This is a genomic window from Carnobacterium sp., from assembly GCF_045617425.1.
Classification (GTDB): domain Bacteria; phylum Bacillota; class Bacilli; order Lactobacillales; family Carnobacteriaceae; genus Carnobacterium_B.
Genome location: NZ_JAZLIO010000018.1, coordinates 1 through 57671, shown reverse-complemented (window position 1 = coordinate 57671; position 57671 = coordinate 1). Strand labels below are relative to the sequence as shown.

Here is a 57671-nt window from a genome sequence, read left to right as displayed (position 1 = left end):
TACTTTTAGTTTATTTAATGAACTCTAAACTAAATTTTTATTGGTTTTTATTCACTCATATGTTAATATATTTTATTGTGAGCTGTTTTGTCTAAGTTTGAGAAGGAAGGTCTTTATGCAAAAGTATAAAAATGAATGGTTTGGTAACATAAAAGGAGATGTTTTAGCTGGAATTGTTGTTTGCTTAGCTTTATTTCCTGAAGTAATTGGGTTTATGTTGGTTGCTGGTGTGGAACCCATCGTAGGTGTCTATGCTACGTTTTTTATCACAGCAACGGCTGCCTTTTTTGGAGGTAGAACTGGGTTAATTTCAGCAGCTGCAGGCTCAGTGGCATTAGTACTTGCTCATTTAGTTGCGGAATATGGGATAGAATATCTTTTTGCTGCAACAATATTAGCAGGAATCTTACAAGTTGGACTTGGTTTATTTAAAGTAGGAAAATTAATGCGGTATATACCAAAACCAGTTATGTTAGGATTTGTAAATGGATTAGGTATTATGATGTTTTTATCTCAATTGGATCATTTCAAAGGGAACTCGATATTACTTGTACTTGGGATTATTGGAATTGCCATTATATTTTTAGCTCCTAAGGTAACAAAAAAAATTCCTGCACCGATTATTTCAATTGTAGTCGTTACAGCTCTTGTTTTAGGATTAGATTTGAACGTCCAATTATTAGGTGATTTAGGGACTATTTCAAGTGACCTACCAAAATTTGGTATTCCAAGTGTGCCTATGAATATAGAAACACTGAAAATTATTCTACCTACTGCACTTTCTGTTGCTATTGTTGGATTAGTAGAATCTCTATTGACAGCACAATTAGTAGATGAATTGACTAATGAACCAAGTGATAAAAATCGTGAAACGTTGAGTCAAGGGCTCGGAAATCTGTTATCTGGTTTCTTTGGTGGAATTGCTGGTTGTGGTATGATTGGCCAAACGATTATTAATCTTAATTATGGTGGAATTGGCCGTTTGGCAACATTCTTGTCTGGTTTCTTCATGTTATTGTCGGTGGTATTATTTAATAAAATAGTTATTCAAATTCCTATCATTGCTCTGGCAGCAGTAATGGTCGTTGTAGCCTATGAAACCATTGACTGGAGATCAGTTAAACGGTTAAATACCATGCCTAAAAATGAAAGTTTCGTTATGCTCTTAACTGTTGGAATTGTATTAGTTACGCATAATCTAGCCTATGGTGTAGTCGCCGGAACTCTATTAAGTGCTATTTTTGCAGCCTTTAGCATGACTCATTTCCAAGTAGAAAAAGGAACAGATCATGATGATTATCATTATAAGGCGTATGGACATCTTTACTTTGCATCAGCTGAAAAGTTTTTAGATTTTTTTGTACATGATTTTGACCATGAAGGTGAGTTAGTTATCGACGTCAGTGCTATGACTTTATGGGATTCGACAGCTGTTGAAGCTATTGATAAATTGATCAGTAAAAATAAAGAATCAGGGTTAACTTTTATTCATGCGAATAAACAAAGCAAAGAATTGTTTAATAAGAACTCAATACACAAGATGAAATAATAAAGTAAAGACTTAATTGTAGTCATTAACTTTTATCATTTTAAACAAATGAGTTATACTATATTAAATAGATTTGTTTAACTATTTAATACATTTAGTAGAATTATTTAAGAGTGCCTTTTATGAAATATTAGATATAGCCACTACGTACATGATCATGTACGTAGTGGCTATATCTTTTTTTAAAAGTACGTTTTAATCTTGAAATTTGTAGGATGTAAACTAATGGTTGCTAATTGTAAACTACTAGGTGCGTTACTATTGGAATGGAAACTGAGAAAATAAAGATAGGCAATTATTTGGGATTAAAAATATTTAATTAATGTTAGAAATACAAAAAATTGAAAGGAAATTATTTATGAAAAATTATAAAAAGATATTAGGTTATATTTTAATGTTAGTAGCTATCATAATATTAATTCGTCTACCCAATATGGCTTATCCAATAACTGATGCGGATGGAATGGATATTGACCTCTATATCCTAGAAGTGGTTTTAGATATAGTAAGGTATATTATTCTTTCAATCTTCTGTTTCGTTTTAGGTATAAAAATTATTTTTAAGAATTAAAAAGAATGTTTATTTGTATAATACTAGTTCTCCTTTTTATTACAACGTATAAACGTGTATACTATGAATGAAAGCGGTCTAATAGAAAAAAGTATTATTTGGTATATGTCCTTATAGATTCCAATAATGATTCGGAAATCGACTTAAGGTATTAAGAATACTAATAGAACAGAACGTTAAGGGAGTGAGATAAATGTCTACAGAATCAGCTATGAATGTAAATATAAATGTTTATGAAGTAATGGATTTTTACGCTGACGCATTTGAGGTAGAAAAAATTGAATTGATACCAGATGATGAAACTACATTCGACCCCGATGTCGTTCTTTTTAATAATGAAATCAACCGTTACGATAAACTTAAAGAAAACGGTCAGGTAGAAATAGAAAAGATAACTAAAGATATTTATCAAGTTGAAATATATTAAATTAGATAGAAACATGTATTGTATTAAATAAGACTCCTAACACTAGTTTAAAAAGTGTTAGGAGTCTTATTTCTGATTGTTTTTAAATTCCAGAATTTAAATTTAATAATTTTTCAGCTACTTTAAAAGAATCCATTCCAATAATTTTGTTCTTTAATATATGATCAATCTTTTCATGATCTACTTGAGGATAAATTTCTTTTAATAATTCTAGTGTTTTTCTTGCACCCTGATCCATCGAATGCGCTCCTGAAATCAATAGAATATCTCCTACATTCAACTGTTCAACACCAAAATGCAAGGAATCTTCGAGTTCTTTAAAAAAGGTAATTTCAATTTTATTTTGATGCATTACTTTCAAGAAAGCAGCTAATTCTTCTTCTGTGACTGTATCATTTTTGCTTGCATGTGATGATGCAGTCGTAAGAATGATTTTAGCAATTTTCATTTTATGGAACCATTTGGTTAAAGACTCTGCAATTTCTGTACTATGCGCAGGACCATTACTACCTCTGATTGCATGCACAAGGTGAAGCTCATTGTAATCTAAATGACTGATGGTCTCCATACATGAATCAATGTTGTTTTGATTCAATAACAAGTCATCGATTACTTTAAATTCCTTATCGTAAAGTATCTGGAATCGACGCTCAACACCTTGGAAATTTTTAATGCCACGCTGGATAACTTCAATCGGTAGATCATTAACCAATCCAGTAACAAGTGCTGTGAGTGCATTGTAGATAGAATGATAGCCTAGAACCGACATCTCTATATCGAAACTTGTTATCTCAATTATTTTTCCACTTAAGGTATTAAAGGGTTTTCGAATATTCACTGTAAATGATGGTTTCCCCGAGGAAAATTGTATGTCTGAGACGGAGATTGTACCAGACTTATTGTCGATTCCAAAAGTAACGACTTGAGCTTCGGTCTCTTTTTCTAAAGGTATAAGCAGTGGTTCATCAAGATTCAAAATAGCTGTACTTGTTTTAGACGCATTTCTTATCAATGATGCTTTAGCGTCAAAGTAAGCATCAAAAGATTCATGCAGTCTGATGTGTTCTGGACTGATATTCATAAAGGCTACAACGTCAAAGTCAGTATTATAAACACGTTTAAGTTCCAGCGCTGAGGAAGAAACTTCCATAGAGACATGTGTGATTTCACGCTCTCTCATCTTAGCAAAATGTTGGTGTAAATCATAAGATTCCGGGGTAGTTAATATACTCATTTCAATATCTTTATCCATTTTTACTAAAATAGTTCCTATTAAACCTGATTTCAATTGATAGGCTTTGAATATCTCTTCTGTCATGTATGTAATCGTCGTCTTCCCATTAGTAGCAGTTACGCCGAATATGCTCATTGCCTTAGAAGGATGGTCAAAAAAATTACTCGACAAAATAGCTAAAGCTTCACGACTATCTGAAACTTTAAGTTGAAGTACCTCAATATCTTCAATAAAATCTTCAACAACGATAACTGTTGCACCTTGACTTGCAGCATGTTTTGCGTAATGATGCCCATCAGTTTGGTGACCTTTAATACAGACAAATAAAGTATCTGTATCTACTTCTTTTGAGTGATAAGCAATTTTTTTAATATCGATTTTATCTAATTCTGTTTTAAGCTGGTTATGACAGCTAGAGTCGATCTTTACCGATTTCAATAAGTCAGTTAGGTTCATAATGATCGTGACTCCTCCAGTGATGGTGTACATAATCTGATAAGTCTTATTTTTTGCAGAGCAGATTACGTCTATTAGTATTCATTAGTTTACTATGTTATTTGTTTTATGTCATATTATTTGCTCACTGAAAACAACTCATTATTTTTCAAAGAACGCACTCTGCTTAAACAACAGTCTAAATGGTTAGAGAGACAAATTTTAAGGGCTCAATACTATGCGGATAATAGACAAAATTTAGGTAGTCAGGAACTTTTAAACCAATTAAAGACTAAAAGTCTTCTTCAGTAAAACTTACAATGATACTTGGGGACTGTGTAATAGATAAATATACTTGACCTAGGTGGTGAAGTTAAACTGTTCATTGATTTAGCAGGAATGACCAGAGGATACCTTAGATACGATGTTTCGTTAGCAGACAATAATTTTATAGATTTTCTTGAACTGTTGGAGTTTTTTTTGTGAAGGGTATTCCCTCTATAAAGTTTCTACGGAAGCATTCCAATATTTTGATGAAGGGCTGGATTAGATAAATTTTTTTAATATAATAGAATCTTTTTTTAGGTCTTCTATATAAAAATAAATACAAATCTCTAATTTGTCTCATGTGCTATGATACAAGGGATTGTATTGTGAAAAAATAGAGTTATAAAAGGAGATCGATAAATTGAAGGGTTATCGCTTTAAAAATTTTAAAATAAGTTGTAAAATAGCACCATCAGACTAGAGGAGGTGATAAATATGGCTGACTTAGAACAAAAGAAGGAACATGTTTTGGAAAATCTAGTAACTGTAATTGAGGAATTAGATGAAAATCTAATGACAGTAGACGCTTTGGGTGAAGATACTAAGAAGAAACATAGATTAAAAAAATGGTATTACGAAAAAAAAGCGATTCATGATATTAAAAAAATATTGCATGATGTAAATAAGTATGAAAAATATGATGATAAAGAAATGAAGAAATTTGAAAAAGAGCTAGACAAATATGATGAATGGACATAGACTTAACAGGTTCTATTCATAGTTAATATAAGGTCTAGTTGTGATATCTTGATAGATTTTAGATTGAATTTTTTTAATTGTTCCAAAAATTTGGAATTAATAAATAAAAATATCAACAAAAAGACTACAGATATTGTAGTCTTTTTTTAACGAATAAATTATTCCAAACTAAACAAAAAATAGTTAGCTATTCTTAAAATTTTTTTGTGGTCTATAAAAAAATACATAAAAACTTAACACCAGTTAACCTTTTATAGGATCAACTAATATTTATTAGTTGATTTGCTTAATTTACATAAAAATTATTAATAGAACAACAATTTTAATTAGATCCTAAAGACTGATGGAATATATCTCCCCAATCACATATAGCTGTTACAACCGGTTCTAAGCTTAATCCAAGAGCCGTTAATGTATAATCAACTTTGGGAGGGACTACTGGATAAATGGTCCGTTGAATAATGTTATCTTCTTCCAGTTCTCTTAGTTGTCGAATTAATGTTCTCTGGTTAATATCTGGAAATTGTCTTTGTAGTTCGCTCAAACGTAAAGGAGATTTTTTAAGTAAAGCCCAAATAATCGCGATTTTCCAGCGCCCGCCAATAACAGAAAGAGCTAAATCTTTACTTGTGTAAAATTCTTTTTCTTTATAATTGATCAGTTTAAACAACTTCTTTCTCAATAAGTAGCTTGATTTTCATAGTGACAAAAATATCAGTATTAACTTTTTATTCATTATACACTACAATAGGTTTACAAGAAAGAATAGCTTGAAAGAAAGAAGGGAAATTATGAAAAGTAGAGCAGCAGTAGCATTTGGACCAAATGAGCCACTTAAAATTGTTGAGATTGATGTAGAAGAGCCAAAAGAAAATGAAGTATTAGTGAAAATATTGTACACATCCGTTTGTCACACCGATGCATTTACGTTATCAGGAGAAGACCCAGAGGGGATTTTCCCAGCTGTTTTAGGACATGAGGGAGCTGGAGTAGTTGTATCCGTGGGTAAAGGAGTAACTTCTGTAAAATCAGGAGATCATGTCATTCCTTTATATACACCAGAATGCGGGAAATGTGAGTTCTGTCTTTCTGGTAAAACGAATTTATGTAGTGCAGTTCGTGAGACTCAAGGAAAAGGTTTAATGCCTGATGGAACAACTAGATTCTCGTACAATGGAGAACCCATCTATCACTATATGGGAACAAGTACATTCAGTGAATATACAGTAGTCAATGAAATCAACTTAGTAAAAGTTGATGAAGACGCTCCTTTAGACAAAGTTTGTTTATTTGGTTGTGGAGTCACTACTGGTTTGGGAGCTGTGAAACATACGGCAAAAGTCGAAAAAGGTGCTACAACAGCAGTATTTGGTCTAGGAGCAATTGGTTTAGCCGTTATTCAAGGGTTAAAGAAAGCCAATGCGAAACGCATTATCGCTGTCGATTTAAATCCTGATAAATGGGAATTAGCTAAACAAATGGGAGCGACTGATTTTGTTAATCCAGCTGATTATGATCAACCAATCCAAGAAGTCATCGTAGAAATGACAAATGGCGGTGTCGATTACAGTTTTGAATGTATTGGTAACGTAGAAGTAATGAAATCAGCACTTGAAGCCTGTCACAAAGGATGGGGAGAAAGTATTATCATTGGTGTCGCTGGTGCTGGGAAAGAAATCCATACACGTCCTTTCCAATTAGTAACGGGTCGTGTATGGCGCGGATCAGCATTTGGCGGAGTAAAAGGACGTACAGAATTGCCAGGAATGGTTCAAGAATACATGGACGGTGAAATTGATTTAGATTCATTTATTACACATCACTTACCATTCAAAGATATTAATGAAGCGTTTGATTTATTGCACAAAGGTGAATCCATTCGTACTATTTTAACTTATGAGGAGTGATCAAATGGTTGTTGAACAGCTCGAAATGCATCTTTCTTTTCAAGGAGAGCAACGTAAATACCGCCATTTTTCAAAAGTATTAAACTGTGAGATGGTGTTTAGTCTTTATTTGCCACCATCATTTAAAGAAAAGGAACTGTCGCTTATTTGGTGGTTATCGGGATTGACATGTACGGATGATAATTTTAGTCAAAAGAGTGGTTTTCAAAAAGCTGCTGCAGATCAATCAGTAGCCGTGATCATCCCGGATACTTCTCCAAGAGGAGATAAAGTATCAGATGATGAAGGATGGGATTTAGGTAAAGGCGCAAGCTTTTATCTAAATGCAACAGAAGAGCCATGGGCCGAGAATTATCAAATGTATACGTATCTAACAGAAGAACTTCCTCAGATAGTGCATAGTTTGATTCCACATTTTTCGGGAAAAGAAAGTATTATGGGACACTCAATGGGTGGTCACGGAGCAATTATGATGGGATTAAAAGAACCGGAAAGATTTGTTTCTATTTCAGCATTCGCACCAATTTTGAATCCCACACAAGTACCCTGGGGAAAAAAAGCATTTACAGCTTATCTAGGTTCAGATGAATCTTCATGGCAAGAATGGGATTCTACAAGTTTGATTGAACAAGCAGAGAAAGTGCCTCCTATCTTAATCACACAAGGGACATCTGATAATTTTTATGCTGTTCAATTGCAAGAAAGTGAATTTTTAAAAGCAGCAGGAGATAAACCTGTGTTTTATCAGTCAGAAAAAGGATATGATCATAGTTACTTTACAATCGCGACATTTATAGAAGAACATATTCAGTTTCATATAAATGAGTTGAAAAAATAAAGAACTGACTAATGAGTATACATTGGTTGAATTTATTTACTATAACTAAATTATTTAAATATTGATAGACTGACTCAATGTAAAGGGTAAATACAAAACACCTTATAGATGGCCTGCTAAAGTAGGTCATTTATAAGGTGTTTTTAAATATAAAAAAACATGTAGTAATAAATTTTTTATTTGTTCTAATAAAATTACTAATAGTATGCCTATGCCTAGAATTAATGAAGCAGGAACTACGGTCTTTGTATATAAGAGGAATTCTATTATTAGTGTTCTTCTTCAGTCATTCGATTATTTTTAATATAAACAACTATTGTTTTAATCACAGCAAAAGCAGGAACTCCAAAAATAATACCTATAATGCCAAGCATTTTCCCGGCTACTAATAAAATGATAATAATTGTTAGGGGATGAATAGCTAATGATTTTCCAACAAATTTAGGTGTCAGAAAGTTAGCATCAAGTTGTTGAACGACTAATACAATTAAGGCGACTAATAAAGCAGTTGTGGGAGAGATCGTTAAGGCGACTATAATGGCTGGTACAGCGCCAATGAAAGGGCCGATATAAGGGATAAGATTAGTAAATCCATTAACAATTGCCAATAATAAGGTGTAAGGTAACCCAATTATTAAAAAGCCAAAGTATATCAAAACAGCAACAACGATGCTTGCTAAGCCTTTTCCACTGATGTAAGCAGTAATCACAAGGTTGGTCTGATGAAGCAATTCAAAGACATGTTTTTGATATTTGTTGGGAAATAAATGAGTCACAGCCAATTGTAATTTTTCACCATCATGGAACATATAAAACAGAACAATTGGCACCGTGATTAATACAACTGTTAAATTAGCAATAGCTCCAATGATAGAACTAATACTAGTAGTGAAACTAGATAAAATAGTTTTGGAAAATGCATCAAGTGAAAGGTTTAGCTGATTTAAAGTTTCTTCTAAATCAACATTATTAAAGGTAGAGAATAATGCTATATCTTTCGTTTGAACCTCAATATCTGAGAGAATAGCAGGACTATTAGCAACTAAATCGGATAGCTGATTCATCAGGACGGGAAAAGTTTTAATAATAAAAATAGTAGCTCCGCTAAGAAATAGGAACATAACTAAAATAATCGCATAGCTGCGCTTGATTTTTAATTTTTGCATTACATTAATCAAAGGGTTTAACAAGTAGAATAAAAATCCAGCGCTTAAAACAGGAATAAAAAGTGTCGAAAATAGGACAAATAGTGGTTTGAAAACAAAACTGATCTTAGTTGCATAGTAAATAATTAGCACCATTGCTAATACCCACAGTGTCCATAATAACAATTTTGAATGTTTAAGATGTTTCATAAAAAAATAATCTCCTTCTTGTAGGTCTGTTTAATCTATTTAAGTTGTTAGATAAGATTGAAATTTACAAGGAATTGAAAATAACCAATAAAGAAACGTTACTGATCATTAATAATGTAAACACAGTTGAATTTTCATTTGAATACAATAACTGCTAGTCTCATAATAACATATCTATTACTGTAAATTGATGAAAGCTAAAACTTTAAGTAGCCTCTTATTTTAAAAAATTAGAAAAACAGACTTAAACGACCTATTTTTTATTAGATGTAAACAGCTGGGTGCGTTACTTTCCAATCAAAATTAGGGATAATAAATGAGAGCAATTTATTATTCATTTATGAGAGGAGAAACTTTATGAAATACTTTACTGAAGAAAAACACGATATTGAAGGCTATAGGAATAATTTGAGATTTTTAGATAACGTACTCGATACTAATACTTATAACTTTTTATTAAACACATCATTTCATGATAGTTTAATCCGTGAAATAACGGTATCAAATGACTACGATTCTGAAGTAACTAATGATTCCCAAGAAAGTATTGTAACCGTTTCGGCTAGAATAGAATACTGGGATAATACGTTATATGAGTTATCATGGAAAGATGTTACAGTATATTCTTTTGACTTCGATGTTTCTAGAAATAAAGTAGCTGAAACCCAACAAATATTGTTCAATCGAGGATTAGATGAATGGTCCCTTGATGAATTAACTTTAATAAAGAATGATCGCTTAAGACATGAAATTATCTTTTTTTCACAAGCAATGATGATAATGGAATGCGGCAATTTTTCTATTAAGTCTCTTGATAAATAAAGAAGTTAGTTGCTTGCTACAAATTTAATAAATAGGATCATATTAAAAAATAAAGCCTTTTAAGTGAATTTAACGAAGGCTAAGAGGTAAAGGAAGAAGTAGATTTAATGGGATTGCCTTTGGATTTTACGATGATTGACCTATTTTATACTGAAGAAGATGGGACTCATTTCACTACAAGCAGAGCACAACATCCATTTAGTAGTGTTGATTCATCAGCTTTATACAACCTTGCATTTACACCTGTAATAGTGAATTAATGTCCTTAATATTTTGAGGTGAATACTAGTAAAAAAATTAATCAAGTACGAGAATAAAGGGTATGGAAGAATAAAAGAGGTTTGGACATATTATATGTCCAAACCTCTTTTATTCTTCCTTTTAACTTAATAGGAGATATAAAATATTCAGTTCTAAAATATATTTTTCTACTTATGTTAACATTACAATGGAGATTTAACTGGCTTCGTTTTTACCCAATTGGTAAATACCATAATAACAAATAATCAATAGTACTAAACCTACTAAAGCGAACGGCAATGCCTGCGAGGTCTGTAAATCATTTAGCGCATTTGTATTGTACAAAATAGCAAATGGGGAAGCTATCACTAAACCTAAGATTCCACTGTAAGTTACTGAACTATAATGTTCAAATAAGAATTCTATCGCTTTACTAATCAAAAAGATACCAATCAAAATACCTAAACCAAAAACAAACAGAAGGATAAGGTTAGGCAATAGAGACTCCATATCTCCTGTTCGTAAAGCAGATATAAATATTGTTATAGTGTTGATGATTAAATAATAATAACCTAAGACCATTAAAATTAACGACCCGCTTACTCCCGGAATGACCATAGTTGCTGATGCAATAATCCCAATTATGAACAACTTGATTAAACTTAATGGGTCTAATTGAATGGCCGTTAAAGAGGTTCCTGATTCTTGAAGTAACGGGAGTATAATAACAACTAATGAAAACATGAGAACAAAAGCAATAATGTGACTAATCGATAATGTCTGTGTTTGTTTCTTTAATCCATTTTGAAGTGATTTCCATAAACCTGGAATACCACCTAAAATTAAGCCTATAAAAGCCAAGGCAGTTGGCAAAGTATATGAGCTCAATAAGAACTCAATAGTATAGGTAAACGCAACTATTCCGACAACGGCCCCTACTAATATAGGAACTAATGTTTTTAAACTATCTTTCCAATTTTTAAATAAATGACTAATTGATGAAATTAAACGATCATAAATATCTAAAGAGACAGCCATCGTTCCACCACTTACACCGGGAATAATGTTGGCTATTCCTATAATAATACCTTTTAAAAAATCTATTAAATATCCCATTTTCATACTCCTTTTTCTTGGTTTATATAAATATATCTCCACCAACTTTACCAAATTTATTCCTTCTCGTATATATTTTTTTCTATTATCTTGTATTGCTATAAGTATTTAATATGGACAATACATTTATACATTCTAATATTTCGTTCTATTGTACATTTGCACAATTAGGTTTGTTAACCTGACAATAGCTTTTTCTTGTAATGAAAAATATAATGTAAGCGCACACAGATTAAGTTGGGGGATGTTTAAAGATGTTAGATAGTACGATTCCATGGTTTGCAGCAATTATTGGATTGATCGTTGCAATTGTACTGATATTGAAAAAGTTCAATCCAGTGTATTCTTTATTTTTTGGAGCCATCGTTGGTTGTTTAGTAGGTGGAGCTTCTTTGGTGGATACTATTGATATTCTAATCAGTGGAACACAAAGTGTTATTGGAACCGCTATCCGCGTTCTGGCTGCGGGAATGCTTGCGGGTGTAATGATGGAATCTGGAGCGGCAGAATCCATTGCTAATGCAATCGTAACGAAACTTGGAGATAAGAAAGCTATCTTATCATTAGCTCTTTCGACAATGATCATAACGGCTGTAGGAGTATTTATTCCAGTAGCAGTTCTAATTGTTGCTCCAATTGCATTATCAGTTGGAAAACAAACAGGGATTAGTAAGATTGCTTTATTAACGGCCTTATCTGGTGGAGGGAAAGCAGGAAATATTATTTCTCCTAATCCAAATACGATCGCAGCAGCAGATGGTTTTGGCTTGAATTTGAGCAGTGTGATGTTAGCTGGTTTTATTCCTGCTTTATTCGGACTTGCAACAGCTGTTATTGTGGCCAATCTAATTAAAAGTAAAGGTGAAATGGTAAGAGATAGGGATATTCTTAAAAAAGAATCAAAAGAATTAATGCCATTGGGAAAAGCGTTGATTGCGCCGATACTTTCAATTGTTCTTTTATTGATTAATCCAATTGGAACCCTACTAAAAATAGAGGTCCTCACAAATTTAAAAATTGATGCTTTATATATTCTTCCTTTTGCTTCAATCGTAGGAACGATTGCAATGGGACATGCGAACAAAATTAGTGAATATGCTTCTTCAGGAATTAAACGGGTAACAGATACGGTACTTATTTTGATTGGAGCTGGAGCAATTGCAGGATTGATATCTGCTTCTGATTTATCTGTACAAGTTGTGAAATTAATTGACACGATAGGTATTTCTGGAACATTCTTAGCGCCAATTTCAGGTGTTTTGATGGGATTAGCTGTAGGATCAACGTCTACTGCTGTTATATTGGCTACTGGATCATTTGGACAAGCTATTCTAGATACAGGAACTTCTTCTTTGGCAGCATCTGTAATGGTTCATACAGGATCAACCGTTATTGATAGTGTTCCTCAAGGGAATTATTTCCATATTAGTGCAAATAGTATGAATATGACGATAAAAGAAAGATTGAAGGTTATCCCTTACGAGATGTGTGTAGGTGGTGCAATGACTGTAGTTGCAACGATTTTGTATGGATTTATTCTTAACTAATGATGGGAAAAGAGGTAAATATAATGGTGAAAAGATTTGTTGTTGCACCAGATTCGTTTAAGGAAAGTATGAGCGCAAAAGAAGCCTGTGAAGCAATGGCTAGAGGAATCAAAAAAGTGTTTAAGGATGCAGAAATCAGTCTTGTTCCAATGGCTGATGGAGGAGAAGGAACAGTTGATTCTTTAGTGGATGCAACAAAAGGAAGACGAATCAATGTTGAAGTATCTGGTCCGATTCCTGAGGAAAAAGTAACGGCCTACTTTGGTATTTTAGGCGATAATAAAACGGCTGTCATTGAAATGGCAAAAGCAAACGGGATTGAAATATTACCAAAAGAGCGTCGAAACCCATTGATCACTTCTACGTATGGTACTGGAGAATTGATCAAGGCGGCTCTAGATCAAGGTGTAGAAAAAATCATTATCGGAATTGGCGGTAGCGTAACGAATGATGGCGGAGCTGGGATGGCCGAAGCATTGGGTGTGAAGTTTTTAGACGGAAACGGACAATCGATTCCTCAAGGAGGAGGTTCTTTGAATCAGTTAGTATCAATTGATACTGCTGAATTAGATCCTCGAATAAAAGAAATCGAAATTGAAGTGGCTAGCGATGTTACCAACCCATTGACTGGAGAGCATGGGGCTGCTCATGTATTTGGTCCTCAAAAAGGAGCAACTTTAGAAATGGTGCAACAATTAGACTCTAATTTAAAACATTATGCGCACATTATTCAAAAAGATGTAAAAAAATCTATTGAACATCTACCTGGAGCTGGAGCAGCAGGTGGACTAGGCGCTGGTTTACTAGCTTTTACAAATGCAACGCTAAGACCTGGAATTGATATTGTCATTGAGATCAATCGACTAGAAGAACAGATTGCGGAAGCTGATTTTATTTTTACTGGTGAAGGTGGCATGGATTTTCAAACTAAGTTTGGAAAAGCGCCATATGGGGTCGCAAAAGTTGCGAAACAGTATCAAAAACCTGTCTTTGCTTGTGCTGGTTACATTGGGAAAGATGTTGAGGTGCTATACAACGAGGGGATGACGGCTATTTTTGGAATTCTTTCAAAGGCCGAATCGATTGACAAAGCTTTGGAGAATGGCGAATCAAATCTAGAGCGAACATGTGAAAATATTGCTCGAATTTTATTCTTAACCAGTGAGCAGGAATAAAGCACATTTATTTTAGGAGATAAACTTGATATTTTAAGTTTTTAAGAAGATACTTTAGTTTATAAGATAAGAAAAAACAGTTTAGAATGTATCATTCTAAACTGTTTTTTTGTATAGAAAAGGTGGCAGAAGTAACGTGTTAACGAATAGTCAGGCTAGTTTAATCGTCAGTAAACTTATGGAAGATATTCCTTACAATATCAATATTATGAATGACTTAGGAATTATTATTGCAAGTGGCGACAGTAAACGTATTGGAACTTCGCACAGAGCAGCTGAACGAGCAATCAAAGAAAAGAAAATTATAGAGGTTTACCGAGATACGCATTTAGAGAAAAAAGGGACGAATGAGCCTATAATCTATGAAGGCACTATCATGGGAGTCGTCGGAATTACAGGCGACCCTAATGAAGTTCGTCCATTCACAAAAATTGTTAAAACGGTTTCGCTACTCCTTATTGAAGAATTGAATATTTATAAACAAAAAGAAGAGAATAGAGTGGCAAAGAATAATCTCTTAAAACAAATTATCCAGTCAGAAGGTATATATACAGAATCGTTAAAAAAAGAAGCAAATGAAAAGTATGACCTAGAATTGGAGCAACCTTATTATGGCGTTTTTGCTGAAAGGAAAGAAATACTGAGAGCAATTGCGTCTAATAAACAATTGTTTGAATGGTCTGGAGGTTTTGTTATTTTTGTAAAGAACGTTGATTCATTAGAATCAACTACTAAAGAATTTATTATTGTAAGTTCTAGTGAAAAAAATATTAGTCAAAATCTTCAAGATATCAAACAGACTTATGCAATGCTCTCTTTTTTTCATACAAAGAAAGAAGGAGTCAATAAAACAAATAACTGCTATTTAGCCAATTTATTCTCATTTTCTCTTCCTCCTAATCAGGAACTATTGAGGAAGATAAAAGAAGTGGCACCAGAATATACAGAAACACTCATTAGTTTCGCGCGAAATAATAAAAGTATCAATGACACTTCGTTAGAACTTCATATCCATAGAAACACATTGAATTATAGAATCCAAAAAATTGAAGAATTAACTGGAAAAAATCCTCGTGTTTGGTATGAATTATGGGAGTTGTTTTATCATTTTGCTTATTTCTCTATAAATAATTAAACATCATAGTTGTAGTAGTCCTTGTATAACTCTACTAGGTTTTATAGATGCTATACTATAAGTGATAAAAAATAGTACTAGGAGGGTGTGTAAATGATTACAGGAGTTGAAATTGATTTTGTTGTAAAAAATAGTAAAGCAGCTTTAGAACAGTATATCTCTATTTTTGAAGTTGTAATAGTTGAGGCAACAGACTTCAAAGTTGGGAACAACGAAGCAGTTTTCACAATTTATGGTACTCGTTTTCACATACTCGATGAAAATCCTGAATACCAATTGTTTGCGCCAAAAGAAGATAGGAACCAATCATTTTGGTTTAATGTCGTGGTACCTAGTATTCAAGTAGTCTTTGATAAAGCAGTTGTTGTAGGAGCAACAGTCATTCAACCAATTACAAAAATGGAAGAAATGGGTATTTCAAATGCAATGTTTTTAGACAGCTTTGGTTATGTTTGGATGCTACACGAAATCCATCAAGAAGTATCTTTTGAAAATCGTGTAAAGATATTAAGCGAAGATTTTGAATAAGAACTAATTTCTACTAAAAAAACTTAGAATACATTGTAAGGTTTGGCTTGTTACCTAATTTTATAGGGTAGTCTTATCTTTGATTCGTTTTTTTACATGTGAATTCCATAGTAGCTAACCCGTGTGTATAGAAATCATATCAGTGTTTCTTTATAATGATAAACATGAGAAAAAAACAACTCGTATCTGGCTAATAAAAAATTAGCCAGATACGAGTTGGAAGTGGTTATAAAAGTGTTAGGATAATGAAGGAGTGGAAAAATAGTGAGATTAAGTGTCTTAGATCAAGCACCTATTACAAGTGGAAATACAGCTACAGATGCTTTAGCAAAAGCTGAAGAATTAGCTATTTTAGCGGATGAATTAGGGTACACACGTATGTGGATGGCAGAGCACCATGGAACAAATGGTTTTGCAAGTTCAGCACCTGAAATCACTGCAGCTCATTTAGCGGCAAAAACAAAAAATATTCGAATCGGTACAGGTGGAGTTATGATGATGCATTATTCGCCTTTGAAATTAGCGGAAGTTTTTAAAACGTTAAGTGCTTTTTCACCAGGACGAATCGATTTTGGAGTAGGTCGTGCTCCAGGTGGCGATAATAATTCTATTTATGCTTTGTCAGAAGGTCGTCAGCCGATGTTGGATAATATGTATGAAAAATTTGATACCGCATTAAAATTAATCAATGATGAAGTGCCTGAAGATCGAATATACAACCGAACAATTGCTACTCCTTCACATATTCAGTTGCCTGAAGCTTGGCTACTTGGTTCGAGCGGCAGTAGTGCACGTAAGGCAGCCCAAATGGGAGTAGGTTATTCGTTTGCTCAGTTCTTTATGGGCGGAATGACAAAAGATATCTTAGATGAATACAAAGTTAATTTTCAACCCTCTGTATTTATGGACAAACCATATATCAATGTAGCGTATCTTGTTACAACAGCTGAAACTAGAGAAGAAGCAGAGTATGAAGCTAAACCACAAGATATTGCACGTCTATTGATGAGAAAAGGACAGATGGGTCAATTGTTGACACCTGAAGAAGCACAACATTATCCTTTAACCGAAATTGACCAATTAACAATAAAACAAGGACGCGAACTGCATTTAGTAGGTACGCCGAAAGAAATCGCTGCAAAATTAGTAGAAGATCAAGAGAAATATGGTTTTGATGAAGCAATGATCTGTAGTATTCCCCATTCACAAGAAAAACGATTAGATGTATATCGTTTATTAGCTAAAGAATTACTAAAAAAATAATAAATCGCCTCCACTTCCAACAAATGAACTTTTATTGTTTGGAAGTGTTTTTTTTGTTTTTTTAAAAATCAATGAGAAAAATGATATTATTTTAATGGGTCTTAAATGGATAAAACAAAGGTTTTTCAGTCTTTTTCTATTAAATCCATGTGAGGAAACTTAACATATACAAGATATATATTAATTGATTTCTCATAAATGTGTATTTATACTATTGTTTTAAGCAGCAAGAAAGACCTCGCTTGCTTAAAAAATACTGACTACCATCAATGTTACTGTAAAGGAGATGAGACAGAGTTGATCAAGTTACAGAATGTAAATAAATATTTCGGTGACCACCATGTCCTAAAAGATGTTAATTTAGAGGTGGCTGAAGGGGAAAAAGTCGTTATCATAGGTCCTTCTGGCTCTGGAAAAAGTACTACAGTTAGATGTATGAATTTTCTTGAGGAACCTACGACAGGAGAAGTCTATATAGATGGCAATCAAATAACAGAAAAAAACAAATTAGAGATGGTACGAAATTCTTCTGCAATGGTCTTTCAACAGTTTAACCTTTATCCGCATATGACGGTGTTAGGAAATCTGACAATTGGACCTATGAAATTACAGAATAAATCAAAAAAAGAAGCAGAAGAACTGGCTTATCAATATCTAGATATCGTAGGGTTACGAGAAAAAGCAACGGCATACCCTTCAACACTCTCAGGAGGCCAGCAGCAAAGAGTCGCTATTGCTAGATCGCTCTGCTCTGAAAAGAAAATCATTCTATTCGATGAACCTACATCTGCTTTAGATCCAGAGACGGTTCAAGAAGTATTGGATGTTATGATTAAACTATCTAGCATGAACATTACAATGGTCGTTGTGACCCATGAAATGGGCTTTGCTAAACAAGTAGCAGATCGTGTTATTTTTATGGATAATGGAACCATTTTAGAAGTAGGGTCACCAGAACATTTTTTTGAAAACCCTACTCATGAACGAACGAAAGAATTTTTAAGTAAAATTTTAAGATAAAAAATAAAGATATCCTTAGGAGGAAAAACAAATGAAAAAAAGAAACTTATTAGCAACAGTTATTTTGTCTAGTGTATTATTTTTAGGAGCTTGTTCTTCAGATGACGGTTCAACAACAGAAGCAGACGCACCAAAAGGATCGAATCAAGTAACGATTGAATCAATCAAAGACGCTGGCGTTTTAAAAGTAGGGGTAAAAGAAGATGTTCCAAACTTTGGGTTGAAGAATACAGATACAGGAGAAATAGAAGGATTTGAAATTGATATTGCTAAAAAAATTGCTGAAGACATTTTAGGCGATCCAGACGCCATTGAATTAACGCCTGTTACGGCTAAAACACGTGGTCCACTATTGGATAATGGCGAAGTTGATATGGTTATTGCTACTTTTACAGTTACTGAAGAACGTAAAGAAACCTATAATTTCTCTGATGCGTATTATGAAGACGCAGTTGGTTTACTAGTGAAAAAAGACAAAAACTATGAAGGTTTAAAAGATATGGATGGAGCAAATGTTGGTGTGGCACAAAGTTCTACAACGTCAGAAGCTATCACATCAGAAGCTGAACAATATGATATTACAGTAGAATTTTCAGAATATGCTACTTATCCAGAAATTAAAGCAGCGTTAGATTCAGGCCGCGTAGACGCATTTAGTGTGGACAGATCTATTTTGGCTGGCTATTTAGATGATTCAACTGAAATCTTGCCAGACCGCTTCGCAACGCAAGATTATGGAATCGCAACAAAGAAAACAAATACAGAGTTAGCAGAGCATGTAAATGGGTTGATCACTACTTGGGGAGAAGATGATACTCTTAATGGATTGGTTACAGAGTGGGGATTGAGTGAAGAATGAAAAGTACAAATCCATTCGCTCTTTGGAGATGGGAGGATCTTTTTCAAAATTTTGATAATTTTAGTTCTGGATTTTTAAGAACGCTCCAAGTGGCCATCTTAGCATTAGCGTTGTCTTTGATAATCGGAATCGTGATTGGTATATTATCAACTGCCCACAATAGGATTCTGAGTTCAATCGCACGAGTATATGTCGAAATTTTTCAAAATATTCCTCTTGTTATTCAAATCTTCTTTATGTATAACGGATTAGCAATGGCAGGATTGGTCTTAAGAGAGTTTACGATTGGGGTAGTAGGAGTTGGAATGTATCATGGAGCTTACATTGGTGAAGTGGTACGTGCGGGTATTTTATCTGTTCCTAAAGGTCAGCAAGAAGCTGCGTATGCACAAGGATTTAGTTATACACAAACCATGCGCTACATCATATTGCCACAAATGGTTAAAGGTATTTTGCCTCCATTAACCAATCAAGCAGTCAATTTAATAAAAAATACTTCTGTACTGGCAATTATTGCGGGAGCAGATTTAATGTACGCAGCAGACTCTTATGCTTCATTTAGCTTAAATTATGGACCGTCTTATGTGGTTGCAGGATTGTTTTACTTCATTCTCTGTTTCCCATTGGCTACGTTCTCAAGGAAATATGAAGAGAAATTAAAAAAGAATGATTCCTTAGTTGTGGATATTCCGGAGGTGATGGAATGATAAACTCCATACAAACCGTTTTTACAAGCCCTAACGTATTGTTCCTGTTAGATGGATTAAAGACTACGTTGCTAATTTCTTTATGTGTGGTGATCCTTTCAATTGTGTTTGGAACACTCCTAGGGTTGATCAGAAACTATGAAAAGAAGTTTTTCGGAAAAATAGCTGGATTTTACATCGAATTATTCCGTAATACGCCATTATTACTATGGATGCTCGGTTGTGCTTTCCTGATACCAGGAAGTACGATAGTAGTGAAAGCTTCCATAGCGCTGTTTCTTTATACAGCTGCAGTAGTAGCAGAAATTGTGCGTGGTGGATTAAATTCGATACCGAAAGGACAATTTGAAGCTGCTCATTCTCAAGGATTTTCATTTTTTCAAACACTAGTATACGTTGTTTTGCCGCAAACCTTTAAAAAAATCATCCCTTCTTTATTGTCACAAGTAATTACAACTATTAAGGATACGTCATTTCTTGCAGGATTAGGAATCATGGAATTTACACGAAGTGGCCAAGTTATTTTAGGGAAAGTAAAGAAAACTTCTGAAGTGTTTTTGATTTATGGTTTCTTAGCAGTTGTTTATTTTATTATTTGCTTCGCATTGTCGGTTTTAGTAAGAAACTGGCATAAAAAAAATTCTGAAAATGTATAGTTTATATAATTTAGAAAATAAAAAAACGGACTCTTAATGGGTCCGTTTTTTTGCTATAAAAAAATTAGAAATCTTCTTCAAATAAATTTAATTCGGTTTGTTGTGGAGCAAGATGGTCAAAAGTAAGCTGTAATTTTTTTTGCAACTGTTTCGCATTTTTCGCGGCATGCCCACCAGAGTTATTGTTAAAAATAACGGAAACTTCTTTTGACTCTGTTTCTAATTGGCGAATAATGTTTACGAAATGATCTAATTCAGATGAACTATAATCATAAAGTGTTCGTTTTTTACGCCAATTGGGTCCGCTGGCATCTAACCAACCTTCGTAGTTTTGACCATGCAAGCGAAACAGAGTGAGTTCGTCGTTGGTTCCTTTGACGATTAAAGGAACACTATTTCCAGGGGTCTGAGGTTGATCGACAACAGTGTGAATAAATTGTTCTTCCGTTAAAAAAGTCAATGTGTTCTCTTTATTCGTGTCACTGTACCAGCTGGAATGACGAAATTCGATCGCTATTGGTAGTTCACCCATGTATTGACGGACTTTCCTTAAATACTGAACGTGTTCTTTTGTACAATCAAAATAAGGTGGAAACTGAAATAGAAAAGCTTTGATTCGATGCGCGGTAATCATAGGTTCAAAAATCGCAATATAATGCTCGAACATTTGTTGTTCAGTCGGGAAAAACTTCAGCCAATCTTTGTGTAACGTCATCGCTTGAAAAGCTTTAGGGATAAATTGAAAAGTAGCTGGTGTTTTTTCTATCCATGAGAAAATATTTTTATCAGGAGGAATAGCATAAAAACTGGTATCCAATTCTACAAAAGGGAAATGTGAACTATAATCTTCCAATCGTTTCGATTTTCGGACGGTCAATAAGTCATGATCAGACCAACCTGTTAAACCAATAGAAATCATTGTGACTCCTTCTTTCTTGGGTAATAAATCATTAGCCTTATTGTACCGTAACCGTTATTATTAAGGAAAGTAAAAAAAATTTAAAATGTATCATTTAAATGAATAGACATAACTATAAGAATAGTGTATTAAATAACAGTTAAATTGTTTCACGCGAAACAATTTGTTTCACTGCGATTGAAACAAAATAAAAACGGTAGTAGTTGAATATAAAAATCAGAGGAGCACTTAAAATGTATAAGGTTATATTTTTTGATATTGACGGAACATTATTGACAGATAAAAAAAGAATTCCAGATTCTGCTAGAAAAGCTATTCAAGATTTGAAGAAAAAAGGTATTATACCGGTTATTGCCACTGGAAGAGCGCCGTTTAGAATTGATGAAATCCTAGCATCCTTAGACATTCAAACACATATCACATTGAACGGGCAGTATGTTGTGTATGAGGGAGAGGTGATTCATCAAAATCCATTGTCAGTGGATTCTGTTAAACGACTTGCACTAGCTGCGGAAACAAATAAGCAACGCATCGCGTTTTGTGGAAGCGATGAAATATTAGGAACTTCTATGGTTACTTTTGGACAAAAAGGGTTATTAAAAAAAATGATTCAACAAGTTCCAATAGCACCACCTAAAAAAGTGATGCAATTGCTTATGCGCTATGTTGGTTCTTCTAAAAGAGTGAAGCCGATTTTGCCACATTACTATGAAGATCGTACCATTTACCAATGTATCATCCATACAACAGAAGAATACGACACCTTTTACCAAGAAGCTTTTCCAGATTGTCATTTCACACGATGGAATCCTTATTCAGTAGATGTGATCTCGAAAGGAATGTCAAAAGCAGTAGGTATTCAAAAGTTGATTGAGCACATAGGTATTGATATAAGTGAAACAGTTGCATTTGGAGATGGATTGAATGATATTGAAATGTTGCAAGCAGTTGATATGGGAATAGCTATGGAAAATGGACGTACAGAGTTGAAAGATATTGCAGATGACATTACAGCATCTCCAGAAAATCATGGTATTTTAAAAGGTTTGCAAAAATTGAATTTAGTGCCGTAAAAAGTCTTGAAAATATCACAGGAAACTTTGGTTAAGATATAAAGAAATCATTCGTAATTTCCTATTTTCAGTAATTTTCTGTGGTATACTATTTCAGAAAGCTTTTGAGAAAAATCAATTTAAATAAAAAAGCACCCTACTCATTTGTTGTCTAAACGTACCTTCTTTTCTAAAAGATTGTTTGATAGATGGTTAGAATGGAGTAGTTAAACCTACTAAGGAGGCCCCTAAAGTGACTGAGAAAAAAACATTTTATATTACAACACCTATTTACTATCCAAGTGGAAAATTGCATATAGGAAATGCCTATTCAACAATTGCGTGTGATGTTATGGCACGGTACAAAAGAATGCAAGACTTTGATGTTTTCTATTTGACAGGTAGCGATGAGCATGGCCAAAAAATAGAAAATAAGGCCCAAGAATTAAACATTACGCCTCAAAAATATGTCGATCAAATGGCTGAAGGTATGCAAAAATTATGGAATTTATTAGAAATCAGCAATGATAAATTTATCCGCACAACTGATCCTGCACATGAAAAAGTTGTCGCAGAAATTTTTGAACGCTTTTTAGCGCAAGGAGATATTTATCTTGATGAATATGAAGGTTGGTACTCTGTTCCAGATGAAACTTTTTATACCGAAACACAATTAGTGGATATTGAACGTGATGACCAAGGCAACATCGTTGGTGGGAAATCACCAGATAGCGGACATCCAGTAGAGTTGATCAAAGAGGAGTCTTATTTCTTTAGAATGAGTAAGTATTCGGATCGTTTATTGGCTTACTACAATGAACATCCAGATTTCATTCAACCTGAATCGCGAAAAAATGAAATGATCAACAATTTTATCAAACCTGGCTTAGAAGATCTAGCTGTTTCACGTACGACATTTACTTGGGGAGTTAAAGTACCAAGCAATCCGAAACACGTTATTTACGTATGGATCGATGCATTGGCAAATTACATTACTGCACTTGGCTACGGTACAGATGATACATCATTGTTTGATAAATTCTGGCCAGCAGATGTTCATATGGTAGGAAAAGAAATCGTTCGTTTCCACACTATTTATTGGCCAATTATGTTAATGGCTCTAGATTTGCCATTGCCTAAAAAGATATTTGGCCATGGCTGGTTGTTGATGAAAGATGGCAAAATGTCTAAATCAAAAGGAAACGTTGTTTATCCAGAAATGCTAGTAGAGCAATATGGATTAGACGCTTTACGCTATTATTTGATGCGTGAAGTGACATTTGGAAGCGACGGTGTATTCACCCCAGAAGACTTTGTTTCTCGTGTGAATTATGATTTAGCAAATGACTTAGGAAACTTACTCAATCGTACAGTTGCGATGGTCAACAAGTATTTCAATGGGGAAGTTCCTAAATATTCAGGAAACGTTACAGAATTCGATGCTATCTTAAAAGAAACAGCAGAAAAAGTTTGTGTAGATTATCAAAATGAAATGGAAAATATGCAATTTAGTAGTGCATTAAGCCATGTTTGGGTATTGATTTCACGTGCCAATAAATACATTGATGAAACTGCTCCATGGAAATTAGCGAAAGAAGAAGAGAAGACAAGCGAATTGGCGAGTGTCATGGTTCATTTAGCAGAAACGCTTCGTATTTCAGCTGTTTTATTGCAACCGTTTTTGACTCACGCACCTAAAGAAATTTTTGCTCAATTGGGAGTAGAAGGAGAATTTGCTGGAAATTGGTCAACCATTCAATTTGGCTCATTCCCTGAAAATACTACAGTGATTAAAAAAGGTACACCTATATTCCCACGTTTAGATATAGATGTAGAAGTTGCTTACATTAAAGAGCAAATGGCAGGTGTTCCTGATCAACAAGAGCAAGAAGCTGAAGTGGAAACGAAATGGGATCCTTCAGAAACTGTTTTAACGTCAACAAAAGAGAAACAAATTAAGTACGATGATTTTGATAAAGTTGAATTAAAAGTCGCTGAAGTTATGGATTGTCAAAAAGTAGAAGGAGCAGATAAGCTCTTGAAATTCCGCTTAGATGCAGGAGATAAAGGTCATCGTCAAATTCTTTCTGGTATTGCAGAGTGGTATCCGAATCCAGAAGCTTTGATTGGCAAAAAAGTTGTGATTGTTGCTAACTTAAAACCACGTAAAATGCGTGGAGAGGTCAGTCAAGGAATGATTTTATCTGCTGAAAAAGATGGGAAATTACAAATTGTTGAAGCACCAATGGAAGCACCAAATGGATCTGAAGTTGCTTAAAACCTTATAAAACGAATACCCTGCTGGAAACTCATTTAGCAGGGTGTTTCTATTAACGAGAAATAAGAAAGGATGATACTATGTTATTTGATACACATACGCATATTAATGCAGAAGAATTTGATCATGAAGTTCAAGAAACTGTGCAACGTGCACTTGAAAACGATGTGAGTAAAATGGCTGTAGTGGGGTTTGATGCTGAAACCATTGAAAAATCGTTAGCCTTAAGTAAGGAATATAAAGAAATTTATAGTATTATTGGTTGGCACCCTACTGAAAGCTATTTGTATACTGAACAAATTGAAGAGAAGTTGTACCATCAATTGAAATTACCTAAAGTTGTAGCTATGGGAGAAATGGGTTTGGATTACCACTGGGATACTTCTCCAAAAGATGTTCAAAAAGATGTCTTTCATAGACAAATGCAAATTGCCAGAGAGTTGAACATGCCTATTAGTATTCATATGAGAGATTCAATTGAAGATACTTATACGATGCTGAAAAAAGAACATGTTGAAGATATTGGTGGTATTATGCACAGTTTTAGTGGCGATACACTATGGATGGAACGTTTCTTAGACTTGGGTATGCACATTTCTGTAAGTGGCGTTATCACGTTTAAAAATGCGCCTGAAGTAAGAGAAGTAGCTAAAACTGCTCCGTTTGATAAACTATTGATTGAAACAGATGCACCGTACTTAGCTCCGATGCCTTATAGAGGAAAACGCAATGAACCGGCTTACGTGAAGTTTGTAGCGGAAGAGGTGGCTAAACAAAGAGGCGTTAGTTATGAAGAAGTGGCTAAACAAACGATGCAAAATGCCAATCGCTTGTTTAGGTTAGCTTGATGGAAAAAATAAAGGAAGTTATAGTTGTTGAAGGCCGTGATGATACAAGGCGCATTTTGGAATCGGTTGAAGCAGATACGATTGAAACAAATGGTTCAGCTATTGACGAAGAAACGTTGAAGCTGATAAAAAAAGCTCACGAAACAAGAGGTGTTATTGTTTTTACAGACCCCGATTTCCCTGGTGAAAAAATCCGGAAAATCATTTCACAAGCTGTTCCTGGAGTAAAACACGCTTTTTTGACAAAAGATGAGGCTAGAGCGAAAGGCAAGGGCAGCTTAGGTATTGAACATGCTTCACCTGAAGCAATACGCACAGCACTATCAAAGTGCTACACCGAAACCATAGCTAAAGGGTCTCTCATCTCACGAGAATTGTTAATGGACGCTGGTTTGATTATGGGACCTTCTGCTCGAAAGAGACGAACAAAATTGGGTGAAAAACTTAATATTGGTTACACTAATGGAAAACAACTTCAAAAGAGATTGCAAATGTTTCAAATCTCACCTGAAGAAGTTGTAACAGTGATTCAACAAATTTTGGAGGAAGAAAATGACAACACGTAAAGATATCGCAACCCCATCAAGAACCAAAGAGATAATGGAAAAATACGGCTTCTCAGTAAAGAAAAGTTTAGGGCAAAATTTTATAGTCGATCCGAACATTTTAAGCAACATTGTAGCAGCTTCTAATATTGACAAAAATACAAATGTTATTGAAGTTGGTCCCGGTATTGGTGCTTTAACTGAACATCTTGCAAGAGCGAGTAAGGAAGTTATTGCTTTTGAAATTGATAATCGTTTACTACCAGTATTAGCGGATACCTTAAGCCCGTATGATAATGTTTCGATTGTTCATAGTGATGTATTGAAAATCAATTTACAAAAGACCTTGCCAGAAATGATCGATTTGAAGGAACCTTTAGTTGTGGTAGCTAACTTACCTTACTACATTACAACGCCTATTATTATGCATTTTTTAGAGACTCCTGTTCGAATCGATGGTTTAACGATCATGATGCAAAAGGAAGTAGCTGAAAGAATAACAGCTGCTCCCGGTAGCAAAGCTTATGGATCTTTGTCTATCGCTATCCAGTACTACATGGAAGCTGAAGTCGCTTTTATTGTTCCTAAGACAGTCTTCGTACCTCAACCAAATGTTGATTCTGCTATTATTAAGCTGACAAGAAGAGAGACCCCAAGTGTAACAGTTAAGAATGAAAAGTCTTTTTTTGCGCTTGTTCGTTCGGCTTTTGTGCAAAGACGTAAAACACTTTGGAATAATTTATTGATAAGATACGGCAAAGAAGATTCTACTAGAGAAAAATTAACTCAAGCATTAGAAGTCGCAGGCATTGATCCAAAGCGTCGTGGGGAAACATTAAGCCTAGAAGAATTCGGCCGTTTATCAGATGCAATCGATGAGATTGTATTAAAAGAAGATTAATTTTTATTAAGTCTAAATAGCTATGCCAGTGATACCAACGACTTTTAACATGGATAATATGAGAGAATTATTATTTGTACCAAAGGTTTTCTTGTGGTATACTTGTAAAATTTCATTCTGTATGTTACAATGGCATCAGACGAGTGAGGTGAATCTGATGCCAAGTACATTAGCAGACATTAAAGAAAGCTTAGATGATCATTTAGGTAAGAAGATTATGTTGACCGCGCAAGCTGGTCGTAAGAAAAAAACCGAACGCAAAGGTATTTTAGCTGACACATATCATTCAGTGTTTGTTGTTGAGCTAGATCAAGAAGAAAATGCATTTGAACGTGTCTCATATAGTTATACAGATGTTTTAACTCAATCTGTAGAAATTGAATTTATTGAAGAAGAAAAACGCCAATTAGCTTAAGCATTAAAAGAGAATAGAAAACAGTTGACGAGCTATAAATGGCTCGTTTTTTTTGTACCATCGAAAGAGAGCCGATAATTTTTTTAGTGTTGGGGGATCAATAAGAATGGGGAATATTCATCATATAGAATTAAATGTTTCTGATTTAGATATATCTATGTGTTTTTGGAGCTGGTTTTTAGAGGAATTAGGCTATCAGCCTTTTCAAGTTTGGGATAAAGGAAGAAGTTGGAAAAAAGACGAAATGTATCTGGTTTTTGTTCAAACAAAAGAACAGTTTATTTCTGAAGGTTACCATAGAGGGCGTACAGGTCTGAATCATTTAGCATTTCAGGCAAATTCCCGACAGCAAGTAGACAATCTAGCGGAAAAACTAGAAGAAAAAGGTATTGAAATTTTGTATAGAGATCTACACCCATTTGCTGGTGGTGAGCAGCATTATGCAGTTTTTTTTGAAGATCCAGATAGAATTAAAGTGGAATTTGTAGCCCCTTGAATATAAAAAGAAGAGATTTGAGACGAAATGTTTCAGGTCTTTTTTTATCGACATAAGTAGTTTATGTGTAATTAACCTATTAATAAGTCAATAACTTGCCTTTTTTTTTAATATTTAAATTAAATTATAGCTTTCATGCTTTTCAAATGTTTTTATTTAAGCTAGTATATTCTACAGACAATACAAATACTGAGGAAAGGAGTGAAGTGTAAATGGAGATCATAGAAAAAGCTCCTGCTAAAATTAATTTAAGTTTAGATGTTTTGCATAAAAGAGAAGATGGTTACCATGAAATGAAGATGGTAATGACTTCAGTTGATTTGGCAGATCGCATAGTGTTAAAAACAATTGAAGAAGATCGAATCGTTATTCACTCAACTAATGGATTCTTACCATTAGACCAAAGGAATCATGCATACAAAGCGGCAAAATTGTTGAAAGATACCTATCATATCGAAAAAGGCGTCGATATTACTATAGAAAAGAATATTCCAATCGCTGCTGGTTTAGCTGGTGGTAGCAGTGATGCGGCTGCTACTTTAAGAGGACTGAATCGTTTGTGGGATTTAAAGTTAACAAAAGATGAGCTAGCTACTTTAGGGGAAAAGATCGGCTCAGATGTTCCCTATTGTATTTATGGTGGAACCGCGTATGCTACAGGTCGTGGTGAAAAAATCCAACAAATAAAAGATGTTCCTCAGTGTTGGGTAGTGCTAGTTAAGCCTAAAAAAGGTATTTCTACTTGGACTGTTTTTGAAAATCTTTCATTTGATCAATTAGTTCATCCGGAAATACCCCAAATGTTGACTGCTATTCAGGACAATGATTATAGCCAAATGGTTGATAGTACTGGGAATGCCTTAGAAACTGTATCAGCTGTAAAGCAACCCGATATTAAGCGAATCAAAAAAAAGATGATTCAATTTGGAGCAGATGCTGCTTTGATGAGCGGAAGTGGTCCTACAATTTATGCTTTATGTAAGAAATATTCTAAAGCTCAGCGAGTTTATAATGGTTTGAAAGGTTTTTGTAATGAGGTTTACTTAGTGCGAACACTAAAATAACTAAAAAAACGAAGATTGAAGATGTGGAAAACTCTCTTGCCTTGATAAGAGAAGTTCATGTCTTTTTTTTCTTGACGCGCAATGTAGATAATGATAAGCTACATAAGGAATTTTAAATAGTAATGATTACGATTTGAAAAAGAACTGACTAAAAAGTCAATTTAAGTATAGATGAATATAAAGGAGGATATGCGTTTGATGAATAAGAAAAAGAGGATCGGCTTTGTGATACTAGCGTCTATAGTGATAATGCTAGTAATAGGATGTGGGAAACAAGAAAATACACAACCGGAAACAGATAAACTAAATGTGGTTACAACTTTCTATCCAATGTATGACTTTACAAAGAATGTTGCTGGAGATGAAGCTGAAGTAACCTTATTGTTAGAAGCGGGGACTGATACTCATGGCTATGAACCGAGTGCAAAAGAAGTTGCTGCTATTTCAGATGCGGATGTATTTGTTTACAATAGTGAGGAAATGGAAGTCTGGGTTTCAAGTGTTTTAGAGAGTATAGGTACAGAAAACACAGTGGTTGTTAATGCAAGTGAAGGCATTTCTTTGTTGGAATCAACAGAAGAAGATCATCATGACGAAAATGAAGAAGAAGGGCATCACCATGAAGTGGATCCTCATATTTGGTTAGATCCAGTGCTTGCTCAAGAGGAAGTAATAAATATTAAAGAAGGATTGGTTGCGGCAGATCCAGAGAACGAAGAAATATATGAAACAAATGCAATACAATACAATGAAAAGTTACAGGCATTGGAGAAAGAATTCACTAACGCTTTTAGTGATGCAACAAATCGTGTTTTTGTGACTCAACATGCTGCTTTTGCATACTTAGCGAATCGCTATGATTTGGAGCAAGTTTCGATTGCTGGAATCTCAACCGAAGAAGAACCAAGCCCTGCTAAACTGGCTGAGTTACAAGATTATATAAATGCGAATGATATCCATTACATTTATTATGCAGAAACATCTTCTAGCAAAATTGCAGAAACACTCGCTAATGAGACAGGTACAGAGTTAGAAATTTTAAATCCAATTGAAGGTATTACAACTGAGGATCAAGAAAAAGGAACGGACTATATTCAATTAATGAAAAATAATCTGGCTGCTCTTCAAAAAAGTATTCATTAAGGAAACGGAAATGGGTGTAATAAACCTTTCCTATAGATAAAGAAAGAAGGGATATTCATGCATTACGTTGAAGTAAAGGACTTATCTTTTTATTATGATGAAGAACCGGTTTTAGAAAACATTTCCTTTACGGTTGATCCAGGTGAATTTGTTATGCTGACAGGAGAAAATGGAGCGGCAAAATCTACGTTATTGCGTAATATTTTAGGTTTGCTTCAACCAACGAAAGGAACGGCTAAGATTTCTGCTGTAAATAGAAGAAATGAGCCGTTAGCAATTGGTTACATTCCGCAACAAGTGGCCTCTTTTAATGCTGGGTTTCCTAGTACAGTATTAGAGTTGGTTCGATCTGGTCGTTATCAAAGAGGAAAATGGTTCAAACGTTTAGATGCAGAAGACCATGTACATGTTGAGCGTTCATTGAAATCAGTAGGTATGTGGGATTTACGCCATAAAAAAATTGGGGAACTTTCTGGAGGACAAAAGCAGCGTATTTCGTTAGCTCGTATTTTTGCTACAGATCCAGATTTGTTTGTTTTAGATGAACCCACTACTGGTATGGATCTAGATTCCAGAACAGAGTTTTACGAGTTGTTAAAACACAATAGTGAATTTCATGGAAAAGGCATTTTAATGGTAACGCATGATCATGAAGATATAAAAAAATATGCGGATAGACACATTCAACTTATCCGAAAGGAGGATTCACCATGGAGATGTTTTTCTATGGATTCATGCAGCGAGCATTCCAATCTGCATTCTTGATTGCAGTGATTGCACCTATTCTAGGATTGTTTTTAGTTCTTAGAAGGCAATCATTGATGGCAGATACGTTATCACACATTTCTTTAGCCGGGATTGCGTTAGGGTTATTTTTAAATGTCAATCCAACCTTTATGACTTTAGTTGTCGTAGTAATTGCAGCTGTGATTATTGAGTATCTAAGCATGCTATACAAATCTTATTCGGAAATTTCTATCGCTATCTTGATGTCTGCTGGAATGTCTGTAGCGCTTGTTTTAATGAGTTTGAGTAGTGGTGGATCCACGACTACTATTCAACAATATTTATTTGGTTCAATTGTGACGATTAGTCAACAACAGATTTACTTGTTAGTGGCCTTATTTGTAATTGTTGTTGGATTGTTTTTAGTCTTTCGTAGACCAATGTATGTATTAACGTTTGATGAAGATACTGCGTTTACAGCTGGTTTGCCGGCACGGACGATGTCAATCCTTTTTAATGTGATCACGGGAGTTACTATTGCAGTTGTTATGCCTATTGCAGGAGCCTTACTAGTATCAGCCATTATGATTCTGCCAGCAGCTATTGCTATGCGCATCAGTAAAAGTTTTTATTGGGTCATTCTTGTAGGTATTCTTGTAGGGATTGTAGGAATGTTTTCAGGTTTAACGGTCTCCTACCAATGGGGTACTCCACCAGGTGCTACGATTACCTTAGTGTTTATCCTTATTTTTATCCTTACAACAGGGACAATGAAAATCGTACAGCAGATGAAATACAAAAAAAGTCGTTCTTAAGTACTAGCGAATAGGTAAAAGGGTTGAGAGTCTTCTCAATCCTTTTTTTGTATGCAAAAAGTAAAAGAAAGTGAATACGAAGGTTCGTGTTTTTTTTTATGAGAAACCATTAATAAAAACGAACAATTTTTTAATAATACTTAAAAAGCTACCCTTTTATATGGAAAACGCGTATAATGATGTTTGATAGAAATAATGACCTGGCAAAACCTAAGAAAATGAGACTATAGAAAAGGTGAAAATAATGAAAATAAAAAGAAGTGAACGATTGATTGATATAACGCGTTATATGTTGGAGCGACCGCATACGTTAGTGCCGCTTACCTATTTTGCGAACCGGTACGACTCTGCTAAGTCTTCTATTAGTGAAGATTTAAGTATAGTGAAAAAAACATTTAGAGAACGAGGCACAGGAACTTTGGAAACAGTCCCTGGAGCAGCAGGAGGGGTACGTTACATACCCGAAATTGCAGAAGACGAAGCTGAAGAATTTGCAAAAGAAATGTGTGAACGTTTATCTGAATCAGATCGGTTACTACCAGGTGGATATGTCTATTTATCTGATTTACTTGGACAACCAAGTGTTTTACGTCAAGTTGGGAAAATTATTGCAACAAAGTATTTAGAACAACCTATTGATGCTGTAATGACAGTAGCGACAAAAGGGGTTCCAATTGCTCAAGCAGTGTCAACATATTTGAATGTACCATTTGTTATTGTACGTAGAGACTCTAAAATAACAGAAGGTTCTACTGTAAGTGTGAATTATGTTTCTGGATCGTCTGATCGTGTTGAAAAGATGGAATTATCTAAACGCAGCTTGAGACGTGGATCTCGAGTATTGATTGTAGATGATTTCATGAAAGGCGGCGGTACCGTTAACGGTATGAAGAGCTTGATTGAAGAGTTTGAAGCAGAGTTAGTGGGTATCACAGTTTTTGCTGAATCTACTTTTAGTGGCAATAGAATGGTAGATGAGTATACATCACTTTTATGTGTAGATGAAGTGAACGTTCGTGAAAAAACAATTCATGTACAACCAGGAAATTATTTTAACAAATAAAAAAATAGCGAAGATAAAGGTGAGTCTAGTACCTTTGTCCTCGCTATTTTTAGTTGGTATTCTTTTGCTCATATTTAATTTGTAACAGAAGGGTAACCTATCCAATCCATATTACTTCTTGAAAACTTATTATGTATAAGCTATCATAAAATAGGAGACTTTGTAGTAAAAAAGTCGTAACCTAATTAAACTGAAATGAACAATAAAAAAAGAAGAACAAAATTAGATAGGAGTTTATATAATGCCACAACGTTATGCAGTGATATTAGCAGCAGGACAAGGTTCAAGAATGAAATCTAAGTTGTACAAAGTGTTGCACCCGGTTGCAGGTAAACCAATGGTTGGGCATGTAGTGAGTCAAGTGGAAACTGTAGGCGCAGATAAAATTGTAACAATCGTTGGAGTGGGTGCTGAGAAAGTAAAAGATTATCTTGGTTCACGTTCTGAATATGCTATTCAGTCTGAACAATTAGGAACAGGACATGCTGTTATCCAAGCTGAAGAACTATTAAAAGATAAAGAAGGAACGACGTTAGTTATTTGTGGGGATACACCACTTCTAACTGCTGAAACGTTAACACATTTATTTGATAACCACCAAGAACAAGGAGCAAAAGCAACTATTCTAACGGCACATGCAGAAAATCCTACTGGATATGGTCGAGTTATTCGTAATGAACTAGGAAATGTCGAAAAAATAGTGGAACAAAAAGATGCGAGTCCAGAAGAATTGCAAGTACAAGAAATCAATACTGGAACCTATTGTTTTGACAATCAATTATTATTTGAAGCCCTTAAACAAGTTGGGAATGATAATGTTCAAGGGGAGTATTACTTACCAGATGTAATTGAAATATTAAAAAAACAAGAATACGTCGTTTCGGCTTATAAAATGGATAATGAAGAAGAAGCGTTAGGTGTAAATGATCGGATTGCTTTAGCTGAAGCAACAAAATTAATGCGAAGCCGTATTAATAAAAAACATATGCAAAATGGGGTTACCGTTATTGACCCGGAAACAACGTATATTGATAGTGAAGTAGAAATTGGTTCGGATACGCTTATTGAAGCAGGTGTCAGTCTTAAAGGGACTACCACTATTGGAGAAGATTGTTTTGTTGGTTCAAATTCTGAAATTTCAAATAGCAAAATCGGTAACAATGTTCGCATAACAAGTTCCACTATTAAAGATTCTGAGATGTCTGCTAACAGCAACATTGGACCTTACAGTCACTTGCGTCCAAATAGCAAAATTGGAGATTCAGTTCATATTGGAAACTTTGTTGAAGTTAAAAATGCGACAATTGCGGAAGATACTAAAGTAGGGCATTTAACGTATATCGGTGATGCTGATTTAGGGAAAAATATTAACATAGGTTGCGGTACTATTTTTGTTAATTATGATGGAAAAAATAAACATCGTACAACTGTTGGAGATAATGTATTTGTAGGCTGTAACGCTAACTTGGTTGCACCCTTAACAATCGAAGAGAATGTTTACATTGCTGCGGGTTCAACGATAACTAAAGATGTACCTACTGAATCACTTGCGATTGCAAGAGCTCGTCAAGAGAACAAACTGAACTATTTTGACCGTTTACCACATTAAAAATCAAATAAAAATTACTGAATTACTTGATTTTCAGTAAAAAAGTAACTATCATTAGTATGATATGAAGTAAATAAGCTGTAAATAAAGAAAGTGGAGGTCACTATGTCAGAACAGTATTTTGATCCGAAGTTAAAGATTTTTGCGTTAAACTCTAATAAACCATTGGCAGAAAAAATTGCTAAATCGGTGGGAGTAGAATTAGGAAAACTATCTGTGGATCAATTCAGCGACGGAGAAATTAGAATCAATATTGAAGAAAGCATTCGTGGAGCCCATGTTTATATTATTCAATCAACATCTAGCCCTGTAAATGATAACTTAATGGAATTATTGATTATGATCGATGCTTTAAAACGTGCAAGTGCAGCAACAGTTAACATTGTTATGCCTTATTATGGTTATGCAAGACAAGACCGTAAAGCTCGTTCTAGAGAACCCATTACTGCGAAACTTGTTGCTAATATGATTACAGCTGCTGGAGCTGACCGTATGCTGACATTAGACCTACATGCTGCTCAAATCCAAGGCTTTTTCAATATGCCTGTTGACCACTTGGTAGGTGCCCCTCTTTTAGCAAATTATTTCTTAACACAAGGAATCGTTACGGAGGCAGAAGACGTAGTTGTTGTTTCACCCGATCATGGTGGCGTAACACGTGCGCGTAAACTAGCTGAGTTCTTAAAAGCTCCAATTGCTATTATTGACAAACGTCGTCCTAAAGCGAATGTGGCGGAAGTCATGAACATTATTGGAAACGTAAAAGGCAAAAAATGTATCTTGATCGATGATATGATCGATACTGCTGGTACGATTACGTTAGCTGCTCAAGCTCTTTCAGAAGCAGGAGCTACTGAAGTTTATGCATGCTGTACACATCCTGTTTTATCAGGTCCAGCCATTGAACGCATTCAAAATTCAGCGATCAAACAATTGATTGTTACAGATTCAATTTACCTTCCTGAAGAGAAAAAAATCGACAAGATTGTTGAAGTAAGTGTCAGCACGTTATTGGGTAATGCGATTACGCGTATCCATGAAAATAGATCTGTTAGTCCTTTATTTGAAAAAAAATATACAGGTGTAATAGACTAAGTTAACAAATTTTATGCTCAAATGAATTGAAGAAATGTGATAAGGAAAAAGAAGTTTTCTTATCACATTTTTTGTTGTAAAAGAGAAAGTCCACTCGTTTATTACTAAACTATTTTAAGTACACTATCCTTAACGCGTTAGCTTCTTAGTAAAAATTCAGAGAAGTGGAGTCAAAAGATATGAAAAAATTTAAAAATCAATTAGAATTGGTTCGTCCTTTTGATGGTATAATTATTATACTATTATTACTAGGATCGTTTATACCACTTATTATCTTTGGTCAATCTACAAAAAATCTAGATGAAAATAGTTCTATTTATGCCATAGTGTCTATTGATGGTGAGCCAGTTAAAGAAATAGAACTAACAGAAGACACTCCTCAAGAAACGTTTACTTTTTATCCAGCAGAAGGACAGTACAATATTATTGAAGTTGATGGAAAAAAAATTCGTAATAAAGAAGACAATAGCCCGGATCAAATTGCTGTAAAAACAGGTTGGATCAGTAAACCTGGTGAAACGGCAATATGTCTACCACATAAATTGATTGTTGAAATCAAAGCTAAGGATTCTTTAGAGGAAACGGATGATGATGTGATTATTCCGCTTTAACCAAAATGGTTCACAACGAATGGTTAGTATTCGTTGTGAACTATTTTTTTTATGCAATTAAATAATGTTATATGTATATTTTGTGTTTAAAAATAGGTAAAACTGTATTAATTTGCAATTTAATGCGTGTAGAAGTATACTATACGCATTATCTAATGGATTAAAAAATTTAAAAGTGAGAAGGAGTTACGGCATGGATTCTATGATTAAAGAAGTACATAAAAAAGAAAGTCTTTTGGCCTTGCAGAAATTAATTGCTATACCATCTGTGAATACATCAAATGGTACGACAAATCCACCTTTTGGCCAAGGAATTGCAGATAGTTTAGAAGAAGTTTTGGCAATTTGTAAGAGTTTAGGAATGTCAACATATAGTGATCCTAAAGGTTTTTATGGTTATGCTGATTATGGTCAAGGAGAAGAATTGGTTGGAATCCTATGTCATTTAGATGTGGTTCCTGAAGGGGACCTATCCTTATGGAAAACCAATCCTTTTAATGGTGTAGTGAAGGATGGTATTATCTATGGTCGTGGAAGTCAAGATGATAAGGGCCCTACAATTGCTGCGCTCTATGCATTTAAAGCAGTGGTTGATGCAGATTTGACTTTTAATAAACGGATTCGTTTTATATTTGGTACAGATGAAGAGACTCTTTGGCGTTGTATGGATCAGTATAACTTGAACGAAGAAGCGCCTACAATGGGCTTTGTTCCTGATGGTGTCTTTCCTTTAACTTTCGCAGAAAAAGGGTTGCTGCAGGCTAAGTTAATAGGACCTGGAAGTAAGGAGCTTGTTTTACATTGTGGTGAAGCATCAAATGTTGTTCCGGGAAAAGCAAGCTATATCGGTCAAGATGCAAACGAAATTGCCGAAACGTTAAAAAAATTAGGCACAGATTATTTACTAGTTAATCAAACGGTTACTGTAAATGGAAAAGCTGTTCATGCAAGCACAGCCCAACTTGGGATTAATGCTATAAATAAATTAGCACAAGGTTTAGCCGCTCATTACACTCACCCAGCAGTGAATTTTCTAGCAGAAAAAGTTGCAGATGAAACAAATGGCTTTAGTATCTTTGGAGAAGTTAAAGATGCGTTAACTGGAGAACTAACCTTTAATGTAGGTAGTATTCACATAGATGAAGCAAGTTCTGAAATTGTTTTAGATTTACGAATTCCTGTTAAGTACACAATAGAAGATATGGCTTCACTATTAGAGAAAACAGCCAATGAATATAAATTGATTTATGAAGAATATGACGCTGTTCCATCATTGTATATTCCTAAAGAAAGCCCGCTCGTTCAAACGTTAATGGCTATCTATCGTGATAAAACAGGCGACGTAACTGAACCAACTACTAGTGGCGGAGCAACCTATGCTCGAAAAATGACCAATATGGTAGCTTTTGGTGCTCACTTCCCTTATACAAAAAGTCTAGCTCATCAAGAGAATGAAGGGATGAAATTAGAAGAGTTGTATTTGGCGATGGACATTTATGCAGAAACAATTGCTCAATTGTGTTGTGAAGATTTCTAAAGATAATTAACAAAAAAAAATATCATAAAAAAACAGGACTAGTTTTATACTAATCCTGTTTTTTACTTAAAATGCTTATTAATTTTCTTTTTCCAACGCTTCAAATGCATCAGCAGTAACTTTTTTTAATGTAGATGCAGATAAATTCATTTTATCAATTTCAGAATCATTTAGCGGAATCTCGATAACACGTTGGATCCCTTGTCTGTTAATGATCGCTGGAGCACCAATGTATAAATCTTTTTGTCCATATTCGCCGTCCAAGTAAACTGAAAGAGGCAAGACAGCATTTTCATCATTGAAGATGGCTTTTGTAATCCGAGCAAGTGATACAGCAATACCGTAGAAGGTCGCACCCTTTTTCTGAATAATATTATATGCAGAATCTCTTACACTAAAGAAAACATCGACAAGTGCTTGTTCATCAGTATTTGGATTATCTTTGATCCACTCAGTAACGCTAAGTCCAGCAATATTTGCATGAGACCATACAGGGAACTCAGTATCTCCGTGTTCACCTAAAATATAGCTATGAACGTTACGTGTATCAACACCAGTTAGTTCAGCGATAGCCTGACGGAAACGAGCTGTATCTAATGAAGTACCTGATCCAATTACGCGATTCTTAGGAAGTCCAGAAAATTTCCAAGTTGCATAAGTTAAGATGTCTACAGGATTTGTTGCTACTAAAAAGATACCATCAAAGCCACTATCCATTACTTGGCCAACTAAACTTTTGAAAATTTTTAGATTTTTTTGTACTAAGTCTAATCGAGTTTCACCTGGTTTTTGAGCTGCGCCGGCTGTAATTACAACGATATCTGCGTCATGGCAGTCGCTATAAGTTGCTGAATAGATTTTTTTAGGAGAAGTAAAAGCTAAAGCATCTGATAAATCAATAGCGTCTCCTTCGGTTTTGTCTTTATCAATATCGATGATTCCTAATTCTTGAGCAATATTTTGAGTCACTAGAGCAAAAGCATAACTAGAACCAACTGCTCCATCTCCGATTAAAATTACTTTTTGGTGATCTTTTACTTCTTGTTTAGTCATGATACAACAAACTCCTTTATGAATAAGATTCTTAATAAAGATAGTGTAACACTTAACAAACTTTTTGTAAATCGAAATTCCAAAAATAAATACAAACTGACAACGATTGATTTGTAGGCTTTTTTTGTCAAAGTAACTATGTGAAAAAAAAAATATATTTCCCTTTCAAGCAAATTCAATTGTCAAATTGTACTAGATAACGCGTTCGGCCGAATCAAGTAACGATGTAAGCGAAAGTCATTTATATACTTTCGCTTACATCATACAACTAAAATGCAGGATTTCAAAATGAAAAGTGATGAAGAGATGATAATTTGAAAATAAAAAGATTAAAACCGTTAAGAAATGTTCTTTTTAAACTAATGGGTAGTAAAAGAAATAGGAGAATAACAACGACTGACTGATTAGTATGTAGTAGAAAGATAAAATGAAAAAGTTTGAACGGAGAGCCTGGATGTCTTTTAAGAGGCGATTTGGAAGAGTATAGGCATAAAGATTAAAGAAAAACTCATTGAACTGTGTTATACTATATAAAATTGTTACTGGACGAATTTTTTCGTGCGGCACTTTTTTGCGTAAAAATGCTTAATATTCGTTGAACAGTTAAAAAGAAATGTGAAATAATCAACTGGAGTGTACTAAATAATGAAAATGATTGTTGGCTTGGGAAATCCTGGCGCAAAATATAAAAATACAAAACACAATATTGGGTTTATTGCAGTGGATGAATTTGCGATTCAGCATAACATGGAGTTTAGTAAAACGAAATTTGAATCACTGTATGCAGAAGCATTTGTTGGAACAGAAAAAGTTCTTTTAGTAAAACCGCAAACATTTATGAATGATTCGGGAAGAGCTGTTCGGCAGTTAATGGATTATTTTAATGTGGAGATAAAGGACTTAGTCGTCATTTACGACGACTTAGATTTGCCTGTTGGAAAATTACGCTTACGTCAAAAAGGCAGTGCAGGTGGACACAATGGGATTAAGAGTATTATTCAACACATAGATACATCAGACTTCAACCGTATTCGAATTGGAATCGATCGTCCAATGGGGAAACAAACCGTTATACAGCATGTGTTAAGTGGTTTTCCTAAGAATCAACACGAAGAACTGTTGATTACCATTAAAGATAGTGTAGCAGCATTAGAGTATTGGATAGAAGGACATCCATATTTAGAGGTTATGAATCAATTTAATAAGAAAAAGAACGCATAAACAATTAGTAAAATGTAAAATTAAAAAAAGCAATGAAGCCCAGAAAATTCTGAGCTTCTTTTGTTCATTTTAATGATCAGTTTGTAAATGGAAAAATAGATTGGAAGGAGCTCTTACAGTGGGAGACATAAAAAAAATACTAGCTGATGCGCCTGATGTCAAAGCTTTGCTAGATCAACTAGAGCAACATCAATCACAATTGATAACAGGATTATCTGGTTCAGCAAGAACGTTAGTCCTGAGTACGTTAGTAGCAGAAAAGAAAAAGCCATTTATTATTGTGACGCATAATTTATTTCATGCCAATCAGTTGATGGAAGATTTTGCAGATTGGGTACCTGAAGACCGACTACACCTTTTTCCGGTTGATGAAATGATCTATGCGGAAATGTCTGTAGCTTCACCTGAGGCAAGAGCTGAACGAGTAGCAACATTAGATTTTTTGTTATCTGAAAAATTTGGTGTTGTGATCGTACCTCTTGCGGGTGTGCGTAAATTATTGCCGCCAAAAGAAATATGGCAGGCCGCTCAATTTACGATCAAACAAGGAGGCGAATTGGACTTAACTCATTTATCTCAAAGATTAGTAGACATGGGTTATAATCGCCAACAATTAGTGAACAGTCCAGGTGAATTTAGTATTCGCGGTGGAATTGTCGATATTTATTCTCTAACCGAAGAATTTCCGATTCGGATCGATTTGTTTGATACTGAAGTTGATTCGTTGCGTTATTTTGATGCTGCTACACAACGTTCCATTCAAACAATTGAAAAAGCAACTATTCTTCCCGCAACAGATACCGTTTATACAAGAGAACAATTAAAGGCTGCAGCGCCTATATTTAGTAAAGCTGTCGAAAGAAATCTAGGATTAATACAAGATGCTTCCGAAAAACAAACGTTTATCAAGCAAATGACACCTATTTCAGATGCTTTCCAAAAAGGTGAACCAATTGATGAATTAACGATGTTTACAGATTTTATTTACCCTGAAAAAAATAGTGTATTGGATTATATGAGTAAAAAAGGAATAGTTGTGATGGATGAGTATCCTAGAATAATGGATACTGATCGTCGTTTAAGTGAAGAAGAAGCGGAATGGGTAACCAGTAAACTAAGTGAGCGACGTATTCTGCAAAATCAAGTCTTTTCAAATAATTTTCGTGATCAATTAAAAGCATTAAACACGAGTATCTTATACTTTGCAGTTTTTCAAAAAGGAATGGGAAATACTCGGTTTAATCACATTCATGCTTTTCAATATCGGAATATGCAGCAATTTTTTGGTCAAATGCCGTTACTTAAAACAGAGATGGATCGTTGGATAAAACAAAAAAATACGATTATCATCATGGTACCAAACGCTGATCGAGCTAAAAAAGTACATCAAACGTTCAAAGATTTTGAAATTACGAGTAAAATAGTCAAGCCTGCTAGGATTGAACTTGAAAAAGTGCAAATCGTTGAAGGGTATGTTCAGTCAGGTTTTGAGATGCCAACTGATAAACTGGTAGTCATTACCGAACGAGAGCTATTCAATAAAGTCACTAAGAAAACTGCTAGACGCCAAACATTATCAAATGCAGAACGCTTAAAAAGTTACAGCGAACTGAATCCTGGGGATTACGTTGTCCATGTTAATCACGGAATCGGAAAATATACGGGAATGGAAACTCTTGAAATTGATGGCATTCATCAAGATTATATGTCAATCATTTATAAAGATGATGCGAAATTATTTATTCCTGTAACTCAACTTAATTTATTGCAAAAATATGTTTCTTCCGAAGCGAAAACGCCAAGAGTCAATAAATTAGGCGGAACAGAGTGGGCTAAAACAAAGAAAAAAGTGGCGACTAAAATAGAAGACATAGCGGATGAGCTCATTGAGCTATACGCTGCCAGGGAACAAGAAGTAGGGTATGCATTTTCTCCAGATGATGCTTATCAAGAGGAATTCGAGAATGCTTTTCCATATACAGAAACAGATGATCAATTGCGTAGTACTGCTGAAATCAAACATGATATGGAACAGAAAAAACCGATGGATCGTTTACTTGTTGGTGATGTTGGATATGGTAAAACAGAAGTAGCAATGCGGGCAATTTTTAAAGCTGTCCAAGAAGGAAAACAAGCAGCTTTTTTAGTTCCAACAACTATTTTAGCGCAGCAGCATTATGAAACGATGTTGCAACGCTTTGCTGATTTTCCAATTGAGATTGGTTTATTGAGTCGTTTCCGAACCAAAAAACAGCAGAATGAAACCATCGCAGGTCTAAAAAAAGGACAAGTTGATATTGTGGTCGGAACACACCGTATTTTATCAAAAGATATTGAATTTCAAGATATCGGTTTACTGATAGTAGATGAGGAACAACGCTTTGGTGTGAAGCATAAAGAGAAACTAAAACAATTAAAAGCGCAAGTGGATGTCCTAACCTTGACTGCAACGCCTATTCCACGAACACTCCACATGTCGATGCTAGGTGTAAGAGACTTATCTGTTATCGAAACCCCACCAGCAAATCGTTATCCGGTTCAGACATACGTAATGGAACAAAATCTAGGAGCAATACGTGAAGCTGTGGAACGAGAAATGGCACGCGGCGGACAAGTTTTTTATTTATATAATCGAGTAGCCACGATTGAGAAAAAAGTAGATGAACTACAACAGCTGATTCCAGACGCGAGAATTGGATATGCCCATGGGCAAATGACAGAAGGACAACTTGAGAACACGTTGCTGCAATTTATTGAAGGGGAATACGACATGTTAGTCACCACTACGATCATTGAGACTGGTGTCGATATGCCCAATGTAAATACGTTGTTTGTAGAGAATGCAGATCATATGGGATTATCACAATTGTATCAACTACGTGGTCGTGTAGGTAGAAGTAACCGTGTTGCGTATGCCTACTTCTTGTATCAACCAAATAAAGTATTAAATGAAGTCAGTGAAAAAAGATTACAAGCGATTAAAGATTTTACTGAACTAGGCTCAGGATTTAAGATCGCCATGCGTGACTTATCGATTCGTGGTGCTGGAAATCTATTAGGAGCACAGCAACATGGGTTTATAGATTCAGTTGGATTTGATTTGTATTCTGAGATGTTAAGTGAAGCAGTAGCCCGTAAACGAGGAATAGACGCGAAAGAAGAAAAAACACAAGTTGAAATTGATTTAGGAATAAACGCTTATCTACCAGGTACGTATATAGAAGATGAACGTCAAAAAATTGAAATTTACAAGCGAATCCGAGAATTGAAATCACACGAACAATATGTAGAACTACAGGATGATTTAATTGATCGTTTTGGGGAGTATGCAGATGAAGTAGCAGACTTGTTAACAATTGGATTAATCAAAATGTATGGCGAACGTGCACTGATAGAAACAATCAAACGAACAGGCGATGAAGTTGAGTTAACATTTTCTGTTGTAGGAACTCAGTCGTTGCCGGCAGAAGAAGTATTTAGATCGTTAAGTGAAGTGCCTTTAAGAGCAAATGTGGCTGTCAAGAAAGACCGTTTAATGGTTACGCTACAATTGAAAAAAGAACCAACCTATCAATGGTTGGGATACATTGAAAAGTTTGCTCAAAATATTGTTAACTATCGTTCAAAAGAGACTGACTAGTCTTTGGTCATAAAAAAAGAAGCACAAATTGCTGATTTAGGTCATATAAGCGAGGGCAGAAAATTGGAAAATCAACAAATGAAAAAAATGATGAATGGGGCGATCATTCTATCGGCAGCGGCCTTTATTGCCAAAATATTAAGTGCCGTTTACCGTGTTCCTTTTCAAAATATGGTTGGGAATTCAGGGTTTTATGTATATCAACAAATCTATCCGATATATGGCATTGCAATGACTATAGCTTTAAGTGGATTTCCGATTTTCTTATCCAAGTTAGTCGCTGAAACATCTACGGAGAATGAGCGAAAAAGTCTCTTGAAAAAATCGTTTATTTTATTAAGCATTCTTTCGGGATTCTTTTTCTTAGGTATTTATTTTTCGGCGGAGCTGATTGCGAATTGGATGGGCGATGCTAATTTAGAACCAATTATTCAAACCGTTTCGTGGTTGTTTTTGCTAATCCCGTTTTTAGCGGTCAGTCGTGGTTATTTCCAAGGAACCTTTCGTATGCTGCCAACAGCTGTCTCTCAAGTGGGAGAACAATTTGTACGGGTGGCTGTGATCTTGGTCGCCGCTTATGTGTATACGCGCAGTCAATGGGACGAGTACCAAATGGGGACCATTGCTATGAGTAGTTCTTGGGTAGCGGGTCTAGTTGCTTGCATTATTTTAGGTGTAGCCCTGTTTAAGCAACGGTCTTTTACGTCAGAGCGAAATACAGAAGTAAGTCCGATTCCTGAAACAGTTAACTACGCGACTATTGCAAAACGATTTGCTACAGAAGGTGTCACCATGTGTTTACTGAGTGCATTACTCATTCTTATGCAGCTGATCGATTCGTTTACACTTTATAATGGATTAGTAGAAAATGGATTGAATCCTTTTGAGGCGAAAAACTTAAAAGGAATCTATGACCGTGGTCAACCACTTGTCCAATTAGGGATGGTAGTCGCTACCGCTTTTTCTGCAAGTTTGATTCCTTTACTGAGTCAATCATTTGCCCAACAGAATAGAAAAACGTTTATTCGCACCGGAAAATCGTTAATGCGGATAACGGCGACCTTTGCGATGGCAGCTACTACCGGTATTATTGTATTGATGCCGTATTTAAATTTAGTGTTGTTTGGCGATACAGATGGAAGTCTAGTGTTGAGCGTATACAGCGTATCCATTTTTTTAACATCATTAATTGGAGCTTACAATGCTATTTTTCAAAGTCAAAATAAACATCAAGTGGCTTTAATCGGCTTGCTGATTGGATTAGGCATAAAAATAGTATTGAACGAGTGGCTCGTTGAACAATTTGGAACACTTGGCTCAAGTGGAGCAACTATAATCGGTTTATTGGTTATCTTAATCATTATGTGGTGGGATTTACCTAAAGAAATAAAGGAAAGTTTAACGGAAAAAAGTTTTGGATGGAAATTGCTGTTCAGTTGTGGTGTAATGGCTATTATAGTATGGTTCGAGATGAAATGGTTTGGAAATAGTGCCTTAATAGAAGAGAATCGATTAGCCGCTTTTGGTTACACAGTACTAGGTGGCGTTACAGGTATTGGGGTCTTTTTATGGCTAATGATAAAATGTAACGTGTTAACGATTCGTGAATGGTTGTCTCTTCCGTTTGGTAAAAAAATGTTAAGAAAGTAGGCAGAACTGAATGGGGAAAATTAAAGTGGTTGGGCTTGGTCCGGGAGACATTGAACAACTTCCTTTTGGAGTGTATCAATTGTTGAAGAAAGAACAGCCGTTGTATTTACGAACTAAGTTACATCCAGTTGTGAAAGATTTAGAGCAAGACGGGCTGATTTTTCAATCATTTGATGCAATTTATGAAGGGAACAATCAATTCGAAGATGTTTATAAGACGATTGTCAAAGAATTGCTACTAGCAGCTCAAAAAGAAGATATTATTTATGCTGTTCCAGGACATCCAATGGTAGCTGAAAAATCCGTTCAATTGTTATTGGAAAATAAATCCGGTATTTCGATTGAGATCAAAGGCGGGAAGAGTTTTTTAGACGATCTTTTTCAAGCAGTAAAAATTGATCCAGTGGAAGGATTTCAATTGGTTGATGCATTAAGTTTAAATCAAGACCAATTGGAAGTCAGTCAGCACATTATTGTCATGCAAGTTTTCAATGAGTATATTGCAAGTGAGGTAAAATTAACTTTAATGGAGAAATACCCTGATGAACATTCAGTAGCTTTAGTTCATGAAGCAGGGGGCAAGAATGAAAAAATAGAATGGTTGCCCTTATTTGAACTGGATCGCATGGAAGGTGTCCATAATTTAACATCGTTATACGTTCCTCCATTAGAAGTAGATGAACGAACAAAATCATTTCAGACCGTCCAGCATTATATGGATGCTATTACAGGAGAAAACGGCGATGCTTGGATAAAAGAACAAAACCATGAGACTTTAGTTGCTTATATGGAAGAAGAAGTACTGGAATTTAAAGCAGCAGTCGAAAATAAGGATATTGATAATATGGTAGAAGAGTTAGGCGATGTCTTAATGCAAGTGCTCTACCATACAAATTTTGGTGAGCAGACAGGATACTTTTCATTTGAAGAAGTGATTGAGACCTTGAATAAGAAGCTTCGGCGACGTCACCCTCATGTTTTTGATGGCGTTAAAGCAGAAACACCAGAAGAAGTCGACGCAATTTGGCAAAAAATAAAAGCAGAAGAAAAGAGGAATAAGGAATGAGATTAGATAAATTTTTGAAAGTATCTCGAATTATTAAACGTCGTACGATTGCAAAAGAAGTAGCAGATAAAGGCCGTATTCAAATTAATGGTATACCGGCTAAATCTTCTTCAGATGTAAAAGTAGGTGATGAATTAACGATCGCATTTGGAAATAAAACGTTAGTCGTTAAGATTGATAAAATCGTTGAGACAACTAAAAAGGATGAATCAAAAGAAATGTTTAGCATTCTTAGCGAAACATATAGGGAAGAACCAACTAACTAAATCTACAAAAATGGTTTAACCAACTTCCTTTTTAGAGGTATAGCTAAAAAATAGTTAGTGTATTTTAGCTGATAGATAGACAAAGTAACTGCTTTCTTGCTATAATCATTTCATAAAGTGAGAATAGAAGGTGAATCGTTTTTATGAAGAAAGAAAACCAAACGAATGTAGCTAAATTAACTAATGAATACACACATAACAAAACACTTCAAGCACTTCGAGAACGCAAACTCAAACGTCACATGCGCAGAAGAATCGCTGGTATTCTTGCTATTAGCTGTTTCTTTGTTTCAGGATTTGCCATCAACATATGGACAAATACTCAAACAATCTCTCAAATGGAGCAAGAAAAAAAAGAAGCTCAAAACGAACTAAAGCTAGTTGAAAAAAAACAAGAAAATTTAAATAATCAAATTAAAAAGTTAGAAGATGAAGATTATGTTGCTAAAGTAGCCCGTAGTCAGTATTATTTATCTGAAGAGAATGAAATTATTTTTAGTTTACCTGAAGACAATGCAGCTAATGAAATTGAAAAAACACCTAATTCTGAAGAATAACCAAATTAATAAATGGGAATCGTTTAGTAGAGTAATTTTAGGTTTAATAAATTAAATAATCGTTTTATGTCACAAGATAACATGGTATAATAACCGTACAAGTTTTAAGGAGGAAGCAATTTTATATGTCGATTGAAGTTGGAGAAAAAGTTACAGGTACTGTTTCAGGAATTACGAATTTTGGTGCGTTCATCGATTTAGGTGATAGAAAAACAGGGTTAGTTCACATTAGTGAAGTTTCAGATAGCTTTATCAAGGATATCAAAGACGTGTTAAAAGTAGGAGAACAAGTTACTGTTAAAGTAATGTCTATTGGAGATGACGGTAAAATTGGACTTTCTATTAGACGTGCTGTAGATAAACCGGTTGAAACAACTGCTCCATCTCGCGAAAGAACCAGCAGCAGTAGCAGCAGTTACCAAGGGCGTCGTGAAAGCAGCAGTCCAAGTCGCAGTAGTACTGGTTACCAAAAAACAGACCGAGGATCAAGAAATGCTGGTCCGAAGAAAGAAGATTTTGATTCATTGATGAGTTCATTCTTAAAAGACAGTGATGATCGCTTAACTTCTCTTAAACGTAACACAGAAGGCAAACGCGGTGGACGTGGCGGGCGCCGTAACTAAAAAATAACGATGAAGGATAAGGAAACTTATCCTTTTTTATGTTGTACTCAAGAGAGTTGAGTCTATCTAGTAATCACCAGAATGACCAGATTGAACGTAAAGGAGCAGTTAAAATGGATATATATTTTGATTTTTTAGAACGCTGTCAAAACAATCTCTATTGGAAATCAACGGATCGTTTGCTGCTAGCTGTATCTGGTGGCGTCGATTCTATGGTATTAGTAGATTTGATTCAGCGATTACCGCATTCCATCAGACCTTGGTTTGGAGTTGTCCACGTAAACCACCAATTAAGACAAGCTTCTATAGAAGAAGAAAAATTTCTTTCTCATTACTGTACGACTAATAAAATACCATTTTTTTTTAAAAGATGGCCTGAAGTGGAACATCCTATTGAAGGAGTAGAGGTAGCAGCTAGGGAGTTTAGATATGCTTTTTTTCATGAAGTGTTGAAAGAACAAAAAGCTACACATCTACTTACTGGGCATCATGGGGATGATCAAATGGAAACTATTTTAATGAGGTTAGTTCGTGGTGGTCAATTAGGAAGTATTGCAGGAATAAAAAAGAACAGAACCTTTTACGGGAAACAACTGACTCGGCCATTGCTAGAGTATAGTAAAAAAACACTCTATCAATATAGTCAAGAACGGTCAGTGTCTTTTTATGAAGATGAGTCAAATAACAGCTTGGAGTATACAAGAAATCGTTACAGACACCAAATCATTCCATTGCTAAAAAAGGAAAACACACAAGTATTAACTCATTTTGCGAATTTTTCATCTGATCTGCAAGACGTAATCACAATAGCTGAAAAGGAAATTGAAAAGCAAACAGCGAATGTCTGCCTTCAAAAGGGACGCTATTGTTGGGAATTGAATCTACCCTTGTTTTTAACCTTTGAACCTGCAATGAAACGTCAAGTAATGCAGATTTTATTTAACAAAATATTTCATAAAGAAGTTAGTGAAATTGGCAGAAAGCATCAAGTGCAAATAATTGAATTAATCGAAAAAGATAAGCCAAATAGTCAATTAAACTTACCTGGAAGTTGGGTCGGTCAAAAAATGTATCATAAGTTTTACTTTTTTAAAGAAGATGAACAAGAAGTTACTACTAAAAAAATACAAGATAGTTATTCGTTGAATCTAGGAGAGTGGCTCTCTCTACCCAATGGAGCAAAGATAGGACTATTTGAAGCTACAAAAAAATCGATAGATGTAGGTCATGCACAAAAAGTTGTCTGGTTAAATCCAGAAAGTATTCAGCTGCCATTACAGATTAGGAATCGAAAGCCAGGAGACCGTATGACGTTAAAAGGATTAGAGACAGGGAGCAAAAAAATTAAGGATTTGTTTATTGATCAAAAAATCCCGCGAAATAAACGAGAAGAAGCCGTTTTAGTAACAGATAGCAACGAAGAAATTATTTGGTTAGTAGAATATAAGGAATCAAGATTGTCTATTGAGCCAGAAACTGATAAAATACATTACATACTCATTTATGAAAGTAAATAAGAGTAGACGTGATGAAAAGGAGAACTTAAATAATGAAAAATGATATTGAACGCGTGCTTTTTTCACAGGATGAATTAGCTGAAAAGACAAGAGAACTAGGTAAGCAATTGACAGAAGACTACCAAGATAAGAACCCACTAGTAGTCGGCATCCTAAAGGGAGCTATGCCTTTTTTATCTGATCTTGTAAAAGAAATGGATATTTATTTAGAAATGGATTTTATGGATGTTTCAAGTTACGGGAATGGAACAGTTTCATCAGGTGAAGTGAAAATAGTGAAGGACTTAAATACAACTGTTGAGGGCCGTGATTTGTTGTTAGTAGAAGACATTATTGATAGCGGACGTACACTAAACTACCTGATAGATATGTTTAAATACCGTAAAGCTCGATCAGTAAGAATCGTCACATTATTAGATAAACCAGAAGGTCGCGTTGTAGATATTAAAGCGGATTATGTTGGATTCTTAGTTCCCAATGAATTTGTGGTTGGTTATGGATTGGATTATGCCGAAAGATATCGGAACTTACCATATATCGGAGTTTTAAAACCTGAAATTTACGAAGAGAAATAAATGGTCAATGTTGGTCAAATATGTTACAATTAATAAAATTAAGAATCATTTACAATAAAATACAGAATTGAACTTAAAAAGTTTGTTTGTAGAAGGAGGGCACAATGAAAAAAGGACTCTTTAAAAATGGGTTCTTCTATGCGATCGTTTTCTTAGTCATAATAGGAATTGTAACTTGGGCAACCGGTGGAAACTCAGGACAGAATAGTACAACCCTTTCAGCTAGCGAATTCGTTACGCAATTAGAAGAGAATAAAATAAAATCATTTACGATTCAGCCTAACGCTGGAGTGTACCAAATTACTGGTGAGTATCGAGAAGAACAACCTGCAGAGGAAAGTTCTAGTCAGGGTGTTGATATTTTTGGAACAACAGAAACAGCAAATACAACATTTACAACAGCTATTCTGCAAAATGACTCCTCTGTACAAGAGATTACAGCAATAGCAGATGAAAAAAATATTGAATATACACCGCAACAAGAAGAAACAACCGGTATATGGGTTACGTTACTGATTTCAGTATTACCTTTAGTTATTTTTGTTTTCTTTATATATATGATGATGGGACAAAGTGGTCAAGGTGGAGGCGGTCAAGGTGGACGTGGCGTGATGAACTTCGGTAAATCAAAAGCTAAAGAAGCAGACAGCAAAGCTAGTAAAGTTCGTTTCTCTGATGTAGCAGGAGCAGACGAAGAAAAAGAAGAGCTTGTAGAAGTAGTAGAGTTCTTGAAAGATCCTAGACGTTTTGCCGCTTTAGGAGCTCGCATTCCAGCAGGTGTCTTGTTAGAAGGACCTCCAGGAACGGGTAAAACGTTACTTGCGAAAGCTGTTGCCGGAGAAGCAGGAGTACCATTCTTCTCAATCTCAGGTTCAGAATTCGTTGAAATGTTTGTTGGGGTAGGGGCAAGTCGTGTACGTGATTTGTTTGAAAATGCTAAAAAAGCAGCGCCAGCAATTATCTTTATTGATGAGATCGATGCAGTTGGTCGTCAACGTGGAGCAGGAATGGGTGGCGGACATGACGAACGTGAGCAAACATTAAATCAATTGCTAGTTGAAATGGATGGTTTTGCAGGAAATGAAGGAGTTATCGTCATTGCTGCTACAAACCGTTCCGACGTCTTAGATCCAGCGTTATTACGTCCAGGTCGTTTTGACCGCCAAATTTTAGTGGGTCGTCCTGATGTTAAGGGTCGTGAAGCTATCTTGAAAGTACATGCTAAAAACAAACCTTTAGCGCCTGATGTTGACTTAGCAGTTGTAGCAAGACAAACTCCAGGATTCTCTGGAGCAGATTTAGAAAACTTGTTAAATGAGTCAGCTCTAGTGGCAGCTCGCCGGAATAAAAAAGAAATTGATGCACTTGATCTTGATGAAGCACAAGACCGCGTTATTGCTGGTCCAGCTAAAAAAGATCGTGTCATTAGCAAAACAGAACGTGCAATGGTTGCTTATCATGAATCTGGACATACAATTGTCGGAATGGTTCTAAATGATGCACGTGTCGTTCATAAAGTTACGATTGTACCTCGTGGGAAAGCTGGCGGATACGCAATCATGCTTCCTAAAGAAGATCGCTTCTTAATGACTAAAAAAGAAATGTTTGAACAAATTGTTGGTTTGTTAGGTGGACGTGTAGCTGAAGAGATGGTATTTAATTCTCAATCATCTGGAGCAAGCAATGACTTCCAACAAGCAACTCAGTTAGCTCGTAGTATGGTTACCGAATATGGTATGAGTGAAAAATTAGGTCCTGTTCAATACGAAGGAAATCATCAAGTATTTGTAGGACGCGATTATGGTCAAACTAAAGCTTATTCTGAACAAATTGCTTATGAAATTGATCAAGAAGTTCGTCGTATTATTGTTGAAGCTCATACTGAAGCTCGTAGAATCTTGGAACAATACAAAGCAGAGCACAAATTAATTGCTGAAAAACTTCTTGAGATTGAAACATTAGATGAACGTACGATTAAGAGTTTGTTTGAAACAGGCGAAATGCCTCCAGCTACTAATGGTTCGAAAGAAGAATTTCCACATGAAGCAGAAGGTGCTTCTTTCGAAGAGGTAAAAAAAGCTCGTGAAGCTAAAGAAGCTGCTCGTTTGAAAAAAGAGCAAGAAGAAGAAGCTGAAGCTAAAAAGGCAATCGAAAATGGAGATATCGTTGATGAAGTTAAAAAAGAACTAGGCACAGACGATGATCTTGATTTTGATAAAGATTCAGAAGATAAATCAGAAGATGATTCTTCAAAACGTTCGTAATCTAACAAACGAAAATTAAAAGAGGGATGCGACCATGTTGCGTCCCTCTTTTGTACTGGATTTTCACTTATTAAAAAATAAAAGGGGATTAAAAGAATGTCAGATTATTTATTGAAAAGTATATGTTTTGATGGGCAAGTACGTGTGTATACAATTGATGCAACTGAAACAGTGAGAGAAGCACAACAAAGACATGATACATGGAGCGCATCATCAGCAGCATTAGGTCGTACAATGATCGGAGCATTATTGTTGGGCGCTACTTTAAAAGGAAATGAGAAAATCACGGTTAAAGTTGAAGGTGATGGTCCAGCTGGACATATTATAGTAGACAGTAACGGAAAAGGTGAAGTAAAAGGATATATTGCTAATCCGAAAGTAAGTTTGGAATTGAATGATGCAGGGAAAATTGACGTCCGTGGAGCAGTTGGTACTCAAGGTACATTGACTGTAACGAAAGATCTTGGAATGAAGGATACATTTGCAGGTCAAGTTCCTCTTGTTAGTGGAGAATTAGGAGAAGATTTCACTTATTACATGGCGAATTCTGAACAAACACCTTCAGCATTTGGATTAAGTGTTCTTGTAGACACTGATGAATCGATAAAAACAGCTGGCGGTTTCATGATTCAAGTTATGCCAGGTGCAACTGAGGAAACCATTGTTAAACTAGAAGAAAGTATTGCATCCATTCCTATGGTATCTCATTTAATGGATAGTGGAGAAAAGCCTGAAGAGATTCTGGAACGTTTAGTAGGCAAAGGCAATGCTAAAATTTTAGAAAAATCTCCTGTAGCATTCAAGTGTGATTGTTCAAAAGATCGTTTCGCTAGAGCAATCATTGCTTTAGGTGGAAAAGAGATTGATGATATGATCACTGAGGATCAAGGTGCAGAAGCTAGTTGTCATTTCTGTGGCAAACATTATCAATATACTGTTGAAGAATTAGAAGAATTAAAAGAAAGTTCAAAAAATTAATACAATTAGGCCTCAGACGGTAAAGAACGATTTACTGTCTAGGTTTTTTTTATGCACATTTAACAAATAAACCATTGTGCTTGATATTGTAAGCGATAAACTTTAAACTAAAAAGATAAAGAACTTAATTTTAGGAGGTAACATTATATGGTAAAAGTAGTTCATTCTGTAACGGATTTAATAGGAGAAACCCCTATTATTCGTTTAACAAAAGTCGTTCCTGCAGATGCAGCGGAGGTTTACGTAAAACTCGAATCATTTAACGTTGGTGGGAGTGTGAAAGATCGTATTGCGTTAAATATGATCGAAGTAGCGGAACAAGAAGGTGAATTAAAACCGGGCACTACAATTATAGAGCCGACAAGTGGAAATACTGGAGTTGGTTTAGCAATGATCGCAGCTGCAAAAGGCTACAAAGCTATTTTTGTTATGCCTGATACAATGAGTATAGAACGTAGAAAGTTATTGAAAGCATACGGTGCAGAACTTATTCTAACGCCAGGAGCGGATGGAATAACTGGATCAATTAACAAAGCGAAAGAGCTTGCAGAATCAAAAGCTTATTTTATGCCTATGCAATTTGAAAATATTGCTAATCCTGCCGTACATGCTGCTACTACTGGTCCAGAGATTTTAGAAGCTTTTGGTGGAGTGGCACCAGATGCATTTGTTTCAGCAGTTGGTACTGGGGGAACATTAACTGGTGTTGGTCAAGTATTAAAAAAAGCAAATCCTACTGTTAAAATCTATGCTTTAGAGCCGACAGAATCGCCTGTTCTAAGTGGTGGAGCTAAAGGACCACATAAAATACAGGGTATCGGTACAGGGTTTGTGCCTAACGTGTTAGATACGGTTATCTATGACGAAGTGTTACAAGTTTCAAGTGATGAAGCCTTTGAAATGACACGTCGTTTAGCTGCTGAAGAAGGTTTATTGGTTGGTATTTCTTCAGGAGCTGCTATTAAAGGGGCGATTGATGTGGCAATAAAATTAGGGCAAGGTAAAAAAGTCATTACTGTGGCACCAGACAATGGAGAACGTTACCTGTCAACGGCAGTTTTTCCATACGTAGATTAATGAAATCAAGTAAAGGGTTGAGTCGCTAAAGTCTCAACCCTTTTTTTCTTCTTTAATTAGGTTATGAAATATGTTAATAGACCACTTATAAAATTTTTATAGGAAATCTAAATGTCAAAATTAAAAGAACGTGAACTGAAAAACACTTAATTTAGTTGTTAAATTAGAAAGTGAAATAAAAAAAGTTGGGAAAATGCATGAGAACATTTGTAATTTCCTTGCTTTTTTTTCGTTATGTTGGCATTATTAAGAGTGATGATTTGAGTACGAACGAATTTATAACAGAAATGGAGCGGAAATAATGAGCCACGAAGAAATAAACCATGAAGAATTAAATGATCAATTGATTGTCCGCCGTGAAAAGCTTGATACCTTACGTGAGCGTAAGGTGGATCCTTTTGGTGGACGTTTCGAAAGAACGCACCTATCTAATGAATTACATGAAGCGTATGATGAATTTACTAAAGAAGAAATAGCTGAAAAAGAAGATACGGCAACTGTTGCAGGTCGAATTATGACGAAACGCGGTAAAGGTAAAGTTGGGTTTGCTCACTTACAAGATCGTAAAGGACAAATTCAAATTTATGTTCGTAAAGATACTGTTGGCGAAGAAGATTATGAGACGTTTAAAAATGCAGATTTAGGAGACTTTATTGGGGTTACTGGAACAATTATGAAAACTGATACGGGTGAAGTGACCATCAAGCCAACTTCTATCACTCAACTTTCAAAAGCTTTACGTCCTTTGCCAGATAAATATCATGGGTTGACAAATGTTGAGCAACGTTATCGCCAACGTTACTTGGACTTGATTAGCAATCGTGAAAGTTTTGACCGTTTTACAAAACGCAGCCAAATCATTCGCGAAGTTCGTAACTATTTGAATGAACAAGATTACTTAGAAGTAGAAACTCCAACGCTTCACAATTTAGCCGGTGGAGCTGCTGCGCGTCCATTCATTACACACCACAATGCTTTAGATATGGAACTTTATTTGCGTATAGCTCTTGAACTGCATTTGAAACGATTAATCGTTGGTGGAATGGAAAAGGTTTATGAAATTGGTCGAGTGTTCCGTAATGAAGGAGTTGACACAACTCATAATCCAGAGTTTACAATGTTAGAAGCTTATACTGCTTATACTGACTTTGAAGATGTAATGGACTTAGTTGAGGGATTGATTCGAACCGTAGCACAACGTGTATTAGGTACAGGGCAAATTACGTACAATGGACAAGCGATTGATTTAGAGTCTTCTTGGAAAAGGCAACATATGGTTGATGCGATAAAAGAACATTCAGGCGTAGATTTTTGGCAACACATGACAGATGAAGAAGCTCGTGTATTAGCTAAAGAACATGATGTTCCTGTAACTGAACATAGTCAGTTTGGTCATGTGGTAAATGAATTTTTTGAAAAATTTGTAGAGGATAAATTGATTCAACCGACATTTATCTACGGACATCCTTTAGAAATTTCACCATTAGCTAAGAAAAACACAGAAGATCCTCGATTTACGGATCGTTTTGAAGCTTTTATCGTAGGACATGAATATGGAAATGCCTTTAGTGAATTAAATGATCCGATAGATCAAAGAGAACGTTTTGAAGCACAAATGAAAGAACGTGCATTAGGAAATGATGAAGCCCATATGATTGATGAAGATTTCTTAGAATCTTTAGAGTATGGTATGCCTCCAACAGGTGGATTAGGAATTGGAATCGACCGTTTAGTGATGTTATTAACAGATGCTCAATCTATTCGAGATGTACTATTATTTCCAACAATGCGTAATCAATAAAAAAAAGCAATCTCTTTAAAGAGATTGCTTTTTTTTACTTTAGATATAAAGTAGTTTAAAATAAAGGAGCAATAGATTATGTTACATAAATTTGCATCACTACAGTAACTCAAAAAAACAAGGAGGTATCTAATGAAAGAGAAAACAAAATTTATGAATTATCTGGGTGGCACTAATATTCTCTTTACCCTGCTGATTCTTATCATGTTAGGGATAATCATCTATATTTATAACGCTATTTCTTTTATTTTTGAACCGTTAAAAGTTATCTTTTCTACTTTAGTAGCTCCACTGATCTTAGCGTTCATTTTTTATTATCTACTAAATCCTGTTGTTGACTGGATGGAAAGACATAAAATAAAGCGAATTTGGGGAGTAATCATTTTATTTTTTTCCATTATTGGTATTTTAGCTGGTTTGGTAGCATTAGCATTTCCTCCAATACAAGAGCAAGTAACAAGTTTGGTTAGTAATTTTCCTTCCTATGTAGATTCAATGGGAAGAACTATCCTAAGCTGGGTAGCGAATACACCATTAGAAAGTGCGGCAAGTGATTTTATAGAATGGCTGGATGGTTGGGTAAGTAATCTACCAAGTGTCGTTGTCAGTTATTTTGATACAGCGGTAAGTGGATTAACAAGTATTTTCTCTACGGTTTCAAACGTAGTAGTCGTAATCGTAACATTTCCAATCATCGTCTTTTTTCTATTGAAAGATGATGAAAAGTTTTTTAACTATGTGCTTAATATTATTCCACCAAAATTTAGAAAAGATACAAAAAATATCTTTGCAACAATCAATGAGCAAGTAGGGTCGTATATTAAAGGACAATTAATGATCTCGCTTTCCCTTGGGATCATGATGTTTATTGGTTTTACGATCATTGGTTTAGAATACTCAGGGATATTGGCTATAGTAGTAACCTTTACAAGTATTGTTCCATATATAGGTGCAACGCTTGCAATGATACCAGCTATAATCGTAGCATTTACTATTTCATGGTTTATGGTTCTTAAATTGATCATCGTCTGGGTAGTCGTGCAGTTCGTAGACGGAAACGTAATTGAGCCAAATATTATGGGTAAGAACTTAAACGTCCATCCATTGACGATAATCATTGTCTTACTTGTTTTAGGAGATTTACTTGGTTTTGTTGGTTTAATTTTAGGAGTACCGATTTATGCTATTTCAAGAGTGTTGGCAACATTCGTATTCCGGAAATTTAAACGACGCTATAACAAGTATTATGGCGATGAAGCAGGTAATTATGAAAATACAGAATTTACTCCAGATAAATATCAAGAAAAAAAATAATTGTAAAATTTCTAAGAAAGTTAATAAAATCAGAAATAAGAGATTTATATATCAAAAAAGATCCTTTAACTCTATTAAGTAATAGGGAAAAGGATCTTTTTTGATAGGTGGCTATATAAAGGTTTTAAAATAACTTTTGTAATAAGTACATTTTAAGCAAAAAAGGATAAATATGTAAAAAAATGAAAAATCATTCAAATTGAACATTATTAAAAAATGCAGTATATTCATTCGTTGTTTGATGAAAAATAACGCTTGCGGATAAAGGTAGTGATTTTGAAAGTTCGCTTCTAAAAATTCTTTTTAAATTTTAGTCGAAAGATATTGACGATACTCTGAATCCCTGTTATATTAATACATGTCGCTGAGACAGGTTGAAACAAACCGACACAGCGGAAAAGAAAATTAAAAAAGTTGTTGACAGATGATTCGCTAGATGCTATTATTAATGAGTTGTCACAAACGAAACAACACGCTTTAGACCTTTGAAAACTAAACAAAGTAAGACGAACCAAATGTGAGGGTGACTTAGCAGTGCTAAG

Annotated in this window: 52 protein-coding genes; 46 read left to right on the top strand and 6 right to left on the bottom strand. The window is 35.0% G+C overall.

The window, feature by feature from the left end; genetic code table 11:
• Positions 1–115: 115 nt before the first annotated feature.
• Entirely contained in the window at positions 116–1549 is a 1434-nt protein-coding gene (locus ACKI3H_RS09790) for a SulP family inorganic anion transporter (protein WP_407372061.1), read from the top strand.
• Between the two features lie 764 nt (positions 1550–2313).
• Positions 2314–2547 (top strand): hypothetical protein, encoded by a 234-nt coding sequence (locus ACKI3H_RS09785; protein WP_407372060.1) that lies wholly within the window; start codon positions 2314–2316, stop codon positions 2545–2547.
• Positions 2548–2629: 82 nt separating this feature from the next.
• Here the strand turns inward: ACKI3H_RS09785 and ACKI3H_RS09780 are convergent, their stop codons facing one another.
• On the bottom strand, positions 2630–4237 hold the full coding sequence (locus tag ACKI3H_RS09780; RefSeq protein ID WP_407372059.1) for a Mur ligase family protein: 1608 nt from the start codon (positions 4235–4237) through the stop codon (positions 2630–2632).
• Between the two features lie 741 nt (positions 4238–4978).
• On the opposite strand from ACKI3H_RS09780, the gene ACKI3H_RS09775 reads away from it, so the two are divergent.
• A complete protein-coding gene (locus ACKI3H_RS09775) occupies positions 4979–5242 on the top strand; it encodes a hypothetical protein (protein ID WP_407372058.1) in 264 nt (87 codons plus the stop codon).
• 322 nt (positions 5243–5564) lie between these two features.
• Here the strand turns inward: ACKI3H_RS09775 and ACKI3H_RS09770 are convergent, their stop codons facing one another.
• Positions 5565–5900 carry a winged helix-turn-helix transcriptional regulator gene (locus tag ACKI3H_RS09770; protein ID WP_407372175.1) on the bottom strand — a complete coding sequence of 112 codons (336 nt, stop codon included), beginning with the start codon at positions 5898–5900 and terminating at the stop codon, positions 5565–5567.
• 133 nt (positions 5901–6033) lie between these two features.
• On the opposite strand from ACKI3H_RS09770, the gene ACKI3H_RS09765 reads away from it, so the two are divergent.
• Together ACKI3H_RS09765 and fghA are read left to right on the top strand one after the other, a co-directional pair.
• Positions 6034–7149, top strand: coding sequence for an S-(hydroxymethyl)glutathione dehydrogenase/class III alcohol dehydrogenase (locus tag ACKI3H_RS09765; protein ID WP_407372057.1), 1116 nt, complete (start codon positions 6034–6036; stop codon positions 7147–7149).
• Positions 7150–7153: 4 nt separating this feature from the next.
• Positions 7154–7987 (top strand): S-formylglutathione hydrolase, encoded by an 834-nt coding sequence (gene fghA, locus ACKI3H_RS09760; RefSeq protein WP_407372056.1) that lies wholly within the window; start codon positions 7154–7156, stop codon positions 7985–7987.
• A gap of 269 nt (positions 7988–8256) precedes the next feature.
• Here fghA and ACKI3H_RS09755 read toward each other — a convergent pair whose 3' ends face one another.
• Positions 8257–9342 (bottom strand): AI-2E family transporter, encoded by a 1086-nt coding sequence (locus ACKI3H_RS09755; RefSeq protein WP_407372055.1) that lies wholly within the window; start codon positions 9340–9342, stop codon positions 8257–8259.
• 357 nt (positions 9343–9699) lie between these two features.
• Here ACKI3H_RS09755 and ACKI3H_RS09750 point away from each other — a divergent pair, with 357 nt between their 5' ends.
• Both ACKI3H_RS09750 and ACKI3H_RS09745 read left to right on the top strand, forming a co-directional pair.
• Positions 9700–10164: a hypothetical protein gene (locus ACKI3H_RS09750; RefSeq protein WP_407372054.1), complete on the top strand. Its 465-nt coding sequence runs from the start codon at positions 9700–9702 to the stop codon at positions 10162–10164.
• Between the two features lie 107 nt (positions 10165–10271).
• Entirely contained in the window at positions 10272–10424 is a 153-nt protein-coding gene (locus ACKI3H_RS09745) for a hypothetical protein (RefSeq protein ID WP_407372053.1), read from the top strand.
• 196 nt (positions 10425–10620) lie between these two features.
• Here ACKI3H_RS09745 and ACKI3H_RS09740 read toward each other — a convergent pair whose 3' ends face one another.
• A complete protein-coding gene (locus ACKI3H_RS09740) occupies positions 10621–11520 on the bottom strand; it encodes a DUF368 domain-containing protein (protein ID WP_407372052.1) in 900 nt (299 codons plus the stop codon).
• A 254-nt stretch (positions 11521–11774) separates the two neighbouring features.
• On the opposite strand from ACKI3H_RS09740, the gene ACKI3H_RS09735 reads away from it, so the two are divergent.
• The 9 genes from ACKI3H_RS09735 (at position 11775) to ACKI3H_RS09695 (ending at position 20410) form a co-directional block, all read left to right on the top strand.
• Entirely contained in the window at positions 11775–13067 is a 1293-nt protein-coding gene (locus tag ACKI3H_RS09735) for a GntP family permease (RefSeq protein WP_407372051.1), read from the top strand.
• A gap of 23 nt (positions 13068–13090) precedes the next feature.
• Positions 13091–14242: a glycerate kinase gene (locus ACKI3H_RS09730; protein ID WP_407372050.1), complete on the top strand. Its 1152-nt coding sequence runs from the start codon at positions 13091–13093 to the stop codon at positions 14240–14242.
• Between the two features lie 136 nt (positions 14243–14378).
• Complete coding sequence (locus tag ACKI3H_RS09725; RefSeq protein ID WP_407372049.1) at positions 14379–15377, top strand: CdaR family transcriptional regulator; 999 nt, start codon at positions 14379–14381, stop codon at positions 15375–15377.
• 93 nt (positions 15378–15470) lie between these two features.
• Positions 15471–15905, top strand: coding sequence for a VOC family protein (locus ACKI3H_RS09720; RefSeq protein WP_407372048.1), 435 nt, complete (start codon positions 15471–15473; stop codon positions 15903–15905).
• 264 nt (positions 15906–16169) lie between these two features.
• Positions 16170–17168, top strand: a complete 999-nt coding sequence (locus ACKI3H_RS09715) for an LLM class flavin-dependent oxidoreductase (RefSeq protein ID WP_407372047.1) — start codon at positions 16170–16172, stop codon at positions 17166–17168.
• 297 nt (positions 17169–17465) lie between these two features.
• Positions 17466–18188, top strand: a complete 723-nt coding sequence (locus ACKI3H_RS09710; protein ID WP_407372046.1) for an amino acid ABC transporter ATP-binding protein — start codon at positions 17466–17468, stop codon at positions 18186–18188.
• 31 nt (positions 18189–18219) lie between these two features.
• Complete coding sequence (locus ACKI3H_RS09705; protein ID WP_407372045.1) at positions 18220–19047, top strand: transporter substrate-binding domain-containing protein; 828 nt, start codon at positions 18220–18222, stop codon at positions 19045–19047.
• Positions 19044–19754 (top strand): amino acid ABC transporter permease, encoded by a 711-nt coding sequence (locus ACKI3H_RS09700; RefSeq protein WP_407372044.1) that lies wholly within the window; start codon positions 19044–19046, stop codon positions 19752–19754. The genes ACKI3H_RS09705 and ACKI3H_RS09700 overlap by 4 nt, the downstream gene beginning before the upstream one ends.
• Positions 19751–20410, top strand: a complete 660-nt coding sequence (locus tag ACKI3H_RS09695; RefSeq protein WP_407372043.1) for an amino acid ABC transporter permease — start codon at positions 19751–19753, stop codon at positions 20408–20410. Before ACKI3H_RS09700 ends, ACKI3H_RS09695 begins: the two co-directional genes overlap by 4 nt.
• Positions 20411–20474: 64 nt before the next feature.
• Here the strand turns inward: ACKI3H_RS09695 and ACKI3H_RS09690 are convergent, their stop codons facing one another.
• Entirely contained in the window at positions 20475–21329 is an 855-nt protein-coding gene (locus ACKI3H_RS09690; protein WP_407372042.1) for a DUF72 domain-containing protein, read from the bottom strand.
• A gap of 233 nt (positions 21330–21562) precedes the next feature.
• Between ACKI3H_RS09690 and ACKI3H_RS09685 the strand changes: the two genes are divergently transcribed.
• From ACKI3H_RS09685 to ACKI3H_RS09610, 16 genes are all read left to right on the top strand, one after another.
• The gene (locus tag ACKI3H_RS09685; RefSeq protein ID WP_407372041.1) at positions 21563–22402 is read left to right on the top strand and encodes a Cof-type HAD-IIB family hydrolase; all 840 of its coding nucleotides are present in this window, start codon (positions 21563–21565) and stop codon (positions 22400–22402) included.
• 232 nt (positions 22403–22634) lie between these two features.
• The gene (metG, locus tag ACKI3H_RS09680) at positions 22635–24659 is read left to right on the top strand and encodes a methionine--tRNA ligase (RefSeq protein WP_407372040.1); all 2025 of its coding nucleotides are present in this window, start codon (positions 22635–22637) and stop codon (positions 24657–24659) included.
• An 80-nt stretch (positions 24660–24739) separates the two neighbouring features.
• Positions 24740–25507, top strand: a complete 768-nt coding sequence (locus ACKI3H_RS09675; RefSeq protein ID WP_407372039.1) for a TatD family hydrolase — start codon at positions 24740–24742, stop codon at positions 25505–25507.
• The gene (rnmV, locus tag ACKI3H_RS09670) at positions 25507–26073 is read left to right on the top strand and encodes a ribonuclease M5 (protein WP_407372038.1); all 567 of its coding nucleotides are present in this window, start codon (positions 25507–25509) and stop codon (positions 26071–26073) included. Before ACKI3H_RS09675 ends, rnmV begins: the two co-directional genes overlap by 1 nt.
• Positions 26060–26953 (top strand): 16S rRNA (adenine(1518)-N(6)/adenine(1519)-N(6))-dimethyltransferase RsmA, encoded by an 894-nt coding sequence (rsmA, locus tag ACKI3H_RS09665; protein ID WP_407372037.1) that lies wholly within the window; start codon positions 26060–26062, stop codon positions 26951–26953. Before rnmV ends, rsmA begins: the two co-directional genes overlap by 14 nt.
• A gap of 157 nt (positions 26954–27110) precedes the next feature.
• Positions 27111–27368: a Veg family protein gene (locus ACKI3H_RS09660; protein ID WP_013709871.1), complete on the top strand. Its 258-nt coding sequence runs from the start codon at positions 27111–27113 to the stop codon at positions 27366–27368.
• Positions 27369–27474: 106 nt separating this feature from the next.
• Entirely contained in the window at positions 27475–27864 is a 390-nt protein-coding gene (locus tag ACKI3H_RS09655) for a VOC family protein (protein WP_407372036.1), read from the top strand.
• Positions 27865–28076: 212 nt separating this feature from the next.
• Positions 28077–28928: a 4-(cytidine 5'-diphospho)-2-C-methyl-D-erythritol kinase gene (gene ispE / locus ACKI3H_RS09650; protein ID WP_350451417.1), complete on the top strand. Its 852-nt coding sequence runs from the start codon at positions 28077–28079 to the stop codon at positions 28926–28928.
• A gap of 189 nt (positions 28929–29117) precedes the next feature.
• The gene (locus ACKI3H_RS09645; RefSeq protein ID WP_407372035.1) at positions 29118–30071 is read left to right on the top strand and encodes a metal ABC transporter substrate-binding protein; all 954 of its coding nucleotides are present in this window, start codon (positions 29118–29120) and stop codon (positions 30069–30071) included.
• A gap of 57 nt (positions 30072–30128) precedes the next feature.
• Positions 30129–30836: a metal ABC transporter ATP-binding protein gene (locus tag ACKI3H_RS09640; protein WP_350451419.1), complete on the top strand. Its 708-nt coding sequence runs from the start codon at positions 30129–30131 to the stop codon at positions 30834–30836.
• Entirely contained in the window at positions 30782–31612 is an 831-nt protein-coding gene (locus ACKI3H_RS09635; protein ID WP_407372034.1) for a metal ABC transporter permease, read from the top strand. Before ACKI3H_RS09640 ends, ACKI3H_RS09635 begins: the two co-directional genes overlap by 55 nt.
• A 244-nt stretch (positions 31613–31856) precedes the next feature.
• Positions 31857–32675: a pur operon repressor gene (gene purR, locus ACKI3H_RS09630; protein ID WP_407372033.1), complete on the top strand. Its 819-nt coding sequence runs from the start codon at positions 31857–31859 to the stop codon at positions 32673–32675.
• Between the two features lie 241 nt (positions 32676–32916).
• A complete protein-coding gene (gene glmU / locus ACKI3H_RS09625; RefSeq protein ID WP_407372032.1) occupies positions 32917–34284 on the top strand; it encodes a bifunctional UDP-N-acetylglucosamine diphosphorylase/glucosamine-1-phosphate N-acetyltransferase GlmU in 1368 nt (455 codons plus the stop codon).
• A 105-nt stretch (positions 34285–34389) separates the two neighbouring features.
• Positions 34390–35379: a ribose-phosphate diphosphokinase gene (locus tag ACKI3H_RS09620; RefSeq protein ID WP_407372031.1), complete on the top strand. Its 990-nt coding sequence runs from the start codon at positions 34390–34392 to the stop codon at positions 35377–35379.
• A gap of 179 nt (positions 35380–35558) precedes the next feature.
• A complete protein-coding gene (locus ACKI3H_RS09615) occupies positions 35559–35990 on the top strand; it encodes a NusG domain II-containing protein (RefSeq protein ID WP_407372030.1) in 432 nt (143 codons plus the stop codon).
• A gap of 193 nt (positions 35991–36183) precedes the next feature.
• Positions 36184–37527, top strand: coding sequence for a M20 family metallopeptidase (locus ACKI3H_RS09610; protein ID WP_407372029.1), 1344 nt, complete (start codon positions 36184–36186; stop codon positions 37525–37527).
• Between the two features lie 78 nt (positions 37528–37605).
• Here ACKI3H_RS09610 and ACKI3H_RS09605 read toward each other — a convergent pair whose 3' ends face one another.
• The gene (locus tag ACKI3H_RS09605; protein ID WP_407372028.1) at positions 37606–38580 is read right to left on the bottom strand and encodes an L-lactate dehydrogenase; all 975 of its coding nucleotides are present in this window, start codon (positions 38578–38580) and stop codon (positions 37606–37608) included.
• Positions 38581–39225: 645 nt separating this feature from the next.
• Between ACKI3H_RS09605 and pth the strand changes: the two genes are divergently transcribed.
• The 14 genes from pth (at position 39226) to ACKI3H_RS09535 (ending at position 57129) form a co-directional block, all read left to right on the top strand.
• Positions 39226–39801: an aminoacyl-tRNA hydrolase gene (pth, locus tag ACKI3H_RS09600; RefSeq protein ID WP_407372027.1), complete on the top strand. Its 576-nt coding sequence runs from the start codon at positions 39226–39228 to the stop codon at positions 39799–39801.
• A 118-nt stretch (positions 39802–39919) separates the two neighbouring features.
• Positions 39920–43441, top strand: a complete 3522-nt coding sequence (mfd, locus tag ACKI3H_RS09595; RefSeq protein ID WP_407372026.1) for a transcription-repair coupling factor — start codon at positions 39920–39922, stop codon at positions 43439–43441.
• A gap of 3 nt (positions 43442–43444) precedes the next feature.
• Positions 43445–45091, top strand: a complete 1647-nt coding sequence (locus ACKI3H_RS09590; RefSeq protein WP_407372025.1) for an oligosaccharide flippase family protein — start codon at positions 43445–43447, stop codon at positions 45089–45091.
• A gap of 10 nt (positions 45092–45101) precedes the next feature.
• Complete coding sequence (locus ACKI3H_RS09585; RefSeq protein ID WP_407372024.1) at positions 45102–46157, top strand: MazG nucleotide pyrophosphohydrolase domain-containing protein; 1056 nt, start codon at positions 45102–45104, stop codon at positions 46155–46157.
• Positions 46154–46423, top strand: coding sequence for an RNA-binding S4 domain-containing protein (locus ACKI3H_RS09580; RefSeq protein WP_407372023.1), 270 nt, complete (start codon positions 46154–46156; stop codon positions 46421–46423). Before ACKI3H_RS09585 ends, ACKI3H_RS09580 begins: the two co-directional genes overlap by 4 nt.
• Before the next feature lie 143 nt (positions 46424–46566).
• Positions 46567–46980 carry an FtsB family cell division protein gene (locus ACKI3H_RS09575; RefSeq protein ID WP_407372022.1) on the top strand — a complete coding sequence of 138 codons (414 nt, stop codon included), beginning with the start codon at positions 46567–46569 and terminating at the stop codon, positions 46978–46980.
• Positions 46981–47105: 125 nt separating this feature from the next.
• Positions 47106–47603, top strand: coding sequence for a S1 domain-containing RNA-binding protein (locus tag ACKI3H_RS09570; RefSeq protein ID WP_035021167.1), 498 nt, complete (start codon positions 47106–47108; stop codon positions 47601–47603).
• Between the two features lie 113 nt (positions 47604–47716).
• Positions 47717–49120 (top strand): tRNA lysidine(34) synthetase TilS, encoded by a 1404-nt coding sequence (tilS, locus tag ACKI3H_RS09565; RefSeq protein WP_407372021.1) that lies wholly within the window; start codon positions 47717–47719, stop codon positions 49118–49120.
• 29 nt (positions 49121–49149) lie between these two features.
• Positions 49150–49695, top strand: a complete 546-nt coding sequence (hpt, locus tag ACKI3H_RS09560) for a hypoxanthine phosphoribosyltransferase (RefSeq protein ID WP_407372174.1) — start codon at positions 49150–49152, stop codon at positions 49693–49695.
• A 104-nt stretch (positions 49696–49799) separates the two neighbouring features.
• Positions 49800–51959: an ATP-dependent zinc metalloprotease FtsH gene (gene ftsH, locus ACKI3H_RS09555; RefSeq protein ID WP_407372020.1), complete on the top strand. Its 2160-nt coding sequence runs from the start codon at positions 49800–49802 to the stop codon at positions 51957–51959.
• A 96-nt stretch (positions 51960–52055) separates the two neighbouring features.
• Positions 52056–52937, top strand: a complete 882-nt coding sequence (hslO, locus tag ACKI3H_RS09550; protein WP_407372019.1) for an Hsp33 family molecular chaperone HslO — start codon at positions 52056–52058, stop codon at positions 52935–52937.
• 147 nt (positions 52938–53084) lie between these two features.
• A complete protein-coding gene (cysK, locus tag ACKI3H_RS09545) occupies positions 53085–54014 on the top strand; it encodes a cysteine synthase A (RefSeq protein WP_407372018.1) in 930 nt (309 codons plus the stop codon).
• A gap of 301 nt (positions 54015–54315) precedes the next feature.
• Positions 54316–55815: a lysine--tRNA ligase gene (lysS, locus tag ACKI3H_RS09540; protein WP_407372017.1), complete on the top strand. Its 1500-nt coding sequence runs from the start codon at positions 54316–54318 to the stop codon at positions 55813–55815.
• A gap of 132 nt (positions 55816–55947) precedes the next feature.
• Entirely contained in the window at positions 55948–57129 is a 1182-nt protein-coding gene (locus ACKI3H_RS09535; protein WP_407372016.1) for an AI-2E family transporter, read from the top strand.
• The last annotated feature ends 542 nt before the right edge of the window (positions 57130–57671 follow it).

Coding starts and splice junctions, on each gene's coding strand:
- ACKI3H_RS09790 (WP_407372061.1), top strand. CDS start 116: ATGCAAAAGTATAAAAATGAATGGTTTGGTAACATAAAAGGAGATGTT.
- ACKI3H_RS09785 (WP_407372060.1), top strand. CDS start 2,314: ATGTCTACAGAATCAGCTATGAATGTAAATATAAATGTTTATGAAGTA.
- ACKI3H_RS09780 (WP_407372059.1), bottom strand. CDS start 4,237: ATGAACCTAACTGACTTATTGAAATCGGTAAAGATCGACTCTAGCTGT.
- ACKI3H_RS09775 (WP_407372058.1), top strand. CDS start 4,979: ATGGCTGACTTAGAACAAAAGAAGGAACATGTTTTGGAAAATCTAGTA.
- ACKI3H_RS09765 (WP_407372057.1), top strand. CDS start 6,034: ATGAAAAGTAGAGCAGCAGTAGCATTTGGACCAAATGAGCCACTTAAA.
- fghA (WP_407372056.1), top strand. CDS start 7,154: ATGGTTGTTGAACAGCTCGAAATGCATCTTTCTTTTCAAGGAGAGCAA.
- ACKI3H_RS09755 (WP_407372055.1), bottom strand. CDS start 9,342: ATGAAACATCTTAAACATTCAAAATTGTTATTATGGACACTGTGGGTA.
- ACKI3H_RS09750 (WP_407372054.1), top strand. CDS start 9,700: ATGAAATACTTTACTGAAGAAAAACACGATATTGAAGGCTATAGGAAT.
- ACKI3H_RS09745 (WP_407372053.1), top strand. CDS start 10,272: ATGGGATTGCCTTTGGATTTTACGATGATTGACCTATTTTATACTGAA.
- ACKI3H_RS09740 (WP_407372052.1), bottom strand. CDS start 11,520: ATGGGATATTTAATAGATTTTTTAAAAGGTATTATTATAGGAATAGCC.
- ACKI3H_RS09735 (WP_407372051.1), top strand. CDS start 11,775: ATGTTAGATAGTACGATTCCATGGTTTGCAGCAATTATTGGATTGATC.
- ACKI3H_RS09730 (WP_407372050.1), top strand. CDS start 13,091: ATGGTGAAAAGATTTGTTGTTGCACCAGATTCGTTTAAGGAAAGTATG.
- ACKI3H_RS09720 (WP_407372048.1), top strand. CDS start 15,471: ATGATTACAGGAGTTGAAATTGATTTTGTTGTAAAAAATAGTAAAGCA.
- ACKI3H_RS09705 (WP_407372045.1), top strand. CDS start 18,220: ATGAAAAAAAGAAACTTATTAGCAACAGTTATTTTGTCTAGTGTATTA.
- ACKI3H_RS09700 (WP_407372044.1), top strand. CDS start 19,044: ATGAAAAGTACAAATCCATTCGCTCTTTGGAGATGGGAGGATCTTTTT.
- ACKI3H_RS09695 (WP_407372043.1), top strand. CDS start 19,751: ATGATAAACTCCATACAAACCGTTTTTACAAGCCCTAACGTATTGTTC.
- ACKI3H_RS09690 (WP_407372042.1), bottom strand. CDS start 21,329: ATGATTTCTATTGGTTTAACAGGTTGGTCTGATCATGACTTATTGACC.
- ACKI3H_RS09685 (WP_407372041.1), top strand. CDS start 21,563: ATGTATAAGGTTATATTTTTTGATATTGACGGAACATTATTGACAGAT.
- ACKI3H_RS09675 (WP_407372039.1), top strand. CDS start 24,740: ATGTTATTTGATACACATACGCATATTAATGCAGAAGAATTTGATCAT.
- rnmV (WP_407372038.1), top strand. CDS start 25,507: ATGGAAAAAATAAAGGAAGTTATAGTTGTTGAAGGCCGTGATGATACA.
- rsmA (WP_407372037.1), top strand. CDS start 26,060: ATGACAACACGTAAAGATATCGCAACCCCATCAAGAACCAAAGAGATA.
- ACKI3H_RS09660 (WP_013709871.1), top strand. CDS start 27,111: ATGCCAAGTACATTAGCAGACATTAAAGAAAGCTTAGATGATCATTTA.
- ACKI3H_RS09655 (WP_407372036.1), top strand. CDS start 27,475: ATGGGGAATATTCATCATATAGAATTAAATGTTTCTGATTTAGATATA.
- ispE (WP_350451417.1), top strand. CDS start 28,077: ATGGAGATCATAGAAAAAGCTCCTGCTAAAATTAATTTAAGTTTAGAT.
- ACKI3H_RS09645 (WP_407372035.1), top strand. CDS start 29,118: ATGCGTTTGATGAATAAGAAAAAGAGGATCGGCTTTGTGATACTAGCG.
- ACKI3H_RS09640 (WP_350451419.1), top strand. CDS start 30,129: ATGCATTACGTTGAAGTAAAGGACTTATCTTTTTATTATGATGAAGAA.
- ACKI3H_RS09635 (WP_407372034.1), top strand. CDS start 30,782: ATGGAGATGTTTTTCTATGGATTCATGCAGCGAGCATTCCAATCTGCA.
- purR (WP_407372033.1), top strand. CDS start 31,857: ATGAAAATAAAAAGAAGTGAACGATTGATTGATATAACGCGTTATATG.
- glmU (WP_407372032.1), top strand. CDS start 32,917: ATGCCACAACGTTATGCAGTGATATTAGCAGCAGGACAAGGTTCAAGA.
- ACKI3H_RS09620 (WP_407372031.1), top strand. CDS start 34,390: ATGTCAGAACAGTATTTTGATCCGAAGTTAAAGATTTTTGCGTTAAAC.
- ACKI3H_RS09615 (WP_407372030.1), top strand. CDS start 35,559: ATGAAAAAATTTAAAAATCAATTAGAATTGGTTCGTCCTTTTGATGGT.
- ACKI3H_RS09610 (WP_407372029.1), top strand. CDS start 36,184: ATGGATTCTATGATTAAAGAAGTACATAAAAAAGAAAGTCTTTTGGCC.
- ACKI3H_RS09605 (WP_407372028.1), bottom strand. CDS start 38,580: ATGACTAAACAAGAAGTAAAAGATCACCAAAAAGTAATTTTAATCGGA.
- pth (WP_407372027.1), top strand. CDS start 39,226: ATGAAAATGATTGTTGGCTTGGGAAATCCTGGCGCAAAATATAAAAAT.
- ACKI3H_RS09585 (WP_407372024.1), top strand. CDS start 45,102: ATGGGGAAAATTAAAGTGGTTGGGCTTGGTCCGGGAGACATTGAACAA.
- ACKI3H_RS09580 (WP_407372023.1), top strand. CDS start 46,154: ATGAGATTAGATAAATTTTTGAAAGTATCTCGAATTATTAAACGTCGT.
- ACKI3H_RS09575 (WP_407372022.1), top strand. CDS start 46,567: ATGAAGAAAGAAAACCAAACGAATGTAGCTAAATTAACTAATGAATAC.
- ACKI3H_RS09570 (WP_035021167.1), top strand. CDS start 47,106: ATGTCGATTGAAGTTGGAGAAAAAGTTACAGGTACTGTTTCAGGAATT.
- tilS (WP_407372021.1), top strand. CDS start 47,717: ATGGATATATATTTTGATTTTTTAGAACGCTGTCAAAACAATCTCTAT.
- ftsH (WP_407372020.1), top strand. CDS start 49,800: ATGAAAAAAGGACTCTTTAAAAATGGGTTCTTCTATGCGATCGTTTTC.
- hslO (WP_407372019.1), top strand. CDS start 52,056: ATGTCAGATTATTTATTGAAAAGTATATGTTTTGATGGGCAAGTACGT.
- cysK (WP_407372018.1), top strand. CDS start 53,085: ATGGTAAAAGTAGTTCATTCTGTAACGGATTTAATAGGAGAAACCCCT.
- lysS (WP_407372017.1), top strand. CDS start 54,316: ATGAGCCACGAAGAAATAAACCATGAAGAATTAAATGATCAATTGATT.
- ACKI3H_RS09535 (WP_407372016.1), top strand. CDS start 55,948: ATGAAAGAGAAAACAAAATTTATGAATTATCTGGGTGGCACTAATATT.